The organism is Ruegeria marisflavi (genome assembly GCF_025673445.1).
In the GTDB taxonomy this organism is placed as follows: Bacteria; Pseudomonadota; Alphaproteobacteria; order Rhodobacterales; family Rhodobacteraceae; genus Ruegeria_B; species Ruegeria_B marisflavi.
On the sequence record NZ_JAOVQN010000001.1, the window covers coordinates 54496 to 109661 of the forward strand.

General features: G+C 64.6%; 57 protein-coding genes (2 of these 57 only partly in view). 33 read left to right on the forward strand and 24 right to left on the reverse strand.

Annotated elements, in window-relative coordinates; all coding sequences use genetic code 11:
* Positions 1–23 carry the end of a site-specific DNA-methyltransferase gene (locus OEZ49_RS00295; RefSeq protein WP_263386453.1) on the forward strand. It extends 1081 nt beyond the left edge of the window, so the window shows 23 of its 1104 coding nt (coding positions 1082–1104); the start codon falls outside the window, past its left edge; the stop codon is at positions 21–23.
* A 159-nt stretch (positions 24–182) separates the two neighbouring features.
* Positions 183–1565 (forward strand): adenylate/guanylate cyclase domain-containing protein, encoded by a 1383-nt coding sequence (locus OEZ49_RS00300; protein ID WP_263386454.1) that lies wholly within the window; start codon positions 183–185, stop codon positions 1563–1565.
* An 88-nt stretch (positions 1566–1653) separates the two neighbouring features.
* On the opposite strand, the gene OEZ49_RS00305 is transcribed toward OEZ49_RS00300, so the two are convergent.
* On the reverse strand, positions 1654–2787 hold the full coding sequence (locus OEZ49_RS00305; protein ID WP_263386455.1) for an alkane 1-monooxygenase: 1134 nt from the start codon (positions 2785–2787) through the stop codon (positions 1654–1656).
* A gap of 60 nt (positions 2788–2847) precedes the next feature.
* Positions 2848–3879: an A/G-specific adenine glycosylase gene (gene mutY / locus OEZ49_RS00310; RefSeq protein WP_263386456.1), complete on the reverse strand. Its 1032-nt coding sequence runs from the start codon at positions 3877–3879 to the stop codon at positions 2848–2850.
* 106 nt (positions 3880–3985) lie between these two features.
* Here mutY and OEZ49_RS00315 point away from each other — a divergent pair, with 106 nt between their 5' ends.
* Genes OEZ49_RS00315 through OEZ49_RS00325 form a run of 3 tightly spaced genes read left to right on the forward strand, consistent with a single transcriptional unit; the run spans position 3986 to position 6295 of the window.
* A complete protein-coding gene (locus tag OEZ49_RS00315; protein ID WP_263386457.1) occupies positions 3986–4492 on the forward strand; it encodes a DUF721 domain-containing protein in 507 nt (168 codons plus the stop codon).
* Between the two features lie 13 nt (positions 4493–4505).
* Complete coding sequence (locus OEZ49_RS00320; protein ID WP_263386458.1) at positions 4506–5177, forward strand: DsbA family protein; 672 nt, start codon at positions 4506–4508, stop codon at positions 5175–5177.
* Entirely contained in the window at positions 5177–6295 is a 1119-nt protein-coding gene (locus OEZ49_RS00325) for a CaiB/BaiF CoA transferase family protein (protein WP_263386459.1), read from the forward strand. The genes OEZ49_RS00320 and OEZ49_RS00325 overlap by 1 nt, the downstream gene beginning before the upstream one ends.
* Positions 6296–6298: 3 nt before the next feature.
* Here the strand turns inward: OEZ49_RS00325 and lpxK are convergent, their stop codons facing one another.
* From lpxK to OEZ49_RS00350, 5 genes are all read right to left on the reverse strand, one after another.
* Positions 6299–7297 (reverse strand): tetraacyldisaccharide 4'-kinase, encoded by a 999-nt coding sequence (lpxK, locus tag OEZ49_RS00330; protein ID WP_263386460.1) that lies wholly within the window; start codon positions 7295–7297, stop codon positions 6299–6301.
* Positions 7284–8513: a 3-deoxy-D-manno-octulosonic acid transferase gene (locus OEZ49_RS00335; RefSeq protein ID WP_263386461.1), complete on the reverse strand. Its 1230-nt coding sequence runs from the start codon at positions 8511–8513 to the stop codon at positions 7284–7286. Before OEZ49_RS00335 ends, lpxK begins: the two co-directional genes overlap by 14 nt.
* A gap of 157 nt (positions 8514–8670) precedes the next feature.
* Positions 8671–9474 carry a 3'(2'),5'-bisphosphate nucleotidase CysQ gene (locus OEZ49_RS00340; protein ID WP_263386462.1) on the reverse strand — a complete coding sequence of 268 codons (804 nt, stop codon included), beginning with the start codon at positions 9472–9474 and terminating at the stop codon, positions 8671–8673.
* Positions 9461–10807, reverse strand: coding sequence for a TldD/PmbA family protein (locus OEZ49_RS00345; protein WP_263386463.1), 1347 nt, complete (start codon positions 10805–10807; stop codon positions 9461–9463). The genes OEZ49_RS00340 and OEZ49_RS00345 overlap by 14 nt, the downstream gene beginning before the upstream one ends.
* 112 nt (positions 10808–10919) lie before the next feature.
* A complete protein-coding gene (locus tag OEZ49_RS00350; RefSeq protein WP_263386464.1) occupies positions 10920–12446 on the reverse strand; it encodes a DUF2125 domain-containing protein in 1527 nt (508 codons plus the stop codon).
* A gap of 127 nt (positions 12447–12573) precedes the next feature.
* On the opposite strand from OEZ49_RS00350, the gene OEZ49_RS00355 reads away from it, so the two are divergent.
* Genes OEZ49_RS00355 through OEZ49_RS00365 form a run of 3 tightly spaced genes read left to right on the forward strand, consistent with a single transcriptional unit; the run spans position 12574 to position 14665 of the window.
* Complete coding sequence (locus OEZ49_RS00355; protein ID WP_263386465.1) at positions 12574–13326, forward strand: SDR family oxidoreductase; 753 nt, start codon at positions 12574–12576, stop codon at positions 13324–13326.
* Complete coding sequence (locus OEZ49_RS00360; protein WP_263386466.1) at positions 13323–13931, forward strand: enoyl-CoA hydratase/isomerase family protein; 609 nt, start codon at positions 13323–13325, stop codon at positions 13929–13931. Before OEZ49_RS00355 ends, OEZ49_RS00360 begins: the two co-directional genes overlap by 4 nt.
* A complete protein-coding gene (locus tag OEZ49_RS00365; RefSeq protein WP_263386467.1) occupies positions 13928–14665 on the forward strand; it encodes a VOC family protein in 738 nt (245 codons plus the stop codon). The genes OEZ49_RS00360 and OEZ49_RS00365 overlap by 4 nt, the downstream gene beginning before the upstream one ends.
* On the opposite strand, the gene OEZ49_RS00370 is transcribed toward OEZ49_RS00365, so the two are convergent.
* Entirely contained in the window at positions 14666–14974 is a 309-nt protein-coding gene (locus OEZ49_RS00370) for an HNH endonuclease (protein WP_263386468.1), read from the reverse strand.
* A 58-nt stretch (positions 14975–15032) separates the two neighbouring features.
* Between OEZ49_RS00370 and OEZ49_RS00375 the strand changes: the two genes are divergently transcribed.
* The gene (locus OEZ49_RS00375; protein WP_263386469.1) at positions 15033–16265 is read left to right on the forward strand and encodes a TIGR03862 family flavoprotein; all 1233 of its coding nucleotides are present in this window, start codon (positions 15033–15035) and stop codon (positions 16263–16265) included.
* Here the strand turns inward: OEZ49_RS00375 and OEZ49_RS00380 are convergent.
* The 5 genes from OEZ49_RS00380 to OEZ49_RS00400 form a co-directional block, all read right to left on the reverse strand.
* Positions 16235–16828, reverse strand: a complete 594-nt coding sequence (locus OEZ49_RS00380) for a glutathione S-transferase family protein (protein WP_263386470.1) — start codon at positions 16826–16828, stop codon at positions 16235–16237. The two genes, OEZ49_RS00375 and OEZ49_RS00380, sit on opposite strands and share 31 nt — an antisense overlap.
* A gap of 77 nt (positions 16829–16905) precedes the next feature.
* Entirely contained in the window at positions 16906–17934 is a 1029-nt protein-coding gene (holA, locus tag OEZ49_RS00385) for a DNA polymerase III subunit delta (RefSeq protein ID WP_263386471.1), read from the reverse strand.
* Entirely contained in the window at positions 17931–18422 is a 492-nt protein-coding gene (gene lptE / locus OEZ49_RS00390) for an LPS assembly lipoprotein LptE (protein WP_263386472.1), read from the reverse strand. The genes holA and lptE overlap by 4 nt, the downstream gene beginning before the upstream one ends.
* Entirely contained in the window at positions 18409–20967 is a 2559-nt protein-coding gene (gene leuS, locus OEZ49_RS00395) for a leucine--tRNA ligase (protein WP_263386473.1), read from the reverse strand. Before leuS ends, lptE begins: the two co-directional genes overlap by 14 nt.
* Positions 20968–21043: 76 nt before the next feature.
* Complete coding sequence (locus tag OEZ49_RS00400; protein WP_263386474.1) at positions 21044–21550, reverse strand: DUF3576 domain-containing protein; 507 nt, start codon at positions 21548–21550, stop codon at positions 21044–21046.
* A 299-nt stretch (positions 21551–21849) separates the two neighbouring features.
* Between OEZ49_RS00400 and OEZ49_RS00405 the strand changes: the two genes are divergently transcribed.
* Both OEZ49_RS00405 and OEZ49_RS00410 read left to right on the forward strand, forming a co-directional pair.
* A complete protein-coding gene (locus tag OEZ49_RS00405; RefSeq protein ID WP_263386475.1) occupies positions 21850–22842 on the forward strand; it encodes a porin in 993 nt (330 codons plus the stop codon).
* A 106-nt stretch (positions 22843–22948) separates the two neighbouring features.
* Complete coding sequence (locus tag OEZ49_RS00410) at positions 22949–23608, forward strand: YggS family pyridoxal phosphate-dependent enzyme (protein ID WP_263386476.1); 660 nt, start codon at positions 22949–22951, stop codon at positions 23606–23608.
* Here the strand turns inward: OEZ49_RS00410 and OEZ49_RS00415 are convergent.
* Positions 23592–24092, reverse strand: a complete 501-nt coding sequence (locus OEZ49_RS00415; RefSeq protein ID WP_263386477.1) for a L,D-transpeptidase family protein — start codon at positions 24090–24092, stop codon at positions 23592–23594. The two genes, OEZ49_RS00410 and OEZ49_RS00415, sit on opposite strands and share 17 nt — an antisense overlap.
* The gene (ribA, locus tag OEZ49_RS00420) at positions 24089–25180 is read right to left on the reverse strand and encodes a GTP cyclohydrolase II (protein ID WP_263386478.1); all 1092 of its coding nucleotides are present in this window, start codon (positions 25178–25180) and stop codon (positions 24089–24091) included. The genes OEZ49_RS00415 and ribA overlap by 4 nt, the downstream gene beginning before the upstream one ends.
* 165 nt (positions 25181–25345) lie before the next feature.
* On the opposite strand from ribA, the gene OEZ49_RS00425 reads away from it, so the two are divergent.
* The 6 genes from OEZ49_RS00425 to OEZ49_RS00450 all read left to right on the forward strand — a co-directional run bounded on the left by OEZ49_RS00425 (position 25346) and on the right by OEZ49_RS00450 (position 29641).
* Positions 25346–26032 carry a response regulator transcription factor gene (locus OEZ49_RS00425; protein WP_263386479.1) on the forward strand — a complete coding sequence of 229 codons (687 nt, stop codon included), beginning with the start codon at positions 25346–25348 and terminating at the stop codon, positions 26030–26032.
* Positions 26033–26230: 198 nt separating this feature from the next.
* Complete coding sequence (locus tag OEZ49_RS00430) at positions 26231–27019, forward strand: exodeoxyribonuclease III (protein WP_263386480.1); 789 nt, start codon at positions 26231–26233, stop codon at positions 27017–27019.
* A gap of 96 nt (positions 27020–27115) precedes the next feature.
* The gene (trxA, locus tag OEZ49_RS00435; RefSeq protein WP_263386481.1) at positions 27116–28033 is read left to right on the forward strand and encodes a thioredoxin; all 918 of its coding nucleotides are present in this window, start codon (positions 27116–27118) and stop codon (positions 28031–28033) included.
* A 27-nt stretch (positions 28034–28060) separates the two neighbouring features.
* Positions 28061–28705, forward strand: coding sequence for an LON peptidase substrate-binding domain-containing protein (locus OEZ49_RS00440; protein ID WP_263386482.1), 645 nt, complete (start codon positions 28061–28063; stop codon positions 28703–28705).
* A complete protein-coding gene (locus OEZ49_RS00445; protein WP_263386483.1) occupies positions 28702–28890 on the forward strand; it encodes a Trm112 family protein in 189 nt (62 codons plus the stop codon). The genes OEZ49_RS00440 and OEZ49_RS00445 overlap by 4 nt, the downstream gene beginning before the upstream one ends.
* Complete coding sequence (locus OEZ49_RS00450) at positions 28883–29641, forward strand: Stf0 sulfotransferase family protein (protein ID WP_263386484.1); 759 nt, start codon at positions 28883–28885, stop codon at positions 29639–29641. The genes OEZ49_RS00445 and OEZ49_RS00450 overlap by 8 nt, the downstream gene beginning before the upstream one ends.
* Before the next feature lie 7 nt (positions 29642–29648).
* Here the strand turns inward: OEZ49_RS00450 and OEZ49_RS00455 are convergent, their stop codons facing one another.
* Entirely contained in the window at positions 29649–30875 is a 1227-nt protein-coding gene (locus OEZ49_RS00455) for an FAD-dependent monooxygenase (RefSeq protein WP_263386736.1), read from the reverse strand.
* Positions 30876–30960: 85 nt separating this feature from the next.
* On the opposite strand from OEZ49_RS00455, the gene OEZ49_RS00460 reads away from it, so the two are divergent.
* The 4 genes from OEZ49_RS00460 to OEZ49_RS00475 all read left to right on the forward strand — a co-directional run bounded on the left by OEZ49_RS00460 (position 30961) and on the right by OEZ49_RS00475 (position 37307).
* Positions 30961–32289 carry an amidase gene (locus OEZ49_RS00460; protein WP_263386485.1) on the forward strand — a complete coding sequence of 443 codons (1329 nt, stop codon included), beginning with the start codon at positions 30961–30963 and terminating at the stop codon, positions 32287–32289.
* A 106-nt stretch (positions 32290–32395) separates the two neighbouring features.
* Positions 32396–33577 (forward strand): aminotransferase class I/II-fold pyridoxal phosphate-dependent enzyme, encoded by a 1182-nt coding sequence (locus tag OEZ49_RS00465; protein ID WP_263386486.1) that lies wholly within the window; start codon positions 32396–32398, stop codon positions 33575–33577.
* A gap of 14 nt (positions 33578–33591) precedes the next feature.
* Positions 33592–36672, forward strand: coding sequence for a DNA translocase FtsK (locus tag OEZ49_RS00470; RefSeq protein ID WP_263386487.1), 3081 nt, complete (start codon positions 33592–33594; stop codon positions 36670–36672).
* A gap of 38 nt (positions 36673–36710) precedes the next feature.
* Positions 36711–37307, forward strand: coding sequence for a LolA family protein (locus tag OEZ49_RS00475; protein ID WP_164130453.1), 597 nt, complete (start codon positions 36711–36713; stop codon positions 37305–37307).
* 12 nt (positions 37308–37319) lie between these two features.
* Here the strand turns inward: OEZ49_RS00475 and OEZ49_RS00480 are convergent, their stop codons facing one another.
* Together OEZ49_RS00480 and OEZ49_RS00485 are read right to left on the reverse strand one after the other, a co-directional pair.
* Positions 37320–37910 (reverse strand): transglycosylase SLT domain-containing protein, encoded by a 591-nt coding sequence (locus OEZ49_RS00480; RefSeq protein WP_263386488.1) that lies wholly within the window; start codon positions 37908–37910, stop codon positions 37320–37322.
* Positions 37911–37971: 61 nt separating this feature from the next.
* Positions 37972–38853 carry an AEC family transporter gene (locus tag OEZ49_RS00485; protein WP_263386489.1) on the reverse strand — a complete coding sequence of 294 codons (882 nt, stop codon included), beginning with the start codon at positions 38851–38853 and terminating at the stop codon, positions 37972–37974.
* Between the two features lie 84 nt (positions 38854–38937).
* Between OEZ49_RS00485 and hspQ the strand changes: the two genes are divergently transcribed.
* On the forward strand, positions 38938–39264 hold the full coding sequence (hspQ, locus tag OEZ49_RS00490) for a heat shock protein HspQ (RefSeq protein WP_164130459.1): 327 nt from the start codon (positions 38938–38940) through the stop codon (positions 39262–39264).
* 28 nt (positions 39265–39292) lie between these two features.
* Here hspQ and OEZ49_RS00495 read toward each other — a convergent pair whose 3' ends face one another.
* The 3 genes from OEZ49_RS00495 to OEZ49_RS00505 form a co-directional block, all read right to left on the reverse strand.
* Entirely contained in the window at positions 39293–40870 is a 1578-nt protein-coding gene (locus tag OEZ49_RS00495; protein WP_263386490.1) for a gamma-glutamyltransferase family protein, read from the reverse strand.
* A gap of 288 nt (positions 40871–41158) precedes the next feature.
* Complete coding sequence (locus OEZ49_RS00500) at positions 41159–41602, reverse strand: ATP-binding protein (protein ID WP_263386491.1); 444 nt, start codon at positions 41600–41602, stop codon at positions 41159–41161.
* Between the two features lie 21 nt (positions 41603–41623).
* Positions 41624–41962, reverse strand: coding sequence for an STAS domain-containing protein (locus OEZ49_RS00505; RefSeq protein ID WP_164130466.1), 339 nt, complete (start codon positions 41960–41962; stop codon positions 41624–41626).
* A gap of 98 nt (positions 41963–42060) precedes the next feature.
* Between OEZ49_RS00505 and OEZ49_RS00510 the strand changes: the two genes are divergently transcribed.
* A complete protein-coding gene (locus OEZ49_RS00510; RefSeq protein ID WP_263386492.1) occupies positions 42061–43233 on the forward strand; it encodes a thiolase family protein in 1173 nt (390 codons plus the stop codon).
* A gap of 42 nt (positions 43234–43275) precedes the next feature.
* Here the strand turns inward: OEZ49_RS00510 and OEZ49_RS00515 are convergent, their stop codons facing one another.
* Together OEZ49_RS00515 and OEZ49_RS00520 are read right to left on the reverse strand one after the other, a co-directional pair.
* Positions 43276–43896 (reverse strand): LysE family translocator, encoded by a 621-nt coding sequence (locus OEZ49_RS00515; protein WP_263386493.1) that lies wholly within the window; start codon positions 43894–43896, stop codon positions 43276–43278.
* 4 nt (positions 43897–43900) lie between these two features.
* Positions 43901–44266: a hypothetical protein gene (locus OEZ49_RS00520; protein ID WP_263386494.1), complete on the reverse strand. Its 366-nt coding sequence runs from the start codon at positions 44264–44266 to the stop codon at positions 43901–43903.
* A gap of 99 nt (positions 44267–44365) precedes the next feature.
* On the opposite strand from OEZ49_RS00520, the gene OEZ49_RS00525 reads away from it, so the two are divergent.
* A complete protein-coding gene (locus tag OEZ49_RS00525) occupies positions 44366–44962 on the forward strand; it encodes a TetR/AcrR family transcriptional regulator (RefSeq protein WP_263386495.1) in 597 nt (198 codons plus the stop codon).
* A gap of 70 nt (positions 44963–45032) precedes the next feature.
* Positions 45033–45485 (forward strand): GAF domain-containing protein, encoded by a 453-nt coding sequence (locus OEZ49_RS00530; RefSeq protein WP_263386496.1) that lies wholly within the window; start codon positions 45033–45035, stop codon positions 45483–45485.
* Here OEZ49_RS00530 and OEZ49_RS00535 read toward each other — a convergent pair.
* Complete coding sequence (locus OEZ49_RS00535) at positions 45462–45734, reverse strand: DUF1294 domain-containing protein (protein ID WP_234167542.1); 273 nt, start codon at positions 45732–45734, stop codon at positions 45462–45464. The genes OEZ49_RS00530 and OEZ49_RS00535 overlap by 24 nt on opposite strands.
* A 181-nt stretch (positions 45735–45915) precedes the next feature.
* On the opposite strand from OEZ49_RS00535, the gene OEZ49_RS00540 reads away from it, so the two are divergent.
* From OEZ49_RS00540 to OEZ49_RS00575, 8 genes are all read left to right on the forward strand, one after another.
* Positions 45916–46518, forward strand: a complete 603-nt coding sequence (locus OEZ49_RS00540; protein WP_397545639.1) for a helix-turn-helix domain-containing protein — start codon at positions 45916–45918, stop codon at positions 46516–46518.
* Between the two features lie 10 nt (positions 46519–46528).
* Positions 46529–47152, forward strand: coding sequence for a LysE family translocator (locus OEZ49_RS00545; protein WP_263386498.1), 624 nt, complete (start codon positions 46529–46531; stop codon positions 47150–47152).
* 2 nt (positions 47153–47154) lie between these two features.
* Complete coding sequence (locus OEZ49_RS00550) at positions 47155–47526, forward strand: GFA family protein (RefSeq protein WP_164130484.1); 372 nt, start codon at positions 47155–47157, stop codon at positions 47524–47526.
* A 9-nt stretch (positions 47527–47535) separates the two neighbouring features.
* On the forward strand, positions 47536–49983 hold the full coding sequence (locus tag OEZ49_RS00555) for a GcvT family protein (RefSeq protein WP_263386499.1): 2448 nt from the start codon (positions 47536–47538) through the stop codon (positions 49981–49983).
* Positions 49980–51047 carry an alcohol dehydrogenase family protein gene (locus OEZ49_RS00560; protein ID WP_263386500.1) on the forward strand — a complete coding sequence of 356 codons (1068 nt, stop codon included), beginning with the start codon at positions 49980–49982 and terminating at the stop codon, positions 51045–51047. Before OEZ49_RS00555 ends, OEZ49_RS00560 begins: the two co-directional genes overlap by 4 nt.
* Positions 51044–51940 (forward strand): homocysteine S-methyltransferase family protein, encoded by an 897-nt coding sequence (locus tag OEZ49_RS00565; protein ID WP_263386501.1) that lies wholly within the window; start codon positions 51044–51046, stop codon positions 51938–51940. The genes OEZ49_RS00560 and OEZ49_RS00565 overlap by 4 nt, the downstream gene beginning before the upstream one ends.
* A 10-nt stretch (positions 51941–51950) precedes the next feature.
* Entirely contained in the window at positions 51951–52934 is a 984-nt protein-coding gene (locus OEZ49_RS00570; protein ID WP_263386502.1) for a GlxA family transcriptional regulator, read from the forward strand.
* An 87-nt stretch (positions 52935–53021) separates the two neighbouring features.
* Positions 53022–55166 carry the 5' portion of a GcvT family protein gene (locus tag OEZ49_RS00575; RefSeq protein WP_263386503.1) on the forward strand. The gene runs 306 nt beyond the window's last position, so the window shows 2145 of its 2451 coding nt (coding positions 1–2145); its start codon is at positions 53022–53024; the stop codon falls past the right edge of the window.

A 55166-nucleotide genomic window follows, 5' to 3' on the forward strand; every position in this document is an offset into this window, starting at 1 on the left:
TCCGTTCGGAACTGGCAAACTAACCCGCAAGATCCCAAGCATACCGCCGGTGCCTGTGGCCTGACACATGGCACTACACCTTGCCCCGCCGTATCACGGCGGGGTTTTTTTCAGTGTCGCACCCGGTTTGCGGTTGCGATTATCATGCCTATCTCGACCGCAGGAACGAGGAGAAGCCCGATATGGCCGATATCACAGCCCCGGCGCGCCGACGCGAGCGCTTTTTCTTTACCCAGCCGGACGAGTTCGATCTGGACAACCGATTCACCGAGGCGGCGCTGGAACGGCACAAGCGCGAGGGGCTGGAACTGGCCGTGCGCGCCCGCTGGGTTGCCATGGTGGTCATCGCGGTGTTGCTGGTCTTCGTCAATCCCCAGTGGGAGGTGCTGTATTATCACGGCATTCTTGGCCTGATCGCGCTGAACGGCTGGTTCATTCGGCGCGCCGGCCGGGTGGGCCAGTCGCGGACCGAATTGTTCCTGATCTTTGTAGATCTGTTGATCATGACGCTGGGCATGATCGTGCCAAACCCGTTTTCCGAGGATGTGCGCCCGCTGGCGATGCAATACTGGTTCGACAATTTCCAGTATTTCTTTGTGATCCTGGCTGCGGGTACGCTGGCCTATTCCTGGCGCACGGTGATTGCGATCGGGACATGGACCATGGTGATGTGGACGACCGGCTGGCTCCTTGCCTGGTGGGTGTCCACGCCCATCCCAGAGTTGTCAGAGCGCGCAGCAGCAGCTTTTGCCCGTTTCCCGGACGTGGCCGAGCACATGGATCCCAACAGCTTCATGCCGGAACTTCGGGTGCAGGAAGTGGTGGTCTTTCTTATCGTGGCGGTCACGTTGGGTATCTCTGCCCGGCGCTTTAACCGGCTATTGATGAACAACGCGGGGTTGGAACGCGAACGCGCCAACCTGTCGCGCTATTTCTCGCCCAACGTAGTTGATGCGCTCAGCCAGAATGACGAACCGCTGAAACAGGTGCGGCAAGAGGATATCGCGGTCCTGTTCATTGACATCGTGGGGTTCACCCGTTTTGCCGCGGGTCGCGATCCCTACGAGGTGATCGAGGTGCTGCGCGGTTTTCACGCCCGGATGGAGGCGCAGGTGTTCCGCCATCACGGAACGCTCGACAAATACCTGGGCGATGGACTGATGGCGACGTTTGGCACGCCGGTGGCTGGCGACCGCGATGCTAGCAATGCTCTGGCCTGCGCCCGGGATATGGTGGTCGAGATCGAAAAATGGAACCGTGAGCGAAAACGCGCTGGCGAGCCTGAGATCCGTGTCGGTATCGGCGTGCATTTCGGGCCGGCGGTTCTGGGCGATATCGGTGCCAACCGGCTGGAGTTCGCGGTGATCGGCAACACGGTCAACGTCGCCGCCAAGCTCGAGGCGCAGACCCGCCTCTGCGCCGCGAAAATCGTGATCAGCGACGAGCTGCACGACCAGGTGCTGGAGGAGAATGGCGGCGCCAGCCGCTTGCTCGACGGTTTCGGCAAACGCGAGAACGAATGCTTGCCCGGTATCGGCGATCCGATGACGGTCTGGACGCTCTGAAAGGGCGGGCCGCTCCCGCCCGTCGGCCGGCGCATCGCAGATGCGCCACCTCCCGTTGGGCCGGGCGGCGCGCGCTGCGCGCCGCGGTTCAGCGCGGGGCCGGGTTCAGCGCCTTGTTGTAAGGTTTCCAGTCGGAAATCTCGGGGTAGTATTGCCGCCGCCAGGCGCGCACGCGGGGGTTCATCACCCGCTGCCACAGCGGCGGGATCATCGCCGCCACGGTCATAACGAGATAGCCATAGGGCAGTTGCGGCGCGTCCGCCTCGGTATGGTTTTGCAACAACGGAAACCGGCGGTCAGGCTTGTAGTGATGGTCGGAATGGCGTTGCAGGTTGATCAGCAGCCAGTTCGACGCCCGTTTTGCCGAGTTCCAGGAATGGCGCGGTTTGACATGTTCGTATTTGCCCTCGCCCAGGTGTTTCCGTGTCAGCCCGTAATGTTCGACGTAGTTGACCACCTCGAGCTGCCAGATCGCGGTACCGGCCTGCACCAAGAACAGGCCCAGACCGGCCCAACCGCCGATCAGCCCGGCGAGCGTCAGCATCACCCCCTGCAAGGCCCAATAGCGCCAGAACGGGTTGGCCGGATCGGTCCAGCGCTTGTCTTTGCGCGCCAGCATCTCGCGCTCGGCGCGAAAGGCCGAGCGCAGGCATTGCACCAGCACCCGCGGATAGAACCGGTGAAACCCTTCGTTATAGCGCGCGGTTACCGGGTCGCGCGGGGTGCCGACATAGCGGTGATGCACCAGCAGGTGTTCGGACCGGAAATGCGAGTAGAGCACCATCGCCAGCAGGATATCGCCCAACCAGCGCTCGAACCGGTCCTTCTGGTGCATCAATTCGTGCGAATAGTTGATCCCAATGGTCCCGGTGATGACACCGACGCCAAAAAACAGCGCGATCCGTTCTCCTGTGGAAAGGTGGTCGGCGCGGGTGGTGTACCAGATCAGGCCATAGAGCGTGATGAACTGCACCGGCACCCAGAGCTTGGTCAGCAGGATGTACCAGCCCAACGCCTCTTCGCCGGTCTCCGGGTCGGCGTTTTCCAGGTTCTCGCCCGTCGCCTGGTCAAGGGCCGCAAAGGCCCACCAGGTCGACAACGGAACCGCCAGCAGCCACCAACCGCCCTCAGTTGCCGCGAACCAGACCAACGGCACCAGCAGGTAGGATATCCAGAAGGGCAGGGCGCCTTGCCAGCGCGAGAGTTTCTCTGGGGCGATCATCGCACACTCCACAACAAACCGCCTGAATCCTAGACGTTTTTCCGGTCTCTGCCCATCGGTCTATTGGCCGCGCCACAGGTCGTATGCCTTGCGCATCACAGTCGGCAGGTCCGAGGGACGGAAGGCGTGCTTTTCGACGATATGCAACCCCTCGGGTGGTGGCCCCTTGGGAAGTTCGGCGCTGTGGATGCGTAGGATCAGGTGAAAATGAGTAAAGGTATGGCGCACTTCCCCCGGCAGTTCGCACCAGTCTGCCGCAAAGGGTGGCTTGGGGGCGGGGGCTTCGGACCAGTCCGAGCCGGGCCAGCCCAGCATCCCGCCCAAGAGGCCGTGATCGGGCCGCCGCTCCATCAGCCAGCCGCCATCGGCATGCCGCGCCAGATAGACATGGCCCAGTCGCACCGGCTTGTCCTTCTTCGGTGCCTTGCGCGGCAGGTCGGGCGCGGTGCCACGCACCCGCGCCAGGCAAGGGTCGCGCAGCGGGCAGATGCCGCAGGCGGGCGATTTTGGCGTGCAAATCGTGGCGCCCAGATCCATCACCGCCTGCGCGTGATCGCCGGGCCTGTCGGCGGGGGTCAGCTCGGCGGCCCGCGCCTTCAATTCAGGTTTCACGCCCGGCAGCGGTTCGGGAATGTCATAAAGCCGGGCCATCACCCGTTCGACATTGCCGTCCAGCACGGTTTCTGCCCGGTCAAATGCAATGGCGGCAATCGCGGCGGCGGTATAGGGGCCGATGCCGGGCAGGGCGATCAGGCCCTCGTAGGTATCAGGAAAGGTTCCGCCATGGTCCTGTGCCACCACGCGAGCGCATTTCAGCAGGTTGCGGGCGCGGGCGTAATACCCCAGCCCTGCCCATTCGCCCATCACCGCCTCGTCCGGGGCGGCGGCAAGCGCCTGAACCGTGGGCCAGCGCGCCGTGAAGCGGTGGAAGTAATCGCGCACCGCAGCGACGGTGGTCTGTTGCAGCATGACTTCGGACAACCAGACCCGATAGGGATCGGGGCGCACGCCAGCGGCGCGCGCCGCCGGGCCGACCCGCCATGGCATTTCGCGGGCATGGACGTCGTACCAGGCCAGCAATTCAGCGCTCACGCTTATGTGTTGCTGATCGCGCACGGAAAATTCTCCCTGGCTGTCGGGTTTCTCTGGCGCCGCAGCGCCCGAGAAATACAATAGCGCCATCAGAGTCGGATACCAGATGGCACAGAGACGATCCTCGACCCGCGGTTTCAAGCGTACGGCAATCCTGCTGGGCGACCAAATACGGCGTGCTGGCGAAAGCCGGGGCTTTGCGGTCAGTCGGGTGTTGACCCACTGGCCTGAGATCGTGGGCCATGACCTCGCCGCCATCGCACGCCCGGTCAATATTGGTTATGGCAAGGGTGGCTTTGGCGCTACGCTGACGGTCCTGACCACTGGGGCACAGGCCCCAATGTTAGAAATGCAAAAGGAGCAGCTGCGCGAACGGGTCAACGCTGCCTATGGCTATAACGCGATCAGCCGTGTCAGGATCACACAGACCGCGCCGACCGGTTTTGCCGAAGGGCAGGCAACATTTGAACACCGACCCAAGGCCGTCTCGACCGGTCCCGCGCCGGAAATCGCGACCGAAGCGTCCCGTGTCGCGCAGGGTGCCAAAGATGAAGATTTGCGCGCTGCCCTTGAAAGACTGGCACAGAGCGTTTTATCGAAGCAGAAATCATAAGAAAGGGCCTGAAATGAGCCGTATGGGAACCGTGATCTGTGCTGTTGTGGCGATTGCCGCTGGCGCTTACTGGCTGAGTCTGCCGTCATCCAACGCCAACTTGCCATCCTCACCACTGATCGGTGGCGCCGATGCGCAACAGGCCGAGGTCGATACCTCGACCATCGTCGAAATGGTCCAAGGGGCCGAAGACGCGCCTGTCGAGGTCATCGAATATGCCTCTTACACCTGCCCGCATTGCGCCCGGTTCCACGAGGACGGATACAAGCAGCTAAAGGCCGATTTCATCGACACCGGCAAGGTGCGGTTCATCTATCGCGAGGTCTATTTCGACCGTTATGGTCTCTGGGCTTCGATGGTGGCGCGTTGCGGCGGACCCGAGAAATTCTTTGGCATCACCGACCTGGTGTTCAAGGGTCAGTCTGAATGGGCCCGCGCCGGTGGTCCGGCCGAGATTGCCGACGAATTGCGCAAGATCGGCCGCCTGGCGGGCATCGACAATGACAAGCTCGACGCCTGCCTGGGCGATGCGACAATGGCACAGACGCTGGTCGCCTGGTACCAGGAACACGCCACCCGTGACGAGATCAACTCGACGCCGAGTTTCATGATCAACGGCAAGAAGGTCGAAAACCAGCCCTATGCCGATTTCAAGGCCCTGATCGAGGCAGAGCTGGCGAACTGATGACGCGGGCTGCGCCGCTTTCGGGACTCAGGGTCGTCGAACTTGCGCGCGTGCTGGCTGGCCCCTGGGCCGGCCAGACCCTGTCAGATCTGGGCGCCGATGTGATCAAGGTCGAAAGTCCCGCAGGTGACGACACGCGCGCCTGGGGGCCGCCTTTCGTGACACGCGACGACGATGTGTCAGCCGCGTATTTCCACTCGACCAATCGGGGCAAGGCATCGGTCGTTGCCGATTTTTCAACCGGCGAAGGGCAGGAAAAGGTGCGCGCACTGGTGCGCGACGCCGATATCCTGATCGAGAACTTCAAGGTTGGCGGGCTGGCCAAATACGGGCTGGATTACGCCTCGCTGTCGGCGATCAACCCCCGGCTCATCTATTGCTCGATCACCGGCTTCGGGCAGGACGGCCCCTATGCCCATCGCGCCGGATACGATTTCATCATCCAAGGCATGTCAGGTCTGATGTCGATCACCGGCGAACCCGAGGGCCAGCCGCAGAAATCGGGCGTGGCGATCACCGATATCTTTACTGGCATTTACGCGGTTACCGGCATTCTGGCCGCCCTGCACCAGCGTGACCGGATTGGTCGTGGACAGCATGTGGATATGGCACTGCTCGACGTGGCGGTGGCTGTCACCGCCAACCAGGCGCTGAACTACCTGGCCACGGGAGAGGTGCCGCCGCGCATGGGCAACGCCCATGTCAATCTTGCCCCCTATCAGGTGTTCGACTGTGCTGACGGCCATATCATCATCGCCACCGGCAATGATCGGCAATTCCAGCGGCTGTGCCGGGTGCTGGGGCTTGATGACATGGCCGAGGCGCCGGAGTTCCTGAAAAACCGGGATCGCCTCGCCAACCGCCGGGTGATGATCGCGCGGCTGAACGGCGCCACTGCGACCCGGGCCAAGGCCGAGTTGCTGGCCGCCTGCGAGGCGCACGGCATCCCTGCCGGTCCGATCAACGACATGGCCGAGGTGATTGCAGACCCGCAGGTGATCGCGCGCGGCATGCAGATCGCGCTTGAGGGTGTGCCGGGCATCCGCGCACCGTTCCGGTTCTCGGACGCCGACCTGGCCCTGCACCGGCCCGCGCCCAAGCTGGGCGAGGACGGTTGAGGTTCAGGGCGCAGGGGCAACCGCCAGCAGCATGTCGCGCACCCGGTCCGCATCTGCCATCTCCAGCCGCACCGGCAGGGTGATGACCTTGGACCGGAACGCGGGCGGCAGCCGAACCGCGTCTTTTTCGGTTGTCACCATCTGCGCACCAAGCAGCCGCGCCTCGTTTTCGAGCCGTGACATCAGCGCGGGCGTCAACGGCTGGTGGTCGTCCAAGGCCTCGGCCCGCAACACGTCCGCCCCTTCGTTGCGCAACGTGCGAAAGAACTTGGCCGGGTTGCCGATACCGGCAAAGGCCAGAACCGGGGTAGCGGCCCAGTCCATGCCGGTTTTCAGGGGTTTGAGTTCCGCCGTGGCACGCGGCAGGTCGATCATCGTCCCCCATCGGGCGGTGAAATCCGCCTGCGCGGCGGCATCCCCCAGCGACAGAACCAGATCGGCGCGCCGCAGCCCCACATCTACCGGTTCGCGCAGTGGCCCCGCCGGAATGCAAAAGCCATTGCCGAACCCCTGCGTCGCATCGACCACGATGACCGAGAAATCCTTGTCTACTGCCGGGTTTTGGAACCCGTCATCCAGCACGATCACGGTTGCGCCGGCCGCTTCGGCCGCCCGCACACCGGCGGCCCGGTCCTTGGCGACCCAGACCTCGGCAAAGGCCGCCAGCAGCAATGGTTCGTCGCCCACTTGTTCGGACTTGTGGCGGCCTGGATCGACCTGCACCGGCCCTTGCAGCGCGCCGCCATAGCCGCGCGTGACGACATGCGGCTCGTGACCTGCGTCGCGCAGCCGCTCGACTACCCAGATCGCGGTTGGCGTCTTGCCGGTGCCACCTGCGTTCAAGTTGCCGATACAGATCACCGGCACAGTGGCGCGGATCGGCTGACCCGCCCGCATCCGTCGCGCTGTTGCCCCGGCATAGAGTGCCCCCAATGGCCGCAGTAAACTGGCGCGCAGGCCGGGCTTTGCCGGATCGGTGTTCCAGAATTCAGGCGTCCGCACGTTCTGCCCCCCACCGGTCCAGTCGATCCTGGATAAGTTCGATCAGCTCATCGGTCAGATGTGCGGTTTCGGTCACGACCTCCCATCCTGCCAGTGCCATCGCGGCGGCGGCATCGGGCGCCAATAGATGCACGACTTCGGACCCCAGCGCATCGGCGTCGCGAACCGATCGCGCGGCCCCGGCCGAGGCGAGGCGAACATATGTGTCGATATGGCTGCGCACGTTCGGACCATAGAGCAGCGCCGAACCGAGAGCCACCGCCGTCAGCGGATCCCGTCCGCCCGCGCCGGGCTCCAAAGAACTGCCCAGAAAGGTCAAGGGCGACACCCGGTACCAGAGCCCCAGGGTCTCGGGGTCCGCGCTGATCGCCACCTGGGTGTGATCGTCGATCATGTCACCGACATCCCAGTTGATACAGCGCAGGTCCATATGCTCCAGCCGTTCGCGCAGGGGCCCGGCCTCTTCGGGGTCGGCGACATGCACGACCAACAGCGCCCGGTGCAGTGATCGCAGCGCAAAGCGATGGGCGGTCAGGACCGAGATGAACTCCTTGGCCTGGGTCCAGGCAGACAGCCAGACCGGCCGCCCCCCCAAAGCCGCATTGACGGCCGCCAGCTCGTCTTCCGGCCAGGGCGCCGGGTTCGCACTGACCTGTAACGGAGGCGAAGAGCGCACCTTGGCAGGGGCGACGCCTGCACGGCGCACCTGGCGGGCGGCGGCCTCTCCATTGGTTACGATCAGGTCAAAACAATCCAGAACCGTGCGCGTAAGGTCGGGCAACCACCGGTGCTTGCGCGCGGCCAGGTCGCTTTCGGCAATGTCGATCAGAACCATGGGCAGCCCGGATTGCGCCGCCTGGTCGATCAGGTTCGGTTTCAGCCCGCCGCCGGACCACAGGCACATGTCCGGCGTCCAGTGGTTCAGAAAACGCCGTGCCGACATCGGGTGATCTTCGGGCAGGACCGATACCAGCCCTGTGGTCGACGGCCAATCGTCGGTTCTTGTATCCCCGGGAATGGTGAACAGTGCCGACAGGTCGGGGCGCAACGTGACAAGGCGCTGGGCCAGATCGCACAGGGCCGGAAAACGGCCACGGTCGGCCACGTGAATCCACAGCAACTCCCCTTCGGGCCGCGACGGCATGTCCTTGCCCGGGGGATGCGCGCCGCGCCAACTGAGCACGCGATAGGCCGTAAGGCTGAGCGAGCGCGCCATGACCTAACGTCTCACCGACACGGGGCGGGCCGTGAAACTGGAAAACGGGTAAAGGGCGCAGGCCATGCGGTCGCTCCGGCGGGTTCGGTTCAAAATCCGCGGCAACCTAAGGCATCCGCGCTACAGGTCAAGCTTGCCCAATCCCGGCAACACGCGGTCAATGGCTTGCAATCCCCAGGCCGGCCGGGTCAAGCGCCGCCGCCAGCCCGCCATGTACGGTGTTGCCGCCCGCGATCACACCGGCCAGGCGAGGCCGGGCATTGTTGAACCTGAGGGGGGCGCCAAACCGGTCGGTGCAAAGACCGCCCGCTTCGCGCAGGATCAGGTCACCGGCGGCGATGTCCCATTCCCAACTGGGCCGCAGCGTAAGCATGCCGTCGAACCGGCCTTGCGCCACCAGCGCCAGCCGGTAGGCCAGCGATGGCCGATAATCGCGTTGGAACACAGGTGGCGTTCGCCCGATCCAGTGTTCCGGTAGCAGATTGGGCCGTGCGGCCAGAATATGCGCCTGTGCCAGATCGGCAGGGGCTGAAACCTGGATCGGGTCACCGTTCAGAAACGCGCCACCGCCCGCCGCCGCAGAGAACAGCAGGTCTCGCATCGGCAGATAGATCACCGCCGCTGTCACCACGCCGCGTTCAGCCACCGCCAGAGCATGTGCCCAGGTGCGCGAGCCGTCGGCAAAGCTGCGGGTGCCGTCGATCGGGTCGACAATGAACACCCGGTCACGATCCAGCCGGGCGCCACTGTCCTCGGTCTCCTCGCTCAGCCAGCCGTATCCGGGCCGGGCGGTGGGCAGCATCTGCTCCAGCATGGCGTTCACCGCCAGATCCGCCTCGGTCACTGGTCCTGCACCGTCGGGTTTGTCCCAACGCTGCGCCTCGCGGCCCGAATACCGGGTCGCGATACGCCCGGCCTCGTGTGCGGCACGGATCAGCAGGTCGAGGTCAGTTTCCGGCAAGCGTCATCCCCTCGATCAGGATTGACGGCACCACCCGCGACAGCCAGGTGCGGGCGTCGTTCGCGGGCACCATCCGCAGCAGCATGTCGCGCAGGTTGCCCGCGATGGTGCATTCGTTGACCGGATAAGCGATCTCGCCATTCTCCACCCAGAACCCCGAGGCTCCGCGCGAATAGTCGCCAGTATTGGGGTTGATGGTCGAACCGATCATGGATGTCACCAACAGACCGGTTCCCATGTCGCGCAACAGGTCGGCCCGGCTGGCTGTTCCTTGGGTCATGGCGATGTTCCAGTTGCTGGGCGAGGGCGGGCCGGAAATGCCACGCGCTGCGTTTGCGGTCGATCCCATCCCCAGCTTGCGCGCACTGGCTAGATCCAGCGTCCAGCCGGTAAGCACCCCGTTTTCCACGATGGCGCGACGCCGGGTCGCCAGCCCCTCGGCATCGAAGGGGCGCGAGCCCGAGACACGCGGGCGATGCGGGTCTTCGATCACCGACAGATGAGACGGCAGCACCTGTTCGCCCAGCGCATCCTTGAGCCAGGACGATCCGCGCGCAATCGCGGCACCATTGGCCGCACCCAGCAAGTGACCGATCAGAGACGACGAGATGCGTTCGTCGAACAGCACCGGGAATGTGCCGGTCGCGGGCTTTCGGGCACCTTGCGCGGCAACCGCCCGTTCACCTGCGATGCGCCCGATTTCGGCGGGGTCGCGCAGGTCCGACTGCCAGCTCCGGCTGTCGCCATCATACTCGCGCTCCATCCCCGTTCCGCTGCCTGAAATCGCCACGCAGGAGATCGAGCGGGATGTACGGCGGTAGCCGCCGGAAAACCCGTTTGTCGCCGCGATATGGATGGCATTTGCCCCGTATCCGCCGCCCGCGTCAGAAACCTGCGTCACGCCTTCGACCGCCAGCGCTGCGGCCTCGGCCGCCAGCGCATCCTGCATCAGGGCCTCGGCGGTGGGTTCGGGGGCGGGATCACACAGATCCAGAGCGTCTGCATCAAGGTTTCGGCAAATCTCCGACGGGTCAGCCAGCCCGGCATAGGGGTCCTCTGGCGCCTCGCGTGCCATGGCCACCGCCCGTTCGGCCATCGCGGCCAAGGTCTCGGGCCGACTGTCGGAACTCGACACGATGGCCTGGCGCTTGCCGATGAACACCCGCAACCCCAGATCGGTGCCCTCAGAGCGTTCGGCGTGTTCCAGCGCGCCGCCACGCACCTCGACCGAGACCGATGTGCCTTGGGTGACCATCGCATCGGCGGCCTCGGCCCCCGCCTTGCGGGCCGCATCCAGAAGTGCGTCGCTGATTTCCTCTACGGTACGCGGCATGGCCCCTCCTGTCATCCTGTCACCGAGGTAGCCGCCGACTGGGCCTGCTGCAAGCCCTACGCTGCGAATTGACGAACCGGGCGCTTTGCGCCCGGTTCCCAGAGTTTTCAGGTCACTTGATCCGCTGGCCGTTGGCCATGATATGGCCCTGCTTGTTGATCTCGATCGTCGAGTTCAGAGTGTCGGGCGCGTCGCCTGGCACCGCTAGCATACCCATCATCATCCGCGCGCCCATCGCGTCCTGGTCAGAAACAAAACCCATCGCGATCAACTTGTCGATCAGCGCATTTGCCCCCACCAGTGTAAGGTTGGCGACACCCGAGGGCGCGGGCATCCCGTCGAAACTCTCCAGGTCGCTGTTGTCGAACTCGAACGCGCCGGTACCGGTCAGCTTGGCGCCCACCATCGACACCAGCAGCTGGTTGATTTTCAACGTGTTCAGCTCGCCCGGCGCGGCGCCGGTCGCTTCCAGCGTCTCGGCAACGGCGGGGTCAAGGAAATCGACCAGAACCTTGGCAGTTCCCGTCAGATCGAGCGCAATGGTTGCCGGATCACGCGGCAGCGCCCCGGCGGGGTCGAACATGCCCCAGATCATGTCGGACATGGTGAAATCGGTCAGGTTCATGCCCAGGCCAAAGGGTTGCGGCGCATCGCCTGCCTGCACCGGAATATCCAGCTTGAAACCCGTCTTCGCCATCGCCAGATCGATCGGGAATGGCAGCTCTTGCGTGGTGATTGACATCTCGGCCCCGTTTCCGGTCAGGTCGTAGACGACATGCGAAGCGTTCATTGCGATCCGGAAATCGCCCCCCTGCGATTTAGAGGCAAAGGCAAAGGTCTCGCCGTCGCCGCTGCCATTCATCGTCCCGTTACCAGCCGTGTAGCTCAGCGTGCCGTCAAAGGCGAAACCCGACTTCAGCATGTTCGAGAAGTTGGCGGCATCGAAATCGGTCGGGATGGTGCCACTGCCGGCATAGGTAATGCCGCTCATGGCGCCGTTGAAGGTGCCGGCATCGTCGGATTCGGGGTCGTCGAAGGACAGCGCATAGCTCATCCCATCGGCGGTGAAATTCTGCACCATGTCACGCATCGCGCCGATCTTCATCTGCGAGGTTCCGGCCACGCCGGTGATGTCCATCGACGCGGTAATCGCGCCTTCGGGCATCGCTTCGCCGTCGGCCTCCAGCGCGGCGAGGCTGACCGTCACTTGATCCGCCGAATAGCTATAGGTCATGTCCTCGGGGGCACCGGATACGACCATCGACATGTTGCGGTTCAGATAGTTCACCGTTCCCTTGACCGCGTCCTCGCCTTCTGGGGTCACCACGAAATTGATCGGGAACTCTTCGGGCAGGACGATGCGCACGGTTCCATCGCCCTGGTCCGTCAGGCTCATTTCCGGCAAGGTCACGGCCAGCGCGCCTTCGGCGTCAGGGATCTGCATATTCATCGACATGCCCGAAATCGTCAGCGTATTGCCTGAGCGGCTTTCGGTTCCGGAAACCTCGTAACCCATTCCGCCAAGATAAGCTTTCCAGTCGGCCCAGACCTGGTCGGCACTCAGGTCGGCCCAGGCGCATTGGGTTGCGATGGTATAGGCGATAACGGCGCCCGACGTGCGGCGAAGGAAAACGGACATTCCAAGAACCTCTCTGGATAAATATCGCATCTATCGTCGGTTGCGATGCGGCGGGCGTCAAGGGGGCAACCGCTGGACCCTTTCCCCGTGCCAGAGTAGAACTCGACCGGAATTGAGGGAGATTTGAATGACCGACATGCAGGGAAAAACCGTTCTGATCACCGGTGCCAGCCGCGGAATCGGGGCCGAGGCCGGGCGAATCTTTGCCGAGGCGGGCGCCAATGTGGTGCTGCTCGCTCGCAGCGCCGACGCCGTGGCCACGCTGGCCACGGAGCTAGGCGACCAGGCGATGCCGCTGGCCTGCGACGTGGCCGATGCCGGACAGGTGGCCGGGGCGGTGAATGCCACGGTGGCGCGGTTCGGCGGTCTGGATGTCCTGATCAACAATGCCGGTGTCGTCGAACCGATCTCGCATCTGGCCAGTTCCGACCCGGCCGGTTGGAGCCACGCGATCGATATCAACCTCAAGGGCGTCTACTATGGCATGCGCGCGGCATTGCCGGTGATGCGCAAGGCGGGTGGTGGAACCATCCTGACGGTCAGTTCGGGCGCGGCGCATAACCCGGTCGAGGCCTGGAGCCATTATTGCGCCTCCAAGGCGGGTGCGGCGATGCTCACCTCCTGCCTGCATCTGGAAGAGGCGCATCACGGCATCCGCGCGATGGGCCTGTCCCCGGGCACCGTTGCCACCCAGATGCAGCGCGAGATCAAGAGCTCGGGCATCAACCCGGTCAGCCAGCTGGACTGGTCGGCGCATGTCCCCGCCGACTGGCCCGCACGCACGCTGCTGTGGATGTGCGGCGCGGATGCGGACGAATTCCGGGGCACCGAGATCTCCCTGCGCGACGAGACCATTCGCCGCCGGGTCGGCCTGATATGATCGAGCTGGAGCAGGACGGCGGTCTGTGGACCGTCACGCTGAACCGCCCCGACAAGGCCAATTCGCTGACCGTGGCCATGTTGGAGCGGCTGGTCGAGATCGCCGAAGCGGCGGGCGAGGCGCGGGCGCTGATCCTGACCGGGCGCGGCAAGGTGTTCAGCGCCGGTGCCGATCTGGAGGCGGCGCGCGCCGGTCTCGCCACTTCGGACCTGTGGGAGAGGCTTTCAGGTGCCATTGCAGCTCTGCCCTGCCTCACCGTCGCGGCCCTGAACGGGACCCTGGCGGGTGGCGCCAACGGCATGGCGCTGGCCTGCGACCTGCGCATCGCGGTGCCCGAGGCGAAATTCTTCTACCCGGTGATGAAGCTCGGCTTTCTGCCGCGGCCGTCGGACCCGGCGCGCATGGCGGCGCTGATCGGCCCGGCCCGGACGCGGCTGATCCTGATGGCGGGGCAGAAGATCACCGCGCAGGAGGCCTATGATTTTGGTCTCGTGGACCGGATCGTGCCTTCCGACCAGTTGATGGAGACCGCCCGGTCGCTGGTAGCTGATTCGGTTACCGCCGACCCGGACATCGCGGCTGGGATCGCAGCCCTCTGTCCATGAGGTTGGCCGCCCTCCACCTGCGCGCCGCCGATCCGGCGGCGCTCGCGGGGTTTTATCGCGACACTCTCGGCATGACCGCCAGTAAACGGGGCGAGGCGTGGCATGTCGGCTATGGCGGGCCAGATGCCGACCTGATCCTGCTGGCCGGTGGCGGCGGGTATCAGCATGATCGTGGCCAGCGGTATTGGAAGATCGGCATAACCCTGCCGGATGTGGACCTTGCCGTACAAGCGCTGCGGGCGCAGGGCGTCGCCGTCAGCGACCCGCGCCAGTTCGGCGACATCGGATACATGTGCCACCTGACCGACCCCGAAGGCTTCGTCATCGAGCTGTTGCAACAGGATTTCGAGGGCAACCGGCCGCCTGGGGCGGCCGATCCTTCGGCACCGTTCGCCGCGGCGACCTTGGCCCATATCACCTTGCGCAGCGGCGATATCGCCCGGGACGAGGCGATCTGCCGAGGGCTTGGGATGACCCTTCTGTCGGTGCAGGAGGTGGCCGACCATGGGTTCGATCTTTTCTTTTTCGGCTTCAGCGCACAAACCCCGCCGGACCCCGACCTCTGGTCGGTGGCGAACCGCGAATGGCTGTGGAAACGCCCATATACGCTGATCGAGTTTCAGCATGTCGAGGGGGCGGAATTCACGCCGGTCCCGGCGCTGGCCGGCATCGGCGTCGAGGGGCTGACAGCCACCGGCCTTGACCTGCGCGGCACGCCGCTGTTGCCATCGTGATCAGCGTCCCCGGCGCTTGCCCGGAACCTTTGATCGGAATCCTGGCGGGCGCTTGCTGACCCACTCCAGGAACCGTTCCAGCCGGGGATGCGTGCGCAACGCCTCAATCGTGTGAAACCTGCGCGCCAGTTCCGCTTCGGTCAGGGTCGCGTGCACCTCCTTGTGGCAGATCTGGTGCAACAGCACCGTCGGCCCGCCCTTGCCGCCCTTGAGCCGGGGGATCAGGTGATGCAGGCTGCCGCCTCCATCCGGGATCGGGCGGTCGCACAGCGGGCAGACTGGCGCGCTCTTGTCTTCGGTGTCCGTCATGGGCAAGAGGATGCACCACCACGCGACCGGTGCAAATAGGGACGGCAGGAAGGGCGACATGCAGATATCGGCCGAAACGGAACGACATGCCGTGAAACCGGCTCTGGTCATCGGCGCCGGGCCTGCGGGCCTTATGGCGGCGGGCGAACTGGCCCGTGCCGGTTTGCCGGTGGTGGTGGCCGAGGCGAAACCCTCGGTCGCGCGCAAGTTCCTGATGGCGGGAAAATCCGGGCTGAATCTGACCAAGAACGAACCGTTCGAACAGCTTCTTTCCGCCTATGGCAATGCTGCTGGTTGGCTACGCCCGATGTTGGCCGAATTTGACGCCGAGGCGGTGCAGCACTGGGCGCAGGATCTTGGGCAGGAGCTGTTCACTGGCTCCACCGGGCGGGTGTTTCCCAAGGTGATGAAGGCCTCGCCGCTGTTGCGGGCCTGGCTGACCGAGCTGGCGGCGCAGGGGATGGATATCCGCACCCGCTGGCGCTGGATCGGCTGGGATGGGGATGCGTTCGTTTTCGACACTCCCATCGGCGCGCAGCAGATCCAACCCGTTGTCACCGTTCTGGCGCTGGGCGGGTCAAGCTGGGCGCGGCTTGGCTCGGACGGGCAATGGGCCGGGCTGTTGGCGTCACGAGGGGTGGAGCTCTCGCCGTTTGCGCCTGCCAATGCCGGATTGCTGGTCAATTGGTCCGATTACATGACCCAGCATATCGGCCAGCCGGTCAAGAATGTCGCCTGGCAGGCCGGTGCACTGTCCAGCCGGGGCGAAGCAGTGATTTCCGCCCGCGGGCTTGAAGGCGGCGGCATCTATTCGGTCTCGACCGCCGTGCGCGATGGTGCGGCGCTGACGGTGGATCTCTTTCCCGATCTTGCAGAGGCCGAGCTGTCGCGCAGGCTGACGAAACCGCGCGGCAAGGCCAGCCTTTCGGCGCATCTGCGCAAATCCCTTAGGCTGTCCGGCGTGCGTGCGGCGCTGCTGATGGAATTCGGTCGCCCCTTGCCCCAACACCCTCCGGCGCTGGCGGCAATGCTCAAGGCGCTGCCGGTCCGACATGCCGGGACGCGCCCGATGGACGAGGCGATTTCGACCGCAGGCGGTGTGGCGCGCACGGCCTTGGACGACGCCCTGATGCTCCGGGCGCTGCCGGGCGTTTTCTGCTCAGGCGAGATGCTGGATTGGGAGGCGCCTACCGGCGGCTACCTGCTGACGGGCTGTTTTGCGACCGGCCGCTGGGCCGGCCGCGCGGCGGCAAGTTGGGCTCAGGCCGGGGTCAGCGCGCCCATACGCTGAAACGCGGGGCGTGCGCGCATTTCCTTGGCGTAATCCTTGATCTTGCGCGAGGTCACCGGGAAGCCTGCGCCATGTGCCCAGTTCAGACAATGGGTCAGTAGGATATCGGCGATGGTCATCTTTTCCCCTTGCAGGAAGGGACCTTCCAGCCGCGCCTCCAACCGGGCAAGGTTGCGCTCGAACTCCCATTTGGTGCAGTCGATGACGGCCGGAACCCGCTTGTCCTCGGGCAGGATGAACCCATGCCGGGCCGCGACCCACAGCACCGCGTCGATCTCGTCCAGCACGGTGTGGAACAGCGCATCCTGTTTGGCGCGTTCGATCGTACCGGCGGGATAGGTGAAATCGCCGTGCTTGTCGGCGAGATAGGTCATGATTGCCGAACTGTCGGTGATCATGTGATCGCCATCTACCAGAACCGGCACCTTGCCGCTGCCGTTCAGCGCCACGACCTGCGGGTCATGCGGGCCGACATCGATATGCTCATAGGGCACGCCCAGCTCTTCGAGCAACCACAACACCCGCGCCGCGCGGCTGCGGACCCGGCCAAAGACCTTGTACATTCGGAACCTCCGTTTCAATTGTCCTGCAGAATGGCTTTCGCGCCGCCTGCGTCAAGTGCGCACGCCGCCTGCTCACGTCAGCGCGAGCGAGACAGCATCGCCAGCCGGATCATTGCCCGCTCCACCAGAGGCATTTGCGGCGCCGATTGTCCGGCAGACCGAAGCGCAAGGTCGGTATCGGTCAGCACGGTCAGGGCCGTCTCCAGCCGTCGCGCGCCCCAGGTCTGCGCCTGCCCCAGGATGCGATCGCGACGCGGGCCATAGACCGGAGGGCGCAGCCGGTTGATCCCCTGTCCCGGTCCGCCCGGGTCCGAGGCGCAGGCGTAAAGCGTGCGAAAATGGCGGGTGGCAGCGATGCACAGGCCGGTCGCATTGGTCCCTTGCGCCTGCAACCGGCGCAGCAGCGGGCCAACGGCATCCATCTTGCCCTCGGCCACGACGTTCAACAGATCGTCCAACCCGGCCTCGGTCGAGCGCGGCGCGCAGTCGGTGATATCCTCAAGGTTGAGCGGTGCCGCGTCATTCAGCTTGTAAAGCGCCAGCTTCTCCAGCGTCTGCGTGAAATCGCCCGGACCCAGTTCGCGGGCAAGGTTGGCCAGCACCGACATCGGCTCGGGCGGCACATCCCGGATACCCGCTTGCGCCAGCATCCGTTCGATTTCGGCCCGCGATGGCGGATCGTCATAAATACCCACGGCATAGGCGTTGGGATGGGCCTCGAACCCTTTGCGCAGCTTGGACGTGGCCTTGAGCTGCCCGGCGGTCACCACGATCTGCGCGTCGCCCGGCTCCCAATCTTCCAGCGCGGCCAGTACCGCAGGGCTCGACAGCTCGGGGCAATCCTCGACAAAGGTAACGCGCGGGCCGGGAAAGAATCCCACCGCCTTGATCGCATCGACCAGTTGCGCCGGGTCCTTGCGCAGATCGCCACCCGCCATCCGGGTCAGGCGCATCTCTTCCTCGCCATTGGGGCCGAGCAGGGCCGCGATCACCTGCTGGCGTTTCAGCGCCACCCGCATCGCGTCGCCACCATAGATCAGCAATCCGGTCCGGCCCGCGTCGGGTTTGGCGAAATAGCCTTCGGCCTCGCGCGGGCTCAGCTTCATGCCGGCAAGTCCAGGGTGGAATACAGCTTGGTCGTCAGCATGTCCGACAGAATCGTCATCAGCCGCTGCCGCGCGTCGCGTTCACCCGCCAGCGTGTCCACCGTCGACCCGGTCGCGGAATAGCCGGTAAAGCTCTCGACCTCACCCGAGGCCAGAACCGCACCGCTGTCCTTGTCGCTCAGCTTGTAGGTCGCGGTGCCCACGATGGCATAGCGGGTGGTCTCGTTCGACGCGGTGATCGCCTGGCCCTGCGAGGTGGTCGTGACCTTGACGTCAAGCTTGTAGTCGGTCCCGGCCGCCGCGCTGCGCCCCAGCGTCTGTTCCAGGTTCTGCACCAGCCAATAGCTTTCGACATCGTCGGGGGCAGACACCTCGACCTTGCCATAGAGCGTACTGCCCGCGCCGCCGGGCCCATAGACCGGCTGGAATCCGCAGGCGGCCAGCGCCAGCGGCAGCATCAACAGCGCTCTACGGTTAAACCACCACATTTATGATCCGGCCCGGCACGACGATCACCTTCTTTGGCGCGGCGCCATTCAGCGCCTTTTGCACAGCATCGGTCGCCAGCGCCAGTTTTTCAACCTCGGCCTTGTCCATATCGACCGGCACGCTGATTTCCGCACGGCGCTTGCCGTTGATCTGGATCGGCAGCGTCACTGCGGTATCGACCAGCATCGCCGGATCGGCCTTGGGCCAGCTTGCTGTCGCAATCAGCCCTTCGCCGCCCTGATGCGCCCAGATATCCTCGGACAGGTGCGGGGTCATTGGCGACATCAACTGCGCCAGCGTCATGATCGCGTGTTTCTGTGCCGCCGCCCCGGCACTGGATTTCGCCAACGTGTTGGTAAAGGCATAGAGTTTCGCAATCGCCGCGTTGAAGCCGAAGCTTTCAACGCCATTGGTCACGTCGCGGATGCATTTGTGCATCTCGCGCAGCAGGTCCTCGTCACCCTCGCCCGGTGCGCCCGGGTCCATCTCGGCGATCCGGTCGCACAGGTTCCACACCCGGTTCAGGTGTTTGTGCGCGGCCTCGGCCCCGGCATCGGTCCATTCCACGTCGCGTTCCGGCGGGCTGTCGGACAGTACGAACCAGCGCGCGGTATCGGCGCCGTACCGGTCGATGATCGCGACCGGATCAACCACGTTGTTCTTGGATTTCGACATCTTGGCCGAGGGGATGATCTCGACCTCGGTGCCGTCCTCCAGATAGCCCTTGCCGCCTTCGAGGCGCACCGCATCGGGGTAGTGATAGACCGGGCGGCCGTCTGCGCCGGTGGTCTTGTAGATCGCGTGGGTCACCATGCCCTGGGTAAAGAGCGCGTTGAACGGCTCTTTCGATTTTTCGGGCAGGTGGCCGCAGATATGCATCGCCCGGGCGAAGAACCGCGAATAGAGCAGGTGCAGGATCGCATGTTCGATACCGCCGATATACTGGTCGACATTCATCCAGTAATCAGCCTCGGCCATGACGGTGGGCGTTTCGGCGCGCGGCGCGGTGAAGCGGGCGAAATACCACGAGCTGTCAACGAACGTGTCCATCGTGTCGGTCTCGCGCCGGGCCGGTTTGCCACAGGACGGGCAGGCGCAGTTGCGCCAGGTCGGATGCCGGTCCAGCGGGTTGCCGGGCACGTCAAAGGTGACATCGTCAGGCAGCCGGATCGGCAGATTTTCCTTCTTCTCGGGCACCACGCCGCAGCTATCGCAGTGCACAACGGGAATCGGGCAGCCCCAATAGCGCTGGCGCGACAGGCCCCAGTCGCGCAGGCGGAACTTGGTCACGCCGGTGCCCATGCCCTTGGCCTCCATCCAGTCGATGGTGGCGTCGATCGCCTCTTGCCCGGTGGCCTCGTCCAGCCCGGCGAAATGGTTGATCCATTTCACCTTTTCGGTTTTCAGCGGCACAAAGGCCTCGGTCTCGACCGGCTTGGGATCGTCGAGCGCCACAAAGGTGTCGATCACCGGCAGGTCGTATTTACGGCAGAAATCGAGATCGCGCTGGTCATGCGCCGGGCAGGCAAAGATCGCGCCGGTGCCGTAATCCATCAGGATGAAGTTGGCGACCCAGACCGGCAGTTCCCAGTCGGGGTTCAGCGGATGGCGCACGCGCAACCCGGTATCGGCCCCCAGCTTCTCGGCCTTTTCGATGGCTTCCTCGGTGGTGCCGCCCTTGCGCATCGCGGCTACCTTGGTGGCGAGGTCGGGGTTCTCGGCCTCAAGCGCCTTGGTCAACGGGTGATCGGGCGAGATGCCGAGGAACGAGGCCCCCATCAGCGTGTCAGGCCGTGTGGTATAGACGTCGAGCGAGTCGATGCCATGGGCGGGTTCGGTCAGGGCCCAGGAGAATTGCAGCCCGCGCGACTTGCCGATCCAGTTCTCCTGCATCAGCCGCACCTTGGCGGGCCAGTCATCCAGCGTGTCGAGCGCATCCAGAAGCTCGCCCGAGAAATCGGAGATCTTGAAGAACCACTGTGTCAGTTCGCGCCGCTCGACCAGTGCGCCAGACCGCCAGCCGCGCCCATCCTCAACCTGCTCATTGGCCAGAACGGTCATGTCGACCGGGTCCCAGTTCACCACCGCGTTCTTGCGATAAACCAACCCTTTTTCAAGGAAATCGAGGAACAGCGCCTGTTGCTGTCCGTAATACTCCGGGTCGCAGGTGGCGAACATGCGCGACCAGTCGAGGCCAAAGCCCAGCGGCTTCATCTGCGCGACCATGGTCTCGATGTTATTGTAGGTCCAGTCCTTGGGGTGTCCGCCGCTGGCCATGGCCGCGTTTTCGGCCGGCATGCCAAAGGCATCGAAACCCATCGGGTGCAGCACGTTGAACCCGTTCGACAGCTTGTAGCGCGCGATCACGTCACCCATCGTGTAGTTGCGTACATGGCCGATATGGATGCGCCCGGACGGATAGGGGAACATCTCGAGCACGTAATACTTCGGCTTGTCCGCCGTGCGCGCGGCCTTGAAGATACCGGCCTTGTCCCAGGCCTCTTGCCATCTGGCTTCGATTTCGGTGGCGGAATAGCGCGACATGGCAGGTACGGTCCTTGGTGAATGCAAACGCCGGGCGTGAACCCGGCGCGGTGATAGATCGAATTGCGGCGAGGTTCTAGAGTTTGTTGTCGGCGATCCGCAGTTGCCGTGCCCGCGAAAGAATCGCGTCTTCGACCGCGCGCGCGGTCGACGCGCTGACCGCGCCGCCTCCGTTCGTTTGCAGCGAAACCTTCAGCGACCGCGCCTCCAGCGCCGGATCCTTGATATGGACAGTTGCCCGATAGGACCGGCCACCGCCCGGCGGCGTGCCGTATCCGGTCACGATCAAGCCGGTGAACGGATCGACCGACTGCACCGGCAGAAAACTCAGAACATCCAGCGAGGCAGCCCAGAGATAACGGTTCACCTGAACCGTCTGCTCGGCCTTCGAGGGTCCGAACACATCCCAGATCGACGATTTCTCGTAATTCGTGGGCGCGCTTTCGCGGTTGTTGGCGATATAGGAATCATCCGCGGGTGCGGCATCAGCGATGCGAACACCTCCACCGCGGTTGCCGCAGGCGGCCACACCCAGGCACAAAGACAGTACAAGGGTGGCTTTGAGCGCATTTTGCAACGTCATCGGACAATCCCACAGCTTTCTCGTGATGAATGTCCTACCCAAGCCGCTTCCTAGGGGCAAGCCTCTATAAACCGGGAACGCCCGCGCGCGTACGGGAAATCGGGCCCAAACCCCGAAACTGGGGGCGAAATCCGCAGGGCGCGCCCCGGGACTGTGGCAAAGCTGCACCATCCGTGACGACTTTGTCCCTCATCGCCCGGCAAGGCTTGCCAAAAAGGGGGTGAAAGAGCGAAACCCCTGTCCATACCCACGCCGGATTCACTGGTTTGGGCGTATGAATGAAAACCGAGGGAAACACGATGAAAAAAGTTCTCTTCGCAACGACTGCGCTGATCGCTACCGCAAGCGTCGCAGCAGCAGACGTTCGTATCAGCGGCTACGGCCGTTTCGGTCTGGACTACAACGACGCCAACGACCGCGCCGTGAACGGTGTCTCGAAGACCACCATCACCAGCCGTCTGCGTCTGCAGTTCGACATGTCGGCAGAAACCGACGCAGGTGTTGCTTTCGACGCTCGCTTCCGTGCACAGGCTGAAAGCCGTGACAACACCCCGGGTGGCGCAGCCTTCAACGGCGCTCGCTTTGGCGTGTCGTACCAGGGCTTCCGCGTGAACGTCGGCAACATCATCGGCGCAGTTGAAAACATGCCCGGCACCTACCTCGAAACCCGTACCGCAGGTATCGGTATCGACGGCGCCAGCTTCTACTCGCACGTTGGTAACGTGAACAACGAGTTCTTCAACTGGGATGCATACTCGTCGGCAGGTACCGGTGTGAACGGCGTCGAATTCATCTATTCGACCGGCGGCTTCACCGGCCACGTTTCGTACTCGACCCGTAACGGCGCCGTTGCTTCGGACCGTATCGGCGTGATGGGTGCCTACACCTTCGGTGACTGGACCATCGCAGCTGCTCACCAGTCGTCGGACGCCATGTGGGAAGACAAGACCCTGGTGTCGGTCGCCGGTGACCTGGGCCAGTTCGGCGTCCGCCTCGCATATGCCGACAACGACGGCATCTCGAAGTGGGGCATCTACGGCAACATGGACATCGGTTCGGCTTCGAACCTGCTGGTGTTCTACACCGACGAAAGCGCAGTTGACGCAGCTGACGTTCTCGCCGGCCGTGGCGACAACCGCGACAACGTTGCCGGTTCGAACGCCAACGAAGGTGGTTCCTACGGTATCCACTACTCGTACGACCTGGGCGGCGGCGCTTCGCTGGAAGCAGGCTACCGTCGTGCGTCGAACGACAACGACACCTTCCAGGCCGGTGTGTACTTCAGCTTCTAAGCTGTACACCGCTTGACGGTATCGAATGGGGGCAGGTCTTCGGACCTGCCCTTTTCTTTTGCGCCGACATGGTGTTTTCCTTCGGCAAACCAGATCGGGGGATGCCATGTCGCTGCAAGAGATCAAGAACCGCATCGCGAGTGCCGAGCAGGCCGCCGGCCGACCAGAGGGCGCGGTCAAGCTGATCGCCGTGTCCAAGGTTCAACCAAACGACCGGGTCGAGGCGGTACTGGAACAGGGCCACCGCGTCTTTGGTGAAAACCGGGTGCAGGAAGTGGCCGGGAAATGGCCCGCGTTCAAGGAACGGTTCAGCGGCGTCGAACTTCACCTGATCGGTCCCTTGCAGACCAACAAGGCACGGCAGGCCATGGAACTGGTCGATGCCATCCATTCCGTCGACCGCCCGAAACTCGCCAATTCCCTGGCTCGGCTGGCACAGGAACTGGGCCATTGCCCGGACCTGTTCATTCAGGTCAACACCGGGGAAGAGGAACAAAAGGCCGGTGTCCTGCCAGCCGAGGCGGACGGCTTCATCGCCGAATGCCGCGCGCTTGATCTGCCGGTGCGCGGGCTCATGTGTATCCCCCCAGTCGAGGAGGAGCCCGCCCTGCACTTCGCGCTGCTGGCCAAAATCGCCGCGCGCAACGGCCTTGACGGTCTCAGCATGGGGATGAGCGGCGATTTCGAAAGCGCCATCGCGCTGGGCGCCACCCATGTCCGGGTGGGCTCTGCCATTTTTGGCGACCGGACTAGCGCGGCGGGATGATCAACCGGCTGCCGGGTTCGATCCTGCCCGCGATCCACAGCAGATCGCGGCGGCTAAACGCCACGCAACCCTCGGTCGGATACCCAGGTCGCCGCCATTGGTGGATAAAAATCGCGGACCCGCGCCCCGGTTCCGCTTCGGGCCAGTTCCAGTCGGTCACCAGCACCAGATCATAAAGCGGATCGGCCCGGCGCAACCGTTCGTGGCTGTGCCCATAAGGCGCCCGGACCAGATGGTTATAGGCGGCATCGCCCATGTCGTCTGACCACAGATCGCCCGGCCCGATGGGCCGCGCCCAAGTGGCAGGCGGCGCCATCCGGTCGGCGCGGAAAAGCATCCCGACGATCCGGTGTTTGCCCACCGGCGTCGCCCCGTCACCCTCGCGCTTGTCGGTCTGGATGCCGCCCTTGCCGATGGAGCAGGGGAAATACCGGCCCAGAAACCGCACCCCGCGCGGCGTCAGCACCAGATCACGCGGACTCACAGCATATGGCCCGATTTGGCCGCCTTGGTCGCCAGATAGCCGCGGTTATGGGCGGTCTCGCCCACCTTCAGCGGCACCCGTTCGGTCACCGCGATGCCTGTCCGCTCCATCATCGCGATCTTGGCGGGGTTGTTGGTGAGCAGGCGCACCGCCTTGAACCCCAGCGATTTCAGAATGTCCGAGCCCAGTCGAAAGTCGCGCTCGTCGTCCTCGAACCCCAGCCGGTGATTGGCCTCGACCGTGTCAAACCCCTGATCTTGCAGGAAATAGGCCCGCATCTTGTTGGCCAGCCCAATGCCGCGCCCCTCCTGGTTGAGGTAGAGCAGCACGCCCGCGCCTTCCTCGCCCATCTGCGCCAGCGCTCCGCGCAGCTGCGGGCCGCAATCGCATTTCAGGCTGCCCATCAGGTCGCCGGTGAAACAGGCCGAATGCAGCCGGGCCAGCACCGGCTTGTCCCGGTCGGGGCGGCCGATTTCCACCGCGTAATGTTCCTCGCCACCATCCTCGGGACGGAACACATGCAGGCGCCCGGCCTCGGAGACTTCCATCGGCAGGCGCGCGGCGGCTACCTCGTGCAGTGGGCTGCGCTGGCCCAGATGCGGCGCCGCGCGGGCGTGATCCAGGCAGGTCAGCCCATGCGCGGCGGCAAAACCGTGCCCGTCCGTCACTGCGACAACCACCGCCGCGGGCAACAGCCGGGCGGATTTCGTCAGCCCGATCGCCAGCCGGTGCAGCGCCGCGCTGCCCTGCCGCTCGGTCGTCAGCGGCCCTTTCATGGGTTGCGCGAGATCGTCCGACGGATCGGCCACCGCCTGCACCCAGGCGAGATCGGCAAAACCGGGGATCAGAACGCGCGCCAAATCGCCGTCATAGGCCTGCGCCTTCAGCGTTTCGGCCCGCCGCCCGGTCACTGCGATCACCGGCGTGCCCAGGGCACGCAGATCGGTCAGCCGCGCGGGCGACAGGGTTTCCGCCGCAACCGCCAGAACGCTCTCGCCCTCTTCGCCGGTCAGAACCACCGGTACCCCCATCCGCAGGTCGGCACGCGCCCGCGCCAGCAATTCGGTAATGTCGGGGATCAGGCTCATGGGTCTTGTCCAGTGGCATCTACAGCACGTACCTAGTGCGTGATGGCCGAAATGTGAAACATATTGCTGACGAAAAACACGAGGGCGTGAGAGAATTGCAGCAATTCTTGCCGTTTGCGTGTGGCGTGCTCAACTGGTTGGAAACGAGATTAGGAGGAAGCCGCGATGGCGCAGCTCAAGAAGATCCTGCTGGTGGATGATGACGACGACCTGCGCGAAGCGCTGAGCGAACAACTGGTGATGACCGAGGACTTCGATGTCTTCGAAGCCGAAACCGGCCATGCCGCAACCGACCGGGTGAAAGAGGCGATCTATGACCTCATCATCCTGGATGTGGGCCTGCCCGACACGGATGGGCGCGAGCTGTGCCGCCTGATGCGCAAGCAGGGGGTCAAAAGCCCGATCCTCATGCTCACCGGCCATGATGGCGACGCCGACACCATTCTGGGGCTTGATGCGGGGGCCAATGACTATGTCACCAAACCGTTCAAGTTTCCGGTCCTGCTCGCCCGCATCCGCGCCCAGCTGCGCCAGCACGAGCAATCCGAGGATGCGGTGTTCCAGCTTGGGCCGTACACGTTCAAACCGGCGATGAAGATGCTGATCACCGAGGACGAGCGCAAGATCCGTCTGACCGAGAAGGAAACCAATATCCTCAAGTTCCTGTACCGGTCCACCGACGGCGTCGTTCCCCGCGATGTGCTGCTGCACGAGGTCTGGGGCTATAACGCCGGTGTTACAACCCACACGCTTGAAACCCACATCTACAGGCTGCGTCAAAAAATCGAGCCCGACCCTTCGAATGCGCGCCTTCTGGTGACGGAATCAGGCGGTTACAGGCTGGTCGCCTGATGGTAGGGTTGATTCAGGTCAAAGAAACACCACAATGTTATCTTTAACTTGATACTTAACCCGTTCATGTCCGGGCAATGACATGTACCTCCCTGTTGGACTGGCCGGGCTTCGTGCCCGGCCTTTTTTTGCGCAGGCCATGGACATCGACGGACAAGGCGATAGGTTTCGCCGGACCCGATGAAAGCGAGACGCGCCATGCCCTTTACCCTTGCCACCTGGAACATCAACTCGGTCCGCCTGCGCGAACCCATCGTGTGCAAGCTCTTGGCCGAGCAAGGGCCGGACATCCTCTGCCTGCAAGAGATCAAGTCGCCCGTCGACAAGATGCCGGTCGAAAGCTTTGCCGACCTGGGATACCGGTACGTCGTGGCGCATGGGCAAAAGGGCTATAACGGGGTCGCCATCCTGTCACGCCTGCCGATCGAGGAAGTCGCGCGCGAGGATTTCGCGACGCTGGGCCATGCCCGCCACGTGGCGGCGCGGCTGGAAAACGGGGTCACCATCCATAACTTCTATGTCCCCGCCGGTGGCGACGTGCCCGACCGCGAGGTGAACGAAAAATTCGGCCAGAAGCTCGACTACCTGACCGAGATGCGCGACTGGTTCCACGCAAACAACCCCGAGAAATCCATTCTCGTGGGCGACCTCAACATCGCCCCGCGCGAGGATGACGTCTGGAGCCACAAGCAACTGCTCAAGATCGTGTCCCACACGCCCATCGAGGTCGATCATCTGGGCCAGGTGATGGAGGCGGGCAAATGGGTCGACATCACCCGCCAGGACATCCCCGAGGGGCTCTTGTATTCCTGGTGGTCCTACCGCGCCAAGGATTGGAGCGCCGCCGACAAGGGCCGCCGGCTCGACCATGTCTGGGCCACGCCCGACATCTCGAACGCGGGCCATTCCAGCCGCATCCTGCGCGACGCGCGCGGCTGGGACCAACCCAGCGACCACGCCCCCGTGTTTGCCAGTTTCGACCTGTAGCAGGGTCAAATCTGGCCCTCTGAAAGAACTGAGGTCTTGGTTTCCCCGCGCGTCAGGCGCATATAGGGGCCAAATCCGAACCGGAGAAGAGCTACGATGGAACTGCTGAATGGTGCGGGCGCTGTCCCCGCCGCCGATCTGATCAAGGACACGAACGAAGCCACCTTTATGGCCGACGTGGTCGAGGCCAGCCAGACGGTCCCGGTGATCGTGGATTTCTGGGCGCCCTGGTGTGGCCCCTGCAAGACGCTGGGCCCCGCGCTCGAGGCCGCCGTCACCGCCGCCAAGGGCGCAGTGAAGATGGTCAAGATCAACGTCGATGAAAACCAGATGATCGCGGGCCAGATGCGGATCCAGTCGATCCCGACCGTCTATGCCTTCCACAAGGGCCAGCCGGTCGACGGGTTCCAGGGCGCATTGCCCGCCTCCGAGATCAAGGGCTTTATCGACCGGGTGGTTGCCGCCGCTGGTGGCGAGGCCCCCGGTGCCGCGCTGGACGAGGCGGTCGCCGCTGCCGAAGAGATGCTGGAACAGGGCGCCGCCGCCGATGCCGCCGAAACCTTTGCCGCCATCCTGGGCGAGGAACCCGACCATCCCGGCGCCTATGGCGGTCTGGTGCGTGCCCATATCGCGATGGGCGATCTCGATCAGGCCGAGGCGATCCTGAACGGCGCTCCGGCCGAGATCTCGACCAAGCCCGAACTTGAGGCCGCCCATGCCCAGCTGGAACTGGCCCGGCAGGCCGCCAATGCCGGACCAGTGGCAGAACTCGCCGCCGCGGTCGAGGCCGATCCGGCCAACCATCAGGCCCGGTTCGATCTGGCCAAGGCGCTGCATGCCGCCGGTCAGACCGAACAGGCGGTGGCCGAGCTGCTGGACCTGTTTCGCCGCGACCGTGAATGGAACGACGGTGCGGCCAAGACCCAGCTGTTCACCATCTTCGACGCGCTCAAGCCCAACGATCCGATCGTGCTGAACGGGCGGCGCAAACTCAGCTCTCTGATATTTGCCTAATCGCCGAACCGGACTACACTCGGACGCATGATGCAATCCGCTGACCTGCCCGAAACATTGGCCGTCTTTCCGCTGCCCGGGGCGCTGTTGCTGCCCCGGTCCCGGCTGCCCCTGCATGTTTTCGAGCCGCGCTATCTCCAGATGCTCAGTGACGCGCTGAAAACGCCGCAGCGCCTGATCGGCATGGTGCAGCCCAACCCCTGCCGCAGCGACAGTGGCAAGCTGCACCAGATCGGATGTGCCGGGCGCGTGACCCAGTTCTCGGAAACCGAGGACGGGCGCTACATGATCACGCTCACCGGAATTTCCCGGTTCCGGGTTAAGTCCGAGGTCGAGGGCTTCACCCCCTACCGCCGCTGCAACGTCTGCTGGAAAGGTTTTGACCGCGATCTGGAACGCGAATGCGAGGCCGACGCCCGCTTTGCCCGCGATCCGTTCCTGCATCTGCTCAAACGCTATTTCTCGGCCCGCGATCTGGCGACCGACTGGGAAACCCTGTGCCAGGCCGATGATGAATTGCTGGTCAACTCGCTGTCGATGCTGCTTGATTTCACGCCCGAGGACAAACAGGCCCTGCTTGAGGCACCCTGTCTCAAGACCCGGCGCGAAACGCTGGTGACACTGATCGAATTCGCCCTGCGTGGCGGCCCGGATGAGGACAGACTGCAATGACCGAACCCAATACCGCTTTTGACCGCCGCATGCTCGAAGCGTTGGTCTGCCCGGTGACCCATGGCACGCTGGAGTACGACGCCGAAGCGCAGGAACTGCTGTCGAAATCCGCCCATCTCGCCTTTCCCATCCGCAACGGTATCCCGGTGATGCTGGTGGACGAGGCCCGCCGTCTGGATGACTGAACCGGTTGCCGCCTACATCCTCTGCGGCACCCCGCGCAGCGGCAGCACCCTTTTATGCGGCTATCTCGCGGCCACCGGAGTGGCGGGTCAGCCCGATTCCTTCTTTCGCACCCAATCCATCGACTGGTGGGCGAAATATTGGGGCCTGCCGTTAGAATTGCGGCGGGGAACCAATGCCTTCCTCAGCGCCTATCTGGCCGCCGCAATTGCCGAGGGGCACGGCAATACCCCCGTTTTCGGCCTGCGCCTGATGCGCGAGAACCTGGGCGATATGTCCGCCGCGCTCGACCGCCTGTTTCCCGGTCTGCCCACCGACGCCGCCCGCATCGACACTGCCTTCGGACCGACGCGTTATCTGCACCTGCGCCGCCGGGACAAGCTGGCGCAAGCGATCTCACTCGTCCGGGCCGAGCAATCGGGGCTCTGGCACGTCGCCCCCGACGGGACCGAGGTCGAACGCCTCGCGCCACACCGCGACCCGGTTTACGATTTCGACGCAATAGACCGCGAGGTAAAGGCGCTGGAAGCCTATGAACAGGGCTGGACCGACTGGTTTACTGCCCAGCGTATCGTCCCGCTTGCTTTCCACTATGAGGATCTGGCGGATACACCCGAACGGGTGCTCTCCGCCATTCTGGACCATATCGGACAGGACCCGGCCAAGGCGCGCGGTCTGGAACCCACGGTTGCCCGCCTCTCCGACGCGCTCAGCGCGGAATGGGCCGCGCGCTATCGCGCGCAGGTGTGCTGAACGTATCTCAGATCGGGCGGCCCTGCATCAGCTTGGGCAAGTCACCGGTCAGCCCCGCCGCCTCGCGCACGAACCCGCGCCGCAACCCGGGCAGTTTGCCCATCAGCCCCATGCCCAGGTCGCGTCCCGCCCGCAGGATCGGATTGTCGTTTGAAAACAGCCTGTTGAACACATCGGTCGCCAGCGCCAGCGTGGCCGTGTCGAACCGCCGCCACTGCTGGTACCGCTCCAGCACCGGAATCGAGCCGATATCCTCGCCGCGCCGTCGCGCCAGCGTCAGCACCTCGGCCAGCGCACCCACATCGCGCAGGCCCGCGTTCAGCCCCTGACCGGCAATCGGGTGCATCCCGTGCGCCGCATCGCCCACCAGCGCCAGCCGTTCGGCGACAAAGGCATTGGCGATGGTCAGGTTCAGTGGATAGGTGAACCGCGCCCCTTCCAGCCGGATCTCGCCCAGGAAATCGCCAAAGCGCGGGCGCAGGATCTCCAGATACTCCGCCTCGGGCAGCGCGTTGATACGCGCCGCCGCTTCGGTCCGCTCGCTCCACACGATGGAGCTGCGATTGCCCGGCAGCGGCAGGATCGCCAGCGGCCCCGGCGGCATAAAGAACTGATGCGCGATGCCGTGATGCGGCAGCTCGTGCGCGATGGCGCAGACCAGCGCCGTCTGGCCATAGTCCCAGCCGGTCCGCTTGATGCCCGCGCGCGCGGCGGTCCCGCTCTTGCGCCCGTCGCAGCCCACCAGCAGCGCCGCGCGCCGGGTCGCCCCGTCGCTCAGCGTCACCGTCACGCCGGTGGCGTCGACCTCCTGCGCCACCACCGACACGCCGTTCAACTGGGTGATGCCGGGCGCCGCGTCCATCGCTTCCAAGAGGGCGCGCCGCAGATACCGGTCCTCGACCATGTACCCCATCGGGCCTTCCTCGATCTCGGCATGGTCGAAATGCAGAAAGAACGGCGACGGTCCTTCGCCCGCATGGCCGTCGGTCACCTTGATCTCCAGCATCGGCTGGGCGTTGTCCGCGACACGCGCCCAAACGCCGATGGCCGCCAGCAAGCGTTGCGACCCCAGCGCCAGCGCATAGCCGCGCCCGTCGAACCCGGCGTCCGCTCGCACCGGCTCGGGCAGCGCATCGGCGATGGTCACCGAATGACCGTTTCCAGCCAGTGCCAAAGCCAGCGCCGGGCCGTTCAGCCCACCGCCCACGATCAGAATATCGGTTCTCTGTTCCATGCCGCGCAATATGCGCCTCGCTACGGGATTGTCCATGTGCAGTCCTGTCGCTACCGTCGCCCTCGACTCGCAGCGGGAGGATGACATGGGCGACTGGCTGAAGATGACGGCAAGCGATCTGGGGCGCGGGATCGGCGCGGGGCGGATCGACCCGGTTGAACTGACCGAGTGTTATCTCGATGCCATCGACGCGCATCCGCACCGCGACGCGATCTATGCCCGCGTCACGCATGATCGCGCCCAGGCCGAGGCCCGCGCCGCCGCTGACCGTGCCAGGCAGGGCTTGCGCCGGTCGCTGCTCGATGGAGTGCCGATCAGCTGGAAAGACCTGTTCGACACCGCAGGAACCGGGACCGAGGCAGGCTCGGCCCTGCTCAAGGGCCGGGTACCCGACACCGACGCGCTGGTTCTGCGCAATGCCACCGCCGCAGGCTCCGTCTGCCTGGGCAAGACACATATGAGCGAACTGGCCTTCTCGGGGCTTGGCCTCAACCCGATCACCGCCACGTCCCCAAATGTACACGACCCGAAATGGGCTCCGGGCGGATCCTCCTCTGGCGCTGCCGCCTCGGTTGCGTTTGGCCTTGCTGCCTGTGGCATCGGTTCCGATACCGGTGGTTCGGTCCGTCTGCCCGCCGCCTGGAACGATCTGGTCGGGCTCAAGACAACATCAGGCCGCATCAGCCTCGAAGGCGTTGTGCCCCTGTTGCTGAAATTCGACACCATCGGTCCGCTCGCACGCTCGGTCGAGGATGCCGCGCAGATGATGGCTCTGCTCGAAGGCGGCAAACCCATCGATCTGCGGGGAGCCGGTCTTGCGGGCAAGCGCTTTGCGGTTCTCGAAACTCTGGCGCTTGACGATGTACGAACACAGCCGGCCGAGGCGTTCGACACCGCGCTGCGCCGACTCGCTGAAGCCGGGGCAGAGATCGTGCCGCTGAAAATCCCCGAGCTGGTCGAAGCGATGAGCTTTTCGGCCATTCTTTACACGGCAGAGGCTTATGGCCTCTGGCGTGACGTGATCGAGGCAAACCCCTCTGCCATGTTCGACCAGATCCGCGAGCGGTTCCGGAGCGGGCAAAACTATTCTGCACCGGACTATGTCGCCGCCTGGGCCAAACTGGATGCCTGCCGCGCGGCCTGGGACATGGCCACCGCGGGATTCGATGCGGTACTTGCCCCAACGGCGCCGATCCCGCCATCCGACCGCGACAGGTTGATGCAGGATCAGGATTATTATGTGACAGAGAACCTGCTGGCCATGCGCAACACCCGCATCGGCAACATGATGGGGCTTTGCGCGCTCAGCCTGCCCACCGGCACGCCGGGCTGCGGCCTGATGCTGATGGGGCGCCCGGACTGCGAAGAGGCGTTGCTGCGTACCGGCGCCGCCGCCGAGCGCGCCTTGACCTGAATGCCACAATTCCCTGCCATGGCAACGCTTTGTCTGGACGCAAGCGGGGTTCATCTGTAATTTGATCTCGAACGGGGCGCGATGATCCCGAGACGAGGCAGACCAGATGAATTTCCCCGAGCGGTTTTCGAACCTACCGGCCTATGCATTCCCGCGCCTGCGCGCGTTGCTCGACCATCATGCGCCGGGCGGCGAGGTCGTGCATATGACCATCGGCGAGCCCAAGCACGATTTCCCGGCCTGGGTGACGGATGTCATCGTCGAAAACGCGCATCTGTTCCAAAGCTATCCGCCGAACGAAGGCTCGCCCGCCCTGCGCGGCGCGATCTGCGACTGGATCGCGCGCCGCTATGGCGTGATGCTTGACCCCGAACAGAACGTGATGGCCCTGAACGGCACGCGCGAGGGGCTTTATAACGCCGCCATGGCGCTCTGTCCTGAAAACAAGAACGGCCAGCGGCCCATCGTGCTGTGTCCGAACCCGTTCTATCAGGTCTATATGGTCGCCGCGATTTCGGTGGGCGCCGAGCCGCATTTCGTGCCCGCCACCGCCGCCACCGGCCATCTGCCCGACTATGCCAGCCTGCCCGCCGAGGTGCTGAACCGCACCGCCGTGGCCTATATCTGCTCGCCCGCCAACCCGCAGGGCGCGGTGGCCAGCCGCGATTACTGGGCCGAACTGATCGGTCTGGCCGAACAATACGATTTCCGCATCTTCGCCGATGAATGCTATTCCGAGATCTACCGCGACACCGCCCCCACCGGCGCGCTGAGTGTGGCCCGGGACATGGGCGCGCATCCCGAACGGGTGGTGCTGTTCAACTCGCTGTCGAAGCGGTCGAACCTTGCCGGTCTGCGCTCGGGCGTGATCGCGGGCGGGCCGGAAACGATGAAACATGTCAAGCAGTTGCGCAACTACTCCGGCGCCCCGCTGCCTGGCCCGCTTCAGGCCGCGGCCGCGCGGGTCTGGGCCGACGAGGCACATGTCGAAGAAAACCGCGCGCTCTATCAGGCGAAATATGCCGTGGCCGATCAGGTCTTTGCCGGGGTGCAGGGCTATATGCCGCCCGAGGCAGGGTTCTTCCTCTGGCTGCCGGTCGACGATGGCGAGGCGTCGGCGCTCAAGGTCTGGCGCGAAACCGGCGTCCGGGTCTTGCCCGGCGCCTATTTGGCACAAGGTAAACCGGGGCAAAATCCGGGCGAGAATTACATAAGGGTCGCAATGGTGGCCCCAAAAGAAGAATTGCAGCGCGGGCTGATCAAGCTACGTGACTGCATCTATGGCTGAGGTTCGAGGGTAGCATGGCATCATACAACGCACGCAGTCGGGATCCGCTTCTGGACAGCAACCTGCAAGCCGCGATTGAGCGGCGCGGGAAAGAGTTGCTGGGTATCGCGCTGATCGTTCTGGGTCTGGCTGCGGCCGCGATGGTCGGCTCTTACACGCCGGATGATCCGAACTGGATGGTCTCGACCGAGGCGCCGGTGCAAAACTGGACCGGCCGTTTCGGCGCCTCGATCGCTGCGCCTCTCTTCATGATCGTCGGCTGGGGTAGCTGGGGCCTGCCGCTGGTGCTGATCGCGTGGGGCATGCGCTTTGCCGTGCATCGGGGCGAGGATCGCGCCATCGCCCGCCTGATCTTCATGCCGATCTGGATCGCCGTCGTGTCGATTTATGCTGCCACCCTGGTTCCTGGCCCGGAATGGCGCGCCACCCACAGCTTTGGCTTGGGCGGCCTGTTCGGCGACACGGTGATGGGCGCGATGCTTACGCTGGTACCGGTCGGATCACATCTCATGGTCAAGCTGACCTCGCTGACCATGGCGGCGGTAATGCTGACGCTTGGCGTCTTCGTGTTGGGCTTTACCTGGCCCGAGGTCAAGCAGGGCGCCCGTCGCGTCCTGGTGGGGCTGATCCTGATGTATGGCGGGCTGATGACCCTGCTGGGCCGCAGCGCGACCGCCTCGCTCAGCGCGGCGCGGGCCTACAAGGAAACCCGCTCCGAACGCCGCGCGTCCGCGCGCCTGGCCGCGCGGGATGCCGCTGTGCTGGCCGCTCAGGAATACCCCGAGGAAGAAGAACTGGTCGAAGATCTGCCGCCACCCTCGGCTGCGGCTCAGAAACCCTCGTTGCTGGCCCGTATGCCGGCGCTGATCCGTCGGCCCGAACCGATGCCGCAACCCGAATTGATCGAACCCATGCCGGTCAAAGGATACGATACCATGCCCGGTGCCGACCGCATCCAGACCAAGATCGCGGCCGCCGTCCGCAGTCGCAAGGAGGCGACCGGCGTAGTCGCTCCCGTACCCGATCCGGCCCGTCCACTGACCAAAGGTCGGGGCCGCGGTCCGGACCCGCTTGTCTTTGACATCAACCTTCACGGCAGCCTTCCGGCCGAACCACCTGTAACCGCACGCGCTGCGCAGGCTCGCACCATGCCCGTCGAACCGCAGGTTCGCGCTGCATCGGCCGAACCGCAGGTTCGCGCTGCATCGGCCGAACCGCAGGTTCGCGCTGCATCGGCCGAACCGCAGGTTCGTGCCAGCATCGACTCGCAGGTGCGCGCCGCGCCCATGCCGGTACAGCCCCCGCGCCATGCCGAACCGGTTCTGATGCCCGAATGGGTCGAGGACGAGGTGACCGATCACTTCGATGCCTTCGAAGCGGCTGATCACGTCCCCGCGGAACCCTTGCCACAAGCACATTCGCAGGCGCACCAGCCCGCGCCGCAGCCGATGGCAAACATTCCCACCGCGCAGCCGCGCAAGGCTGTGGTTGAACAGCCTCTGCGTCGCAACTTCGCGCCCTCTCGTCGTGCCCAGGCCGAAGCTCAGCCTGCACTCGCCTTCGACGACCGAGCCGCGGCCTTTGAACTACCGCCGCTCAGCCTGCTGACCAGCCCGGCCAACATCCAGCGTCACCATCTCAGCGACGAGGCGCTCGAAGAAAACGCGCGCATGCTGGAAAACGTGCTGGACGACTATGGCGTCAAGGGCGAGATCGTCTCGGTCCGCCCCGGTCCCGTTGTCACAATGTACGAACTGGAACCGGCGCCGGGTCTCAAGGCCAGCCGCGTCATCGGTCTGGCCGACGATATCGCGCGCTCGATGTCGGCGCTTTCGGCGCGGGTCTCGACCGTGCCGGGCCGTTCGGTCATCGGTATCGAACTGCCCAACGAACACCGCGAAAAGGTGGTGCTGCGTGAAATCCTCGCCAGCCGCGATTTCGGCGACAGCAACATGAGTCTGCCGCTGGCGTTGGGCAAGGACATCGGCGGCGACTCGGTGGTGGCCAACCTCGCCAAGATGCCCCACTTGCTGATCGCGGGCACCACCGGTTCGGGTAAATCGGTGGCGATCAACACCATGATCCTCAGTCTGCTCTACAAGCTGACGCCGGCCGAATGCCGGCTGATCATGATCGACCCCAAGATGCTGGAACTCTCTGTCTATGACGGTATCCCGCATCTCCTCTCCCCCGTGGTGACCGACCCGAAAAAGGCCGTCGTCGCCCTGAAATGGGTGGTGGGCGAGATGGAGGACCGCTATCGCAAGATGTCCAAGATGGGAGTCCGCAATATCGAGGGCTACAACGGCCGCGTCCGCGAGGCGCTGGCCAAGGGCGAAATGTTCAGCCGCACGGTGCAGACCGGCTTTGACGACGAAACCGGCGAACCGGTGTTCGAGACCGAGGAATTCCAGCCCATCCCGCTGCCCTATATCGTGGTTATCGTCGACGAGATGGCTGACCTGATGATGGTCGCGGGCAAAGAGATCGAGGCCTGCATCCAGCGTCTGGCCCAGATGGCGCGCGCCTCGGGCATTCACCTGATCATGGCCACCCAGCGCCCCTCGGTCGATGTGATTACCGGCACGATCAAGGCCAACTTCCCCACCCGGATCTCCTTCCAGGTGACGTCAAAGATCGACAGCCGCACCATCCTGGGCGAGATGGGCGCCGAACAGCTCTTGGGCCAGGGCGACATGCTCTACATGGCGGGTGGCGCCAAGATCACCCGCTGTCACGGTCCCTTTGTCAGCGATGAAGAGGTCGAAGAAATCGTCAACCATCTGAAACAGTTCGGCCCGCCCGACTATATCGGTGGCGTGGTCGAAGGCCCGGACGAGGACAAGGCCGACAATATTGACGCCGTGCTGGGGCTGAACACCGGCGGCAACACCGAGGGCGAGGACGCGCTTTACGACGCCGCCGTGGCCATCGTGATCAAGGACCGCAAGTGCTCGACTTCCTACATTCAGCGGAAACTCGCCATCGGCTACAACAAAGCCGCGCGCCTGGTCGAGCAGATGGAGGACGAAGGCGTTGTTTCACAGGCCAATCATGTGGGCAAACGCGAAATCCTGGTGCCGGAACAGGGGTGATCTTTTCCGGCGCCCGGCGAATGCTTATCTGAGGTGACATGAAACGGATTGCACTCGCTCTTGCGCTGACCCTGGTCGCGCCGGCGGCCTGGGCGGCGGACAAGCTGCCTCTGGCTGAGATCTCGACCTATCTGAACGGCCTGAAAACCGTTCAGACCACCTTTACCCAGATCAACGATGACGGCTCGCTCAGCACCGGCAAGCTCTGGCTGCAACGGCCCGGTCGGATGCGGTTCGAGTACGACCCGCCCGATCGGTCGGTGGTGCTGGCCAAGGGCGGCACCGTGATCATCCACGACCCCAAGTCGAACCAGCCGCCGGAACAATACCCGCTGAACCGCACGCCCCTGTCGATCGTGCTGGCGCGGACGGTGGACCTGGACCGGGCTAATATGGTGGTGGGCCATGCCTTTGACGGCACCGCCACCGTTGTCACAGCACAGGATCCGGAAAACCCTGAATACGGGCGGATCGACCTCATGTTCACCGACGCGCCGGTCGAGCTGCGCAAATGGGTGATCCATGATGGCGCCGGGTCGCGCACCACGGTGATCCTCGGCCCGCTGACCAAAGGCAACAGCCTGAACCAGAACCTGTTCATCGACGGTCAGCCCGGCGTTTCCGCCAGCCGCTGACCGCCGGCCCGTTCAGTAGCGGAACTTGCGGCAGCTCGACAGCTGCCCGCCATACATGTCGGCCCGTGCCGCCACCTGGTCAGCAACACGCAGCAGCCACGACTTGGCCCTGTGCGAGCCGCGCGCATATCCTGCGTGGCCTTCGTGATAAGCCAGGTACTGGTTGCGCGCGTCGGTCAGCGCGATGCCGTTTTTCTCGCGAGTCTTGTTCATGTACCAGCCGATGAAATCAGACGCGTCCTTGATCCGGTCGCGTTTGGCGCCGCGGCGCCCGGTTTCTTTGCGGTACTGATCCCAGGTGCCATCCAGCGCCTGGCTGTACCCAAAGGCGCTGCTCTGCCGCCCGACCGGAATCACCCCCAGTACGAACTGGTGCGGCGTGCGGGCATCTCTTCGATATCGGCTTTCGTAATAGATAGTGGACATCTGCACATGCACCGGCACGCCCCATTTGCGCTCGGTCTGCTTGAATGCCTTGATGTATTCCGGGCGCTGCGCCGCAATGCTGCACGCATCGTCCAGGTTGCTGGGCGGCGCCTTGGACCCGCCACTACACGAGCCAAGCACCAGCACTGCCGCCAGTGTAAACAGAGATCTGCTCATCTGCCTCTTGCCTTTTTTCTTGTATTCTAACGCATCCGACGACGCGATGGAATCACATTCGCTAGAGCACCAGCGCCAGAACCAGCGGCAAGGCGGCGACCGAAATCAGGGTCGAGACCATGACCATACCGGCCACCGCATCGGCATCCGCCTCGAACCTTTCGGCCAGCATATAGGACGTGACTGCAACTGGCGTGCACATCTGCACCACCAGCACGCCGAACGCGACGCCTTCCAGGCCCATGCCCAGCGCCACCGCCCAGCCCAGTGCGAGACACAGCGCCAGCTTGACCAGCGACAGGATCACCGCACGCGACACCTTGTGCGTGCTTAGCCGGGCAATCGCCACGCCCAGCGTGATCAGCATGAGCGGCACCGCCATCTGCCCGATCAGCTCCATCGCATTGGTCAGAAACCGCGGCGTCTGCCAGCCCTGCCACAGGAACAGAGCGCCAAGCAGCGTCGACCAGACCATCGGCTCGCGCACCACCTTGGCCAGTGATCCGCGTCCCGCAACCACGTGGATACCATAGGAAAACGACCAAAGCGCCGAGACCGAGAAGAACACGATGGCATAGCCCAGCCCGGTCTCGCCAAAGGCAAAGATGCACAGCGGCAGGCCCAGATTGCCGGTATTGCCGAACACAAGCGGCGGCAGATAGGTCCGCCGGTCCAGCCCCAGGGCGCGCAGGCCCAGTTCGACGACCAGCGACAACACCAGGACCACGCCGATCACCGCCACCGCAAAACGAACCAGGTCGCCGCCGGGGATCTCGGTCTTGATCAAGGCTGTGAAGATCAGGCAGGGCACAGCAAGCGTCGTGGCCAGCCGGGTAACGAACTGGGTGCGGTACTCGAACCCCATCCGGACCCAGCCAAACCCGACCGCCGCCAGCAGAAACACGGGCGCCACGATCTCGATCACTGTCACGGTAAGGTTCACAGACTGTTTCCCTTAATTTTCGATCAATTGTTGGACATGGACGGGTGATTAGCGGTACAAGCAATGCTCAGGGGCTGAAAGACAATGTTGAAAACGCACGCCAAATATCATTTGGGGCAAGTGGTGCGCCATCGGAAACACCCGTTTCGCGGTGTGATTTTCGATGTCGACCCGGAATTTGCCAACACCGAAGAGTGGTACCAGGCCATCCCCGAGGATAGCCGGCCGCTGAAGAACCAGCCGTTCTATCATCTTCTGGCCGAGAACGATCAAAGCTATTACGTGGCTTATGTCTCCGAACAGAACCTCGTTGTGGACTATTCCGGCGAACCGGTGGACCACCCGGACATTCCCGACATGTTCGGGCCGTTCCAGGATGGCGCCTATCCCTTGCATTTCCAGTTGAACTGATCCTGCCCGTCTGCCGGGCAGGACCGTTTCAATAGCCCAGCGCACAGCCGTCCTTGCGCGGATCGCTGCCCGCTGTCAGCACCCCGTCAGCCCCGATTCGAATCGCCTGCGCGCCGCCCAGCGGTTCTTCAGGGATGATCACCTTATGGCCCATCCCGGCCAGCGCCCGCCGCACGTCATCGGAATAGCCGCGTTCAACCTTCAACACCCCCGCATCGGCAAAGGCGCGCGGCATGTCGATGGCGGCCTGCGGATCCATCCCGAAATCCACCAGGTTCGAGGTGAACCGCGCGTGCCCGGTCGGCTGATAGGCGCCGCCCATCACGCCAAAGGGCATCTCGACCCGGCCATCCCGGCACAGCATGCCCGGAATGATCGTGTGCATCGGCCGCTTGCCGCCCGCCATCTCGTTCGGGTGGCCCTCCTTCAACGTGAATCCCGCGCCCCGGTTCTGCATCAGGATGCCGAATTTCTCCGACGCGATGCCCGAACCGAAGCCGTGGTAGATGGAATAGATCAGCGACACCGCCATCCGGTCGCGATCGACCACGGTGATATAGATCGTGTCCTTGTGCACCGCCTCGGTCAGCGGCGCGGCGGCAGCCATGGCGCGCTTCGGGTCGATCAGCGCCGCCAGCCGCGCCGCCGTTTCCGGCGCCAGCATGTGATCCAGACGCGTGGTGTGGTCCGGGTCGGCAATGAACCGGTTACGGGCGTCATAGGCCAGCTTGGCGGCCTCGGCCTCGATATGAATGCGCTGGGCGCCCAGCGGGTCCATTCCGGCAATGTCGAAATGTGACAGGATGTTCAGCATCAGGATCGCCGTCAAGCCCTGGCCGTTGGGCGGATGCTCGACCAGGTCGACCGCGCCATAAGATCCCGCCACCGGATCGGTAGGGGTACAGGCGGTGGCGGCGAAATCCTCGACCGTATGCACCCCACCCAGCGCGTTCAGCGCGGCGACCATGTCCTCGGCCACTTCGCCGGTGTAAAACGCATCGCGGCCATCGCGCGCGATCCGGCGCAGCACCTCTGCTTGCCCGGGTGCTGCAAACATCTGCCCCGGTTTCGGGATCGTGCCACCGGGCAGGAACCAGTCCAGCGCCGCGCCCTGCAACACCTCGGCATCGCTGACCCAGTCGGCGGCGACCCGCTGGGCAACGGGCACGCCCGCCTCGGCATAGCGGATCGCCGGGTCCAGCACCGCGTCGAGCCCGATGCGCCCCTCGGTCTCACACAGATGACAGAACGCGTCGATGGCGCCGGGTATGGTGACCGCCTCGGGCCCGGTCAGCGGCACCGCCGCCAGCCCCCGCGCCCGCAGCGCGGCGGCGCTGGCCGCCGCAGGCGCTCGGCCCGACCCGTTCATCGCCCGCACCGTGGTTTCGCCGGGCCGGTTGTAAAGCACGAAACAGTCGCCGCCGATCCCGGTCATCTGCGGCTCGCAAATGCCCAGCAGAACAGCGCCCGCAATCGCCGCATCCATCGCATTGCCGCCGCGTTTCAGGGTTTCGATCGCCGTCTGGGCCGCCAACGGGTGCGAGGTGGCGCACATTCCGGTTGTCGCAAAAACCGGTGATCGGCCGGGCAAGTGAAAGTCGCGCATCGGGTTGGTCTCCTTCAAGTCCTGCCGACACTAGTCTGGGCGCGGCCGAAGTCCAATCCGAATGGCAATCCGATCCGTTTGCGGATCGACAGGTCGGAAAACAAAAAATGGGAAAGGGCGCAGAGGCGGCCTGCCACTGGCAAGTAGTCCTCGACGTTGCGCACTGGGTGGGGGCTGTAACGCGCAACGTCGAGGGAAGCCATATGCAGCTACAGGTTCTGTATGTCCCGGCATTGCGGCGTGATTTCGGATCAATTGCGGCCAGATTTGGGCATTTCCCAATTTCCGTCAGGCATCCGGCTTTTCCGGCAGGTCGAACCTGAGCCACAGCAAGTTCTTGTCGCCGCGGCGTTCGTATCTGATCTCGCTCGCCAACTGTCGAATCAGGAACCAGCCGAATCCTCCCTCGGGCAGGTCCGCCGGTTCGGCGGGTTCGCCGTTTGGCAGGTCGCCGCCCGGCATCGGGCGGCCACGGTCGTGAATGCGAATCTCCAGCCGATCGGCGCGCAGATGACAAGTCACATGGATCCGTCCCGACTCGACACCCGCATAGGCATGTTCGACCACGTTGTTGATCGCCTCGGCCAGCGCGATCTCGACATCGCCGGTTCGCTCTTCCGAAATCCCTTGCTGGCGAAGTTGTCCGGCAATGGCACAGATTCCGTCGCGGGCTTCCAGATCGTTGGCGCTGAAAGTCACGAGGAACCCTGCCCGATCCGTATCCAGGTTCACGCTGTCATTCTCCCCAACAGGTCACTTTTGCCGCGCGGTCAAGGCCTCGTCGAGCGTGGCAAAAAGGTTGAAGACGGTATCCATGCGGGTCAGGCGGAACACCTTGTCAACCACCGGCGTCAGGCCCGCCAGTTCCAGCCGCCGGTCGCCGCCCAACTGCTTCATCGACGCAACGATGGCTCCCAGCCCGCTGGAATCGATGAACTTCACCTGCGACAGATCCAGCACCACCCGCTGCGGTCCGGCTTCGGTTTCGCTGCGCATGTCCTCCTTGAACTGGATCGCCATCGCTGCGTCGATCCGCTCGACATTGACGGCAATGATCCGTGTGTCACCGGAATCGGTACTGGTCAGACACATACTCCCCCTCCTCGGGTGGCTACTTTTCGCCGCACGAGGGTAGACGGCAATTCTTACCATTCGGTATTCAGGCACAGAGCTTTCCTCAGGAGGACAGGATGAAAGAAGTTGTCATCGCCGGTGCCGCGCGCACACCGATGGGCGGGTTCCAGGGCATGTATGACGGCGTCAGCGCCGCCGAACTGGGCGGCGCCGCGATTCGCGCCGCGCTGGCCGGGGCAGGGGCCACCACCGTGGACGAGGTGCTGATGGGCTGCGTCCTGCCCGCCGGTCAGGGCCAGGCCCCCGCGCGCCAGGCCGGTTTTGCCGGTGGCCTGGGCGAAGAGGTGCCCGCCACCACGCTCAACAAGATGTGCGGCTCGGGCATGAAGGCGGCGATGATCGCCTTTGACCAGATCGCGCTGGGCCATACCGACACCATGATCGCCGGCGGGATGGAGAGCATGACCAATGCCCCATACCTCTTGCCCAAGATGCGCGGTGGCGCCCGTATCGGCCATGGCCAGGTGATCGACCACATGTTCCTCGACGGGTTGGAGGATGCCTATGACAAGGGCCGCCTGATGGGCACCTTTGCCGAGGATTGCGCCGAGCACTACCAGTTCACCCGCGAGGCGCAGGACGAATATGCGCTGCGCTCGCTGCAAAACGCGCTCGACGCGCAGGCCTCGGGTGCCTTTGACGGCGAGATCGCCGCCGTCACCGTCAAGACCCGCAAGGGAGAGGTGGTGACCGATGCCGACGAACAACCCAAAAGCGCCCGGCCCGACAAGATCCCGACGCTGAAACCCGCCTTCCGCAAGGATGGCACCGTGACCGCGGCCAATGCCTCGTCGATCTCGGACGGCGCCGCCGCCCTGGTGCTGGCCTCGGTCGAGGCTGCCGCCGCCCAGGGTCTGACCGTGCGCGCCCGCATCCTGGGGCACGCCAGCCATGCCCAGGCGCCGGGCTGGTTCACCACCGCCCCGGTTCCGGCCGCTAAAAAGCTGCTCGCCAATATCGGCTGGAGCGTCGAGGATGTGGACCTGTGGGAGGTCAACGAGGCCTTTGCCGTGGTGCCGATGGCCTTTATGCACGAAATGGGCCTGTCCCGCGACAAGGTGAACGTCAACGGCGGCGCCTGTGCGCTGGGCCATCCGATCGGCGCTTCGGGCGCACGGATCATGGTGACGCTGCTCAACGCTTTGGAAAAGCGCGGGCTGAAACGCGGGGTCGCCGCGATCTGCATCGGTGGCGGCGAAGGCACCGCCATCGCCATCGAGCGGGTCTGACCCTTTTGAAAAGTGGCGCGCCGGAGCGATCCGGCGCGTTCCTCAGACCTCGGCGCGGCGCATCAGGGCCAGCGATCCGGCAACCCCGATCATCGCCAGCCCACAGAACCGGCCCAGCCACTGCCCCGCCAGGCGCCCGCCCCGGCGTTGTGAACAGGCGCCGACAGCGGCATAAAGGCTCATCACCAGCAGATCTGTCGCCACGAATAGGACCGCCAGCACCAGATACTGCCGCGCTGCTGGCAGGCTGGGGTCGATGAACTGCGGCAAGAGGGCGGCAAAGAACAGATAGCCCTTGGGGTTGGTCACTGCGACCAGAAAGCTGCGGCGAAACACTGTTGCGGCGCGCTCCTGCGGGGCGCTCTCCATCGTGCCGGGCTGCGCCTCCCCCCGCAACAGCCGCAACCCGAGATAGGCGAGATAGGCCACACCTGCCCATTTCACCAACCCAAACAGCAGGGCCGAGGCACTCAGCACCGCCCCCAAGCCCAGCGCCGCCGCCGTGATCAACAGGATATCCGACAGGGCCGCGCCCATGATCCCCGGTGCCGCGCCACGCATGCTGCCCCGCGCGCCGTTGCCCAGCGCCAGCAAGACGGTCGGCCCGGGGGTGGCGATGGCGGCCAAGGCGGTCAGGACGAAACCGACAAGCATCAGCTCCATCAGCTCAGGCCCCTTGCCGCGACAGTGCAGGGAACAGGCGCACCAGCACCGTGATCGCGGCCAGTTGTGCCGCGATCACGGCGGGCCAGATCAACGGGAACTGCGGGTCGAGGTATTTCTGCGGCCCAAATGAGACCAGCGCGCCGAGGGTGGCGAGCAGGGCTAGCACCCGCCCGGCGCGGCTCTCTCCCAGCACAATCGCCGCAATCGCCGCCGAGACCGAGGCGCCGATAAGCGGCCCGATGCCGAAAAGCGGCGTTGCAATGGGCGGGTGCGGTGGCACCCCGGCATAAAGCGAAAACAGCATGATCAGCTGCAACAGGATCAGTACCACAAGGGCGGCAAGGCAGGGGCGGTCGGTCTTGGTCATGTCTCTCTCCTGAGTTAGTTACCGAGAAGCGTAATCATGATTACGGTTGCGAGTATCCGTAATCATGATTACGGTGCGGGTCAAGCGAAAGGAAACCCGATGAAGGATGACAGCCGCGCCGACCGCCAACAGCAGATCGAGGAAGCCGCCTATGCCCTGCTCGAACAAAAGGGCTATGCGGGTACCTCGATGCAGGGCATCGCCAGGTTGGCGCGCGCCTCGAACGAGACGCTCTACAGCTGGTATGGCGACAAGCAGGGCCTGTTCCGGGCGCTGGTGATCCGCAACGCCGCCGAGGTGCGCGCGCAGCTCGAGGCCGATCTGGCCGCCGCCCGCCCGCCCCGCGATACCCTGACCGCGCTGGGGCCGCGCCTGCTGTCCCTCTTGCTGGGCGACCGGGCGGTGGCGCTGAACCGTGCCGCCGCCGCCGACCCCAGCGGCGAGCTGGGTGCGCTGATCGCCCAATCGGGCCGCGACAGCGTGATGCCGCTGATCGTACAGGTGCTAAAGGCCGCGCGGGCCGAGGGCCTGCTGCATTTCGATGATGCCGGGGCGGCGGCGGGTCTTTACCTTGATCTGCTAGTGGGCGACCAGCAGATCCGCCGGGTAATCGGCCGCCTGCCCGCACCGTCCGAGGCCGCGTGCCAGGCCCGCGGGGCGGCAGCGGTCACGCATCTGTGCCGCCTGCTGGGCTAGCGCGCCTCTTGCCTTTGCCCGCGCGCCACGCGATAGGCTTGTTTCACGCCACACCCAGCGGAGCCTTGCCATGACCGTTGACTACAACATCCTCGCCAAGACCGTCGCCGCCCTGACCGAGGGCGAGACCGATCCGGTGGCGCTGATGGCGACGGTCACCTGCGAGGTGCATCATGCGGACGACCGGTTCAACTGGACCGGCTTCTACCGGGTAACCGAGCCCGGCGTACTCAAGATCGGCCCCTATCAGGGCGGCCACGGCTGTTTGCGCATCCCGTTTGACAAGGGCGTCTGCGGGGCTGCGGCGCGGACTGGAGAGGTGCAACTGGTGCCGGATGTCGATGCCTTTCCCGGCCATATTGCCTGCGCCTCTTCGACCCGGTCGGAACTGGTGCTGCCGGTGTTCGACGGGACCGGCGCGCTGATCGCGGTGTTCGACATCGACAGCGACCTGCCGGATGCCTTCACCGAAAAAGACGCCGCCGCGCTGGGCGCGATCCTAAAGCAGGTCTTTGCCCAGTAGGATCACCAGCGCGGTGATCTGAAACAGCACGATCGACCACAGCCAGCGGCCAAAGGGCTGTTTGCGGGTCTTGTGCCGGAACAGCCACCGCGACAACAGCGCCGCCGGGCTGCCCCCCAGCGCCGACAGCCAGAGCAGCAGGTGCTCCGGCACCCGGCCCCGGCTCCAGCGCGCCGAGAGCTTGTCCCAGGCAAACAGCGCCACCGTCAGCCCGTTGAGGACCCAGAGATAAAGGATCGCGTTCCACATGGACGGGTCTTAGCGTTTGCCCGGTTGGAGATGCAAGAACCCGGGGCAAAAGGGGGCGCTGCCCCCGCCGCCGCAAGCGGCGACTCCCCCGGAGTATTTGCTGCAAAGTGAAAGGGCCTTTTGCGTGTCACGTGAAATTTGTGTTGAAATTTTCACGAGAATCACATCATCATGAAATCCTATGGCGATTTTTCACGAAGTTTGGGAGGCGCCGGTGAATACGCAAGCCCCGTCCAGCGCGACGCTTGGTGCCGATCTGCGCGCCCTGCGCAAGGCGCGCGGGCTGACGCTCAGCGAGATCGCTGCACGGCTGGGGCGGTCTGTCGGCTGGCTCAGCCAGGTGGAGCGCGACATGTCCGAACCCTCGATCTCGGACCTGCGCCAGATCGCGGGTTGCCTGGGCGTGCCGATGTCCATGCTCTTTGCCCATGCCGCCGCCCCGGCCGACGAACAGGGATATGTCGTGCGGTCTGTCGCGCGGCGCCCGATGGGTTCCGGCGAGGAGGGGTTGATCGAAGAGCTGTTGTCGCCGGATCTGACCGACGATTTCGAGATGGTGCATTCCACCTTTGCCCCGCGGTCGCGGATGCAGACCCCGGCCAACCGACCCACGCAAGAGGTGGGCTACATGCTGTCCGGGCGGTTGGAGCTGACCATCGGCGGGCGCCAGTTCTCGGTCGGGCCGGGCGACAGTTTCCGCATCCGCCATGAACCCTATCAATGGGCCAATCCCCATGACGAGCCTGCCGTGGCCGTCTGGGTGATCGCCCCCCCGGTCTATTGAGGAGACGGGGATGAGTTTCGAAGCCTGGACCATCTTCGCGCTGTTCTGGATCCTGTTCGCCGCCACGCCGGGCCCCAACGCGGTCAACTGCATCTCGAACGGGATGAGCCTGCCCTTTGGCAAGGCGCTGTTGGGGGTGCTGGCGATCCTGACCCAGGCGAGCGCCTTTCTGCTGCTCTCGGCCCTGGGGGTAACGGCGCTGATCACCGCCTCGCCCACCCTGTTTCTGGTGGCCAAGCTCGCGGGGGTCGGGTTCCTGATCTGGCTGGGCATCCGGGGCTGGCGCAGCGCCACGAAACCCGTGCCCACGGCCGTGCGCCCGGCGCGCCATGTCTATCTGCACGCGCTGGCCGTCGCCACCATCAACCCCAAAAGCATGGCGGGTTACCTCGCCGCATTCTCGCAGTTCGTGCAGCCGGATGTGCCGATCTGGCAGCAGATGAGTGTGATCATGCCCACCGCCCTGATCATCACCGCGCTTTGCTACACCACCTTCACGCTGTTGGGCGCGCTCATGGGCCGCGCGGCGCTGGGCGCGGTGTTCAGCACCTGGCTGCGCCGGGTCATGGCGCTCTGTTTCATCATCTATGGCGTGTTGCTGGGCACCAGCGCCGCGCCCGCAACAAGGGGATGACCATGATCAAAGGTTCCTGCCTGTGCGGCGATATCCGCTACGCGACCAAGGCCGAACCCCAGGGCGCCTCGATGTGCCATTGCGGCCAGTGCCGGCGGCAATCGGGCGGCATCTGGTCCTCGGCCTTTGTGCCCGAGGCCGACCTGACCATCACCGGCCCGGTCAGCTGGTTTGCCGCCAGCGACAGCGCCAAACGCGGTTTTTGCGCCCGCTGCGGCGCGTTCCTGTTCTGGAAGGCCAATGACGAAGACACGATCAGCTTTTCGCTGGGGTCTGTCGATGGCCCCACCGGCCTGCGCCTGACCAAGCACATCTTTGTCGCCGACAAGGGCGACTATTACGACATCGCGGACGATGCGCCGCACAAGGACTAGGGAGTGAACATGTCCGATTTTCCCAACAAGGCCCGCGTGGTCATCATCGGCGGCGGTGTGGTGGGGGTGTCCTCGCTCTATCACCTGGCGAAAAAGGGCTGGACCGACTGCGTTCTGCTGGAAAAGAACGAGCTGACCGCGGGCTCCACCTGGCATGCGGCCGGCAACGTGCCGACCTTTTCGACCTCGTGGTCGATCATGAACATGCAGCGGTACTCGACCGAGCTCTATGCCCGTCTGGGCGAAGAAGTCGATTATCCGATGAACTACCACCAGACCGGCTCGATCCGGCTGGCGCATACGCGCGAGCGGATGCAGGAGTTCGAGCGCGCCTGCGCCATGGGCCGCTATCAGGGTATCAAGATGGAGATGCTGACGCCCGACGAGGCCAAGGCGCGTTATCCCTTCCTGGAAACTCATGACATGGCCGGGGCGCTTTACGATCCGACCGATGGCGATATCGACCCGGCGCAGCTGACCCAGGCACTGGCCAAGGGCGCGCGCGACATGGGGGCCAAGATCTTGCGGTTCTGCCCTGCCACCGGCGTCACCCAGCAGGATGATGGCAGCTGGATCGTTCATACCGACAAGGGCGACATTTCCTGTGACTATGTGGTCAACGCCGCAGGCTATTATGCCCAGCGGGTTGGCGAGTGGTTCAAACCCTATGGCGGGCGCACCGTGCCGATGATGGTGATGAGCCACCAGTATCTGCTGACCGAACAGATCCCCGAGCTTGAGGCCTGGTCCAAGGAGAACGGCCGCAAGCTGCCTCTGCTGCGCGATGTGGACGTGTCCTATTACCTGCGGCAGGAAAAGAACGGCATCAACATCGGCCCCTACGAACCCAACTGCCGTGCCCATTGGGACGTGGACAGCGACCCGATGCCGGACGATTTCAGCTTCCAGCTCTGGTCGGACGATCTGGACCGGATCGAGGATATCGTCGCCGACGCAATGGAACGCGTGCCGGTCACCGCCACCGCCGGTGTCAGCCGCATCATCAACGGCCCGATCCCCTATGCCCCCGACGGGCTGCCGCTGATCGGCCCGATGCCCGGTGTGAAGAACGCCTTCGAGGCTTGCGTGTTCACCTTCGGCATCGCTCAGGGCGGCGGTGCGGGCAAGGTTCTGGCGGAATGGATCGTCGATGGCCAGACCGAATGGGACATGTGGTCCTGCGATCCGCGCCGCTATACCGACTACACCGATCACGACTACTGCGTGAAAAAGGGCATGGAGGTCTATGGCAACGAATATGCCATGCACTTCCCCTGGCACCGCTGGCCTGCCGCGCCCGACAAGAAACTCTCGCCGGTGCATGACCGGGTCAAGGCGCAGGGCGGAGTCATGGGCGTCTATAACGGCTGGGAACGCGCCAACTGGTTCGCGCAGCCGGGCGATGACACGTCCGAGGAAAGCACCCACACCTGGGGCCGCTCGGGCCCGTGGGAGCAGCGGATCAAGGAGGAATGCGAGGCCGTGCGCGATCATTGCGGCGTGCTCGACCTGCCCGGCTTCTCGCGCTTTCTGGTCAAGGGCGCAGGTGCCGCCGAGGCGCTGCGCGGCCTGATCACCGGCGGCCTGCCCAAGGTGGGGCGGATGAACCTCGTCTACATCTCCGAAAGCCGTGGCCGCATCCTGACCGAAATGTCGTGTATCCGGTTGGGCGAGGACGAGTTTGTCATGATCACCGCAGCCACCGCGCAATGGCACGACCGAGATATCCTGCTGGGTGCCATGCCCGCCGGGGTCACGGTCGATGATGTGACCACCACCCGCGACACGCTGATCGTTACCGGCCCGAAATCGCGCGAGATCCTCGCCGGGCTGTCGAACGCCGACCTGTCAAAGGGCTGGCTGACGCATCAGGCCGCCACCGTCGCGGGCCAACCCGCCTTTCTGATCCGGGTCTCCTTTGCCGGGGAACTGGGATGGGAGGTGCACGCGCTCAACGTACATATGCCCGCGATCTATGATGCGATCCTCGCCGCCGGGGCCAAACCCTTCGGCATGTGGGCGCTCAACTCCCTGCGCGTGGAAAAGGGCTATCGCGCGTGGAAGGGTGACCTGTCGACTGACTACTCGATGCTCGAAGGCGGGTTGGAGCGCTTCGTCAAGCTCGACAAGCCGCAGGATTTCCCGGGCAAGGCCGCGATCCTGGCCGAGAAACAGCGCGGGGTGAAGAAGAGCTTCGTCACCCTGCTGGTCGAGGCCGGAGATGCCGACGCGCCCTATATGTCCTGCCTCTGGCATGACGGGCAGATCGTGGGCGAGACCACCTCGGGCGCCTGGGGCTATCGCATCAACGCCAGCGTGGCGCTGGGCATGGTGCGCGCCGATCTGGCGGTGCCGGGCACCGTGCTGGAGGTCGAGATCTACGGAGAGAAATGCCGCGCCGTTGTGCAGCCCGACGCCCCGCTTTGGGATCCGGAAAACGAGCGGTTGCGCGCATGAGCATCCCCGCCACCATGTCCGGCGTCCAACTGACCCGCCACGGTGGGCCAGAGGCGCTGGCGTGGTGCGTTGACATCCCCGTCCCGGCCCCCGGGCCGGGGCAGGTTCTGGTCCGGGTGCTGGCCGCCGGGGTCAACAACACCGACATCAACACGCGGATCGGCTGGTATTCCTCGGATGTGACAGGCGCCACTGACAGCGGCGAAACCGGAGAGGCGGGCGGCTGGGCCGGGGCGCTCACCTTCCCCCGCATCCAGGGCGGCGACCTCTGCGGCCGCATTGTGGCGCTGGGCGCGGGGGTGACCGGCTGGACCACCGGCCAGCGCGTCACCTGCCAGATCAACCTGCCGCGTCCGACACCCGACAACCCCTTCGGCTTCGTGGCCCTTGGTTCGGAACTGGACGGCGCCTTTGCCGAATATTGCCTGCTCGACGCGGGTGACCTCTTCGACGTCACCGCCTCGTCGCTCTCGGATATCGAAATCGCCGCCATGCCCTGTGCCTATGGCACCGCATGGAACCTGCTGGCGCGCTGCAGCGTGGGGCAGGGTGATATGGTGCTGATCACCGGCGCCTCGGGCGGCGTGGGGCTCGCCGCCGTGCAACTGGCCGCGTATCTGGGCGCAACCGTCACCGCGATGACCGCGCCTGCCAAGGCCGAGGCCGTCACCGCCGCCGGGGCGACAGCCATCCTGGGCCGCGACGACACGCCCCCGCCCGCCCAATTCGACCGGGTGATCGACGTGGTCGGCGGCCCGATCTGGCCCGACCTGATCCGCGCCCTGAAACCCGGCGGCCACTATGCCGTCTCGGGCGCCATCGCCGGGCCTATGGTCACCGCCGACCTGCGCCAGATCTACCTGCCCGACATCACCATCCACGGCGCCACCTACCAACCGCGCGCGGTCTTTGCCGACCTGATCGCCCTGATCAATGCAGGCGCCATCCGCCCGCTGGTTTCCGCCACCTATCCGCTCCACCAGATCGCCGAGGCACAGGCCGAATTCATGACCAAACGCCTGCCCGGCAAGATCGTCCTCATTCCGCCACAGGAGGCCGCATGACCGACATTACCCTGCTTGATGGCTCCATCGGCCAGGAACTTGTCAAACGCGCGGGCAAGCGCCCGACACCGCTCTGGTCCACCTCTGTCATGCTCGAGGCGCCCGATCATGTCGGCGCCGTGCATCGCGATTATTTCGACGCAGGCGCCACCATCGCCACCACCAACACCTATGCGGTGCTGCGCGACCGGCTGGAACCGGCCGGGATCGGCGACCGGTTCGAGGCGCTGATTGACACCGCGCTGGCCCAGGCCGAAACCGCCCGCGCCGCGCATGGCACGGGCCGCATCGCAGGCGCGCTGGGGCCGCTCGGCGCCTCCTACCGCCCTGACATATGCCCTCCACCAGAAGAGGCCGAGGCGCTTTATGCCGACAGCGTGCGCGCGATGAACGACCGGGTCGACCTGTTCCTGATCGAAACCGCCGCCTCGGTCGCCCAGGCCGAGGGCGCTCTCCGGGGTGCGTCCATCGGCACCAAACCCGTCTGGCTCTCGGTCACCGTGATGGATGACGACGGCACCCGCCTACGCTCGGGCGAAGAGGTGGGCGAGTTGGCCGCCATTGTCGCGCAATACCAGCCCCAGGCGGTTCTGATGAACTGCTCCCGCCCCGAGGCCATGGCCGCCGCGCTCGACATCATCGCGGGCTTCGGCCTGCCCTTCGGCGCCTATGCCAACGGCTTCACCCGCATCACCGAGGCCTTCCTCGAATCGCGCCCCACGGTCGAGGCGCTCACCGCCCGCGTCGACCTGACGCCCGAGGCCTATGCCGAATTCGCCATGGGCTGGATCAAACAGGGCGCCACCATCGTCGGCGGCTGTTGCGAGGTCGGCCCCACCCATATCGCGCATCTGGCCCAGCGACTCCGCGCCGCCGGGCACACTATCGTCTGAGGACCCCGCCATGACGGCCAAGCCCAAACTGCGCCGGTTAAACCCCGACAAGAAGCTGCGGCAATTTGATGTGCTTGTGGCGCCCGGCTTCGTCCTGTTCGAACTTGCCGCTCTGATCGAAGTGTTGCGCATTGCCAATCGGGTTTGTCCCACCCCCCCCTTCGCGTTCACTTACCGCTCGCTGCACGGCGGCTTGATCGAAAGCAGCAGTGGCGCCGCTGTGGCGACCGAGCGCGTGTCGGCACAGCCGCAGGCCGATTACCTCTTTGTCATCGGCAATTCCGACCCCGATCAGCCCGACCTGTCGCTGGGCCGTGTTGTGCAAGACTATACTTTTCGCGGCGCGCAGGTGTTTCTGCTGGCCGAGGCTGCCAGCCGCTATATCAACGAACGCGGCAGCGCCGATCTGGCCACCCATTGGGAGAACGCGGTCTTTCTGCGCGAACGCGGCGCGCGCTTCGACGCGCGCTTTTCCATCGCCACTCAGCAGGGGCCGGTGATCACCTGCGCCGGAATGGGCGCCACCGTCGACGTGGCGCTCGCGGTCATCGGGCAGCACATCTCGGGATCGGCAAAGATGACCGTGGCAGACATCATGCTGCATGAACACATCCGCGATTTCGGCGCGATGCAGCCGATGTCCGGCCTCAAGACCAGCGCCACCGGCGACGATGCGCTCGACCAGTGCATCAAGATCATGCAGACCAATATCGAAGACCCCCTGCCCATAAACGAGATCGTCGCCGCACTGGGCCTCTCGAACCGCTCGCTGGAGCGCAAGTTCAAGACCTATCTCGGCACCACGCCCAACAACTTCTACCGCGAGATGCGGCTGGCCAAGGCCAATACCTTGCTGCTCAACACCACGCTCAGCGTCCGCGAGATCGGTTTTGCCTGCGGTTTTCCTAACGGTTTCTCGGCAGTCTACAAAAGCTTCTACGGCATCACCCCCTTTGCCCTCAGACGACAGAAACGAACCGCCGCGCAGCGGTGATTTTCGCAAGTCGCGTGACGTTTTTAAAGGATTTCCTGTCGCCCGCCCGTGCCATTCTCGGGCAAATCTCAAGATCCGGAGACAAACATGGCTGATCTTCCCACCCAGGCCCGCGTGGTCATCATCGGCGGCGGCGTCGTCGGCTGCTCGGTCGCCTATCATCTGACCAAGCTCGGCTGGAAAGACGTCGTTCTGCTCGAACGCAAGCAACTGACCTCGGGCACCACCTGGCATGCCGCGGGCCTCATCGGCCAGCTGCGCGCCAGCTCGAACATGACCAAGCTCGCCCGCTATTCGGCCGAGCTCTATATGGGGCTCGAGGCCGAGACCGGCGTTGCCACCGGCATGCGGCAGGTCGGTTCGGTCTCGGTCGCGCTCACGGGCGAACGGCTGGAAGAGCTCTATCGCAACGCCGCCATGGCCCGTGCCTTTGGCGTCCCGGTCGAGGAACTGTCGCCGGCCGAGGTCAAGGAACGCTATCAGCACATCAACCTCGATGGTGTCACCGGCGGTGTCTGGCTGCCGACCGATGGTCAGGCCGACCCGGCCAATATCGCGCTGGCCCTGGCCAAGGGCGCGCGTCAGCGCGGCGCCGTGGTCAAGGAGCGGATCAAGGTCACCGGCATCGCGAAACAGGGCCGCCGGGTCACCGGCGTCGACTGGATCAGCGACGATGGCTCTGAACAGGGCCATATCACCTGTGACATGATCGTGAACTGTGCCGGTATGTGGGGCCATCAGGTGGGCCGCATGGCGGGCATCAATGTGCCTCTGCAAGCTTGCGAACATTTCTACATCGTCTCGGAACCCATCCAGGGCCTGACCCAGATGCCGGTTCTACGCGTCCCCGACGAGTGCGCCTATTACAAGGAAGACGCGGGCAAGATGATGCTGGGTGCATTTGAGCCGAAATCGAAACCCTGGGGCATGGACGGCATCCCCGACACATTCGAATTCGACCAGCTGCCCGAGGATTTCGACCATTTCGAACCGATTCTCGAGGCCGCCGTGAACCGCATGCCGATGCTGGGCAGCGCGGGCATTCACACCTTCTTCAACGGACCTGAAAGCTTTACCCCCGACGACGCCTATCACCTTGGCCTCGCGCCCGAGATGGACAATGTCTGGGTCGCCGCCGGGTTCAACTCGATCGGCATCCAGTCGGCGGGCGGCGCGGGCCATGCGCTCAGCCAGTGGATGGATAGCGGCGAGAAGCCCTTTGACCTCGGCGATGTCGACATCGCCCGCATGCAGCCGTTTCAGGGCAACAAGCGCTATCTGGTCGAACGCTCGACCGAAACGCTGGGCCTGCTCTATGCCGATCACTTCCCCTACAGGCAGAAAGCCACCTCGCGCGGGGTGCGCCGCACCCCGTTCCATGAGCACCTGAAAGCAAATGGCGCAGTGTTCGGCGAATTGGCAGGCTGGGAGCGCGCCAACTGGTACGCGCGCCCGGATCAGGAGCGCGAATACCGCTACAGCTGGCGGCGGCAGAACTTCTTCGACAACGTGGCCGAGGAACACAAGGCGATCCGCACCGGGCTGGGCATGTATGACATGTCCTCCTTTGGCAAGATCCGTGTCGAGGGGCCGGACGCCACCGCCTATCTCAACCACATCGCGGGCGGCCAGTTCGACGTGCCCGTGGGGCGCATCGTCTATACCCAGTTCCTGAACGCGCGCGGCGGGATCGAGGCCGACGTCACTGTTACCCGCCTCAGCGAGACCGCCTATCTGGTGGTCACCCCTGCGGCCACCCGATATGCCGACCAGACCCGGATGATGCGCCTCGTGGGCGATTTCCGCGTGGTGATCACCGACGTGACGGCGGGTGAGGGCGTGCTGGCGGTGATGGGGCCAAAGGCGCGCGAACTGATGGCGCGGGTCAGCCCCAACGACTTCTCCAACGCCACAAACCCCTTTGGCACCGCGCAGGAGATCGAACTGGGCATGGGCCTCGCCCGCGTCCACCGCGTGACTTACGTGGGCGAGCTGGGATGGGAAATCTACGTCTCCTCCGACATGGCGGGCCATGCGTTTGAAACCCTGTTCGAGGCGGGTCAGGATCTGGGCATGAAGCTCTGCGGCATGCATGTGATGGATTGCTGCCGGATCGAAAAGGCGTTCCGCCATTTCGGCCATGACATCACGCCAGAGGATCACGTGCTGGAGGCGGGCCTGGGTTTTGCCGTCAAGACCGACAAACCCGACTTCATCGGCCGCGACGCGGTG

Excerpts from the sequence above, each read along its gene's own strand:
- OEZ49_RS00570 (WP_263386502.1), top strand. The coding sequence starts at position 51,951 with ATGACGGCCAAGCCCAAACTGCGCCGGTTAAACCCCGACAAGAAGCTG.
- OEZ49_RS00430 (WP_263386480.1), top strand. The coding sequence starts at position 26,231 with ATGCCCTTTACCCTTGCCACCTGGAACATCAACTCGGTCCGCCTGCGC.
- OEZ49_RS00550 (WP_164130484.1), top strand. The coding sequence starts at position 47,155 with ATGATCAAAGGTTCCTGCCTGTGCGGCGATATCCGCTACGCGACCAAG.
- OEZ49_RS00535 (WP_234167542.1), bottom strand. The coding sequence starts at position 45,734 with ATGTGGAACGCGATCCTTTATCTCTGGGTCCTCAACGGGCTGACGGTG.
- OEZ49_RS00450 (WP_263386484.1), top strand. The coding sequence starts at position 28,883 with ATGACTGAACCGGTTGCCGCCTACATCCTCTGCGGCACCCCGCGCAGC.
- OEZ49_RS00320 (WP_263386458.1), top strand. The coding sequence starts at position 4,506 with ATGAGCCGTATGGGAACCGTGATCTGTGCTGTTGTGGCGATTGCCGCT.
- OEZ49_RS00555 (WP_263386499.1), top strand. The coding sequence starts at position 47,536 with ATGTCCGATTTTCCCAACAAGGCCCGCGTGGTCATCATCGGCGGCGGT.
- OEZ49_RS00505 (WP_164130466.1), bottom strand. The coding sequence starts at position 41,962 with ATGTGTCTGACCAGTACCGATTCCGGTGACACACGGATCATTGCCGTC.
- OEZ49_RS00345 (WP_263386463.1), bottom strand. The coding sequence starts at position 10,807 with ATGCCGCGTACCGTAGAGGAAATCAGCGACGCACTTCTGGATGCGGCC.
- hspQ (WP_164130459.1), top strand. The coding sequence starts at position 38,938 with ATGTTGAAAACGCACGCCAAATATCATTTGGGGCAAGTGGTGCGCCAT.
- OEZ49_RS00540 (WP_397545639.1), top strand. The coding sequence starts at position 45,916 with ATGGCGATTTTTCACGAAGTTTGGGAGGCGCCGGTGAATACGCAAGCC.
- OEZ49_RS00375 (WP_263386469.1), top strand. The coding sequence starts at position 15,033 with ATGCAGATATCGGCCGAAACGGAACGACATGCCGTGAAACCGGCTCTG.
- OEZ49_RS00475 (WP_164130453.1), top strand. The coding sequence starts at position 36,711 with ATGAAACGGATTGCACTCGCTCTTGCGCTGACCCTGGTCGCGCCGGCG.
- OEZ49_RS00565 (WP_263386501.1), top strand. The coding sequence starts at position 51,044 with ATGACCGACATTACCCTGCTTGATGGCTCCATCGGCCAGGAACTTGTC.
- OEZ49_RS00465 (WP_263386486.1), top strand. The coding sequence starts at position 32,396 with ATGAATTTCCCCGAGCGGTTTTCGAACCTACCGGCCTATGCATTCCCG.
- leuS (WP_263386473.1), bottom strand. The coding sequence starts at position 20,967 with ATGTCGCGCTATTCCGCCACCGAAATCGAAGCCAGATGGCAAGAGGCC.
- OEZ49_RS00315 (WP_263386457.1), top strand. The coding sequence starts at position 3,986 with ATGGCACAGAGACGATCCTCGACCCGCGGTTTCAAGCGTACGGCAATC.
- OEZ49_RS00305 (WP_263386455.1), bottom strand. The coding sequence starts at position 2,787 with ATGATCGCCCCAGAGAAACTCTCGCGCTGGCAAGGCGCCCTGCCCTTC.
- OEZ49_RS00405 (WP_263386475.1), top strand. The coding sequence starts at position 21,850 with ATGAAAAAAGTTCTCTTCGCAACGACTGCGCTGATCGCTACCGCAAGC.
- OEZ49_RS00380 (WP_263386470.1), bottom strand. The coding sequence starts at position 16,828 with ATGTACAAGGTCTTTGGCCGGGTCCGCAGCCGCGCGGCGCGGGTGTTG.
- OEZ49_RS00335 (WP_263386461.1), bottom strand. The coding sequence starts at position 8,513 with ATGGCGCGCTCGCTCAGCCTTACGGCCTATCGCGTGCTCAGTTGGCGC.
- OEZ49_RS00460 (WP_263386485.1), top strand. The coding sequence starts at position 30,961 with ATGGGCGACTGGCTGAAGATGACGGCAAGCGATCTGGGGCGCGGGATC.
- OEZ49_RS00510 (WP_263386492.1), top strand. The coding sequence starts at position 42,061 with ATGAAAGAAGTTGTCATCGCCGGTGCCGCGCGCACACCGATGGGCGGG.
- OEZ49_RS00350 (WP_263386464.1), bottom strand. The coding sequence starts at position 12,446 with ATGTCCGTTTTCCTTCGCCGCACGTCGGGCGCCGTTATCGCCTATACC.
- ribA (WP_263386478.1), bottom strand. The coding sequence starts at position 25,180 with ATGAGCCTGATCCCCGACATTACCGAATTGCTGGCGCGGGCGCGTGCC.
- OEZ49_RS00525 (WP_263386495.1), top strand. The coding sequence starts at position 44,366 with ATGAAGGATGACAGCCGCGCCGACCGCCAACAGCAGATCGAGGAAGCC.
- OEZ49_RS00300 (WP_263386454.1), top strand. The coding sequence starts at position 183 with ATGGCCGATATCACAGCCCCGGCGCGCCGACGCGAGCGCTTTTTCTTT.
- lptE (WP_263386472.1), bottom strand. The coding sequence starts at position 18,422 with ATGTGGTGGTTTAACCGTAGAGCGCTGTTGATGCTGCCGCTGGCGCTG.
- OEZ49_RS00495 (WP_263386490.1), bottom strand. The coding sequence starts at position 40,870 with ATGCGCGACTTTCACTTGCCCGGCCGATCACCGGTTTTTGCGACAACC.
- OEZ49_RS00530 (WP_263386496.1), top strand. The coding sequence starts at position 45,033 with ATGACCGTTGACTACAACATCCTCGCCAAGACCGTCGCCGCCCTGACC.
- OEZ49_RS00370 (WP_263386468.1), bottom strand. The coding sequence starts at position 14,974 with ATGACGGACACCGAAGACAAGAGCGCGCCAGTCTGCCCGCTGTGCGAC.
- OEZ49_RS00515 (WP_263386493.1), bottom strand. The coding sequence starts at position 43,896 with ATGGAGCTGATGCTTGTCGGTTTCGTCCTGACCGCCTTGGCCGCCATC.
- OEZ49_RS00325 (WP_263386459.1), top strand. The coding sequence starts at position 5,177 with ATGACGCGGGCTGCGCCGCTTTCGGGACTCAGGGTCGTCGAACTTGCG.
- OEZ49_RS00400 (WP_263386474.1), bottom strand. The coding sequence starts at position 21,550 with ATGACGTTGCAAAATGCGCTCAAAGCCACCCTTGTACTGTCTTTGTGC.
- OEZ49_RS00425 (WP_263386479.1), top strand. The coding sequence starts at position 25,346 with ATGGCGCAGCTCAAGAAGATCCTGCTGGTGGATGATGACGACGACCTG.
- OEZ49_RS00440 (WP_263386482.1), top strand. The coding sequence starts at position 28,061 with ATGATGCAATCCGCTGACCTGCCCGAAACATTGGCCGTCTTTCCGCTG.
- OEZ49_RS00560 (WP_263386500.1), top strand. The coding sequence starts at position 49,980 with ATGAGCATCCCCGCCACCATGTCCGGCGTCCAACTGACCCGCCACGGT.
- OEZ49_RS00545 (WP_263386498.1), top strand. The coding sequence starts at position 46,529 with ATGAGTTTCGAAGCCTGGACCATCTTCGCGCTGTTCTGGATCCTGTTC.
- OEZ49_RS00480 (WP_263386488.1), bottom strand. The coding sequence starts at position 37,910 with ATGAGCAGATCTCTGTTTACACTGGCGGCAGTGCTGGTGCTTGGCTCG.
- OEZ49_RS00520 (WP_263386494.1), bottom strand. The coding sequence starts at position 44,266 with ATGACCAAGACCGACCGCCCCTGCCTTGCCGCCCTTGTGGTACTGATC.
- holA (WP_263386471.1), bottom strand. The coding sequence starts at position 17,934 with ATGAAGCTGAGCCCGCGCGAGGCCGAAGGCTATTTCGCCAAACCCGAC.
- OEZ49_RS00355 (WP_263386465.1), top strand. The coding sequence starts at position 12,574 with ATGACCGACATGCAGGGAAAAACCGTTCTGATCACCGGTGCCAGCCGC.
- OEZ49_RS00445 (WP_263386483.1), top strand. The coding sequence starts at position 28,702 with ATGACCGAACCCAATACCGCTTTTGACCGCCGCATGCTCGAAGCGTTG.
- OEZ49_RS00470 (WP_263386487.1), top strand. The coding sequence starts at position 33,592 with ATGGCATCATACAACGCACGCAGTCGGGATCCGCTTCTGGACAGCAAC.
- OEZ49_RS00455 (WP_263386736.1), bottom strand. The coding sequence starts at position 30,875 with ATGGAACAGAGAACCGATATTCTGATCGTGGGCGGTGGGCTGAACGGC.
- OEZ49_RS00410 (WP_263386476.1), top strand. The coding sequence starts at position 22,949 with ATGTCGCTGCAAGAGATCAAGAACCGCATCGCGAGTGCCGAGCAGGCC.
- OEZ49_RS00360 (WP_263386466.1), top strand. The coding sequence starts at position 13,323 with ATGATCGAGCTGGAGCAGGACGGCGGTCTGTGGACCGTCACGCTGAAC.
- trxA (WP_263386481.1), top strand. The coding sequence starts at position 27,116 with ATGGAACTGCTGAATGGTGCGGGCGCTGTCCCCGCCGCCGATCTGATC.
- OEZ49_RS00365 (WP_263386467.1), top strand. The coding sequence starts at position 13,928 with ATGAGGTTGGCCGCCCTCCACCTGCGCGCCGCCGATCCGGCGGCGCTC.